Genomic DNA, 49147 nt, shown 5'->3' on the forward strand with positions numbered 1-49147 from the left:
ACCGCGCCGGAGCTGCGGCCGGTGTTCGAGGCCGTCAACGAGACGCTCGACGCCTTCGTGGCGCCGATCCTGGTCGCGGCGGAGTGCGTCGAGCGGATCGCGCGCGGCGACATCCCCGGCGAGCTCACCGAGCCGTACCGCGGCGAGTTCGAGCAGCTCCGGCTGAACCTCAACCGCTGCATCGCCGCAGTCCACGCGCTCGTGGAGGACACCGACGTCCTGGGACGCGCCGCGGTGGCCGGCCGGCTCGACACGCGGGCCGAGGTGGCGAGGCACCACGGCGACTTCCGCCGCATCCTCGACGGCGTGAACCAGGCGCTGGAGGCGTTCGCGGCCCCCGTCACCGAGGCGGCGGGGGTACTCGAGCGCCTCGCCGCGCGCGACCTGCGAGCGCGCATCGACGGTGAGTACCAGGGCGACCACGCCAAGATGAAGCATGCCGTCAACGAGACGGCGCGGGCGCTGCACGACTCCCTGGCCCAGGTGGCGCGCTCGGTGGAGGAGGTGTCCGGGGGGGCCGCCCGCATCGCCTCGTCCTCCCAGGCGGTCGCGGACGGCGCGGCGCAGCAGGCCCAGGCGCTCGAGGCGAGCACCGCCAGGCTCGACGAGGTGGCGGGCATGACGCGGGCCTCCGCGGACAGCGCTCACGAGGCGACGGTCGCGGTGGAGCGGGCGCGCCGCGCCGCGGGGGAGGGGGGCGAGGCCACGCAGCAGATGACCGGCGCGATGGCCCGCATCAAGGCGGCCGCCGAGGGCACCTCGCAGATCATCCGGGAGGTGAACGAGATCGCGTTCCAGACGAACCTGCTCGCGCTCAACGCAGCGGTCGAGGCGGCCCGGGCCGGCGAGGCCGGCCGCAGCTTCGCCGTGGTGGCCGAGGAGGTGAGGTCGCTCGCCCTGCGCTCCAAGCAGGCCGCCGCGCGCACGGAGTCGCTCATCGCGGAGTCGGTGCGGGAGGCGGCGCAGGGCGAGCTCACCAGCCGGCGCGTCGACGAGCAACTCCAGGACATCGCCGGGGCGGTCGAGGCCGTCACCGCGCACGTCGCCGACATCGCCGCGCGAGCGCGCCAGCAGGCGACCGGCATCGAGGAGGTGCACCGCTCGGTGGCGCAGGTGGGCGACGTCACGCAGCGGACCGCTGCGCTCTCGGGGGAATCCTCCTCGATCGCCGCGGAGCTGTCGGGCAAGGCTCAGGAGCTGTCGGCCATGGTCGGCACGTTCGCGCTCGCCGAGGCCGCCCCCGCCCTGCGACCCGCGGGGTCGCGTCAGCGCGCGCCCGCGCCGCCGGCGACCGCCGGCAGCTCCGACTGCTCCACGGCGAGCATCGCCTCCACGAGCGGCGCCAGGGCGGCGTCCTCGAGCCCGGGGTAGCGCTCGACCAGCGCCGCCGCGATGGGAAGCCGCAGGTCGGCCCACGGGGCGCCCGCGCGCTGCAGCGCGAGCGCGGCGCGCGCCATGGCGGCCTGCCAGCGCGGGGAGGTCCGCAGGCGGCGCGGGCCGCGCTGGAGCAGCCCGTCCTCGACGAGCCGCTCCAGGGCGGCGGGATCCGCTTCAGGCATGGAGGTTCGGCGACGGCTGCGAGGGCTGCGGCGACGAGGCGCCCGCGGCGTGGCTGCGGACGTAGGAGATGGCGTCGAGCGTCTCCCGGCGGAACGCGTCGTAGTCGGTCTGCATCGCGTTCATGAACGTGCTCGCGCTCATGGTGTGCGCCGCCATCATGGCCGCCTCGGCGATCTCCTCGTCGGTGGCGCCGAACAGCTTCGCCGCCTCGGTGTGGAACAGGGCGCAGTACCGGCACCGGGTGGCGCCCGAGACGCCGAGGCCGATGAGCTCCTTGTACTTGTTGGGGATGCGCGTCTCGCCGAGCTGGAAGTCGCGCATGGTCGTCCAGAAGCCCGCCAGGGCGGACTCCGGCAGCTCGTCCACCCAGCTCGGGACGTTCCCGAACATCTGCTCGATCTCGCCGCGGATCCTGCGGGTCTCCTGCTTCGACGTGTCGACGACGGCCATGGCTCGCTCCTCCCCGCCCTGGAGAGAAGGCGCGGGCGGGAAGCCTTCGGGTAGCGGCGCCCCGCGCCCCCGCAACCGCGGATCGGCGTCAGCGTCCGTTGGCCCCCAGCGGCGCGGGCTGGTGGGGCGAGCGCGAGCGGCCGGGAATGGAGCGCGCCCGCGCCGTCGCGCCGCCGTTCTGCTAAGGAGGGCGCATGCCTGACGACGAACCGGCGCTCGCCGCCCAGCGCCAGCACTGGGAGCGGACGTTCGCGGCGCGGGCCGGGATGTTCGGCTCGGACGCCAGCGCCCCCGCGCGCGCCGCCGCGCTGGCGTTCAGGGAGGCGGGGCTGCGGACGGTGCTCGAGCTCGGCGGCGGGCAGGGGCGGGACTCGGTCTTCCTCGCCGCCTCGGGCTTCGAGGTCCACGCGCTCGACTACGCGCAGGCGGGCGTGGCTGCCATCCAGCGAGCGGCCGAGGCCGCGGGGGTGGCGCGCCGGCTCACCGCGGCGCAGCACGACGTCCGCGAGCCGTTGCCCGCTGCGGACGGCGCGTTCGACGCCTGCTACGCGCACATGCTCTTCTGCATGGCGCTCACGACGAGGGAGCTGCTCGCGCTCTCGCGGGAGGTCCTGCGCGTGCTCCGGCCGGGCGGGCTGTGCGTCTACACGGTCCGGAACACCTCCGACCCGGACTTCGGGCGCGGGGTGCACCGGGGCGAGGCGCTGTACGAGAACCAGGGCTTCATCGTGCACTTCTTCGACCGCGCGAAGGTGGAGCGGCTCGCGGCCGGGTACGAGCTCCTGGGCGTGGAGGAGTTCGAGGAGGGGGCGCTCCCGCGGCGGCTCTTCCGCGTCACGCTGCGCATGCCCCTGCGGTAGGCTCTGCCCGTGGCGACCTACGGCCCCGACGCAGCGCGGTGCGTGGTGCTGACCTTCCGCGAGGGCGTGCTGGCCGGCGTCGGGCACGACCTCGCGCTGCGCGTCACGCGGCTCGAGGTGACGGTCGAGGGAGAGACCGTCTCGGCTCGCGTCGACGCGAGCTCGCTCCGGGTGGTGACCGCGATGCACGAGGGCCGCCCGGCGCCGAACGAGCTCCGCGCGGGCGACAAGGCGGACATCGAGGCGACGATCCGGAGATCGGTGCTGCGCGCCGACCGCTTCCCCGAGATCCGCTTCAGCTCGACCGCGGTGGCGAAGCGGGGCGACGGCTACGAGCTCACGGGCCAGCTCGCGATCGCGGGCGTCACGCGCGAGGTGACGCTGCCGGTGCAGCGCGAGGGGGACCGGCTGGTGACGGAGGTGCGGCTCCACCAGCCCGACTTCGGCATCCGGCCGCACCGGGCGCTCATGGGCACCCTGCGGGTCAGGGCGGACGTGGTGGTGCGCGCGTCGGTGCCGTGCCCGAAGGCCGCCGGGTGACGCGCTCGACCCCTCGCCCTCTCCGGCCGGGGAGGGTCGCGGGGGTGGGTCTCCCCTGAGGCCAGCCGCTCGCCAGCCTCGCCGGCGCGGCGGCATGACGCAGGGTATGATTCGCGGTCGAGCTCTCTTCCGAAAGGCGCGGGCCCTCATGTCCATCGGCGACTTCGCGGCGAAGACGGCGGGGCGAGAGCTCGCCACGAGCGCGGACGCCCAGGGTCTGGTGGGGGCGGTCCTCGACACGGTCGCGAGCCTGGTGGTCGTCCTCGACCGCGAGGGGCGGATCGTCCGCTTCAACCGTGCGTGCGAGCTCGCCACCGGGTTCACCGCCGCGGAGGTGGTCGGGAGGTCGGTGTTCGAGCTGCTCGTCCCCGCCGACGAGCTCGGCGACGTGCGGCCGGTCTTCGAGCGGCTCGAGCGCGGGGAGTTCCCGAGCCGCCACCAGAACCGCTGGCGGACGAAGGACGGCGGCGCGCGCCTCTTCGACTGGGCGAACACCTGCGTCCTCGACGAGCGCGGCCAAGTGGAGCTCGTCATCGGCACCGCCACCGACGTGACGGAGCGCGACCGGGCGGAGCGGGCGCTCCGCGACAGCGAGGAGCGGGCGCGCCGCCGCTCGGCGGAGCTGGAGGCGGTGCTCGACGCGGTCCCGGCGGCCGTCTTCATCACGCGCGACCGGGAGGCGCGCAGCATGGAGGGGAACGGCTTCTGCCTGGAGCTTCTGCGCCTCCCCCCCGGGAGGAACCTCTCGGCCTCCGCCCCCGGCGGCGAGCGGCCCCGCGGCTTCCGCGCCATGCGCGGCGGGCAGGACCTCCCGCCCGAGCAGCTCCCGGTCCAGATCGCCGCCGCGACCGGCAGCGAGGTGCGCCAGTGCGAGTACGACCTCGTGTTCTCGGACGGCGAGGTCCGGCACATGCTCGGGAACGCGACGCCGCTGCGGGAGCCCGACGGGCGGCTCCGCGGCGCGGTGGGTGCGTTCCTGGACATCACCGAGCTCAAGCGCTCGGAGCAGGCGCTGCGCGGCAGCGAGGCGCGCCTCCGCGCGCTGGCGGACTCCATGCCCCAGCTCGCGTGGACCGCGCGGCCCGACGGCTACATCGACTGGTACAACCGCCGCTGGTACGCGTACACCGGGACCACGCCGGAGCGGATGGAGGGCTGGGGCTGGCAGGAGGTGCACGACCCCGCGTCCCTGCCCGCCGTGCTGCGCCGCTGGCGGGAGTCCGTCGCCACCGGGAGCCCGTTCGAGATGGAGTTCCCGCTGCGCGGCGCGGACGGGAGGTTCCGGCGCTTCCTGACGCGCGTGTACCCGCTCAGGGACGAGGGCGGCGCGGTCGTGCAGTGGTTCGGCACCAACACCGACGTGACGGAGCTGGTGGAGGCGCAGGAGGCGCTCCGGGAGGCCGACCGCCGCAAGGACGACTTCCTCGGCATGCTGTCGCACGAGCTGCGCAACCCGCTCGCGCCCATCCGGAACTCGATCTACATCCTGCGCCACGCCGAGGCGAGCAGCGAGCAGGCGGCGCGCGCCCAGCGCGTCATCGAGCGCCAGGCCGAGCACCTGACGCGCCTCGTGGACGACCTGCTCGACGTGACGCGGATCGCGCGCGGCAAGACCGAGCTGCGGCGCTCGCGCTTCGACCTGCTCGACGTGGTGCTGCGCGCGGCGGACGACTTCCGGGCCATGCTGGACGAGCGGGGCGTGGCGCTGCGGGTGGAGCTCCCGTCCGCAGGGCTGCCGGTGGACGCGGACGAGACCCGCCTGACGCAGGTGGTGGGGAACCTCCTGCACAACGCCGCCAAGTTCACGCGCCGCGGCGACCAGGTCACGCTGGCGGTCCGCGCCGCCGGGGGCGAGGCCGAGATCGCGGTCCGCGACACCGGGGTCGGCATCGACGCGGCGCTCCTGCCGAACGTGTTCCAGCCGTTCGTCCAGGGGGCGCGCACGCTGGCGCGCACCGAGGGCGGCCTCGGGCTCGGCCTGGCGCTCGTGAAGGGGCTCGTCGACCTGCACGGGGGGTCCGTGCGCGTCGAGAGCGCCGGGGAGGGCCAGGGCGCGGAGTTCACCGTCCGCCTGCCGCTCGCCGTCCCGGGCGCCGCCCGGCCGGAGCCGCGCGCCGGGGCGGGGCCGGGCGGCGCGCGGCGTCGGGTGCTGGTGGTGGACGACAACGCCGACGCCGCCGACTCGCTCGCCGAGCTCACCCGGATGCTCGGACACGAGGTGGCGGTCGTCTACGACGGCCCGAGCGCCGTCGCGCGCGCGCGGGCGGAGCCCTTCGACGTGATCCTGTGCGATCTCGGGCTGCCTGGGATGAGCGGCTACGAGGTGGCGAAGGCGATCCGGGCGGGCGGCGCCCCGGGGCTCCGGATGGTGGCGCTGAGCGGCTACGCCCAGCCCGAGGACCGGAGGGCGGCCCTCGACGCCGGCTTCGAGCGCCACCTGGCGAAGCCGGCCTGCCCGGACGACATCGCGCGGGTGCTGGGGTAGGGCGGGGCGCCCCGGCGACCTCGCGGGAGGAGAGAGCGCACCCCTCAGACCCTTCCGCGCGCCGGCCGCTCGGGAGCGCCAGGCCCGTAGAGCCGCGCCCGGACGGCGTCGCGCTGGTCCGCCAGCGCCGCACCGTCGGCCAGCTCGCCGGCCGTCATGGCCTCCACGAGCGCCACGCCGATCTCCGCCTCGCCCGCCGCGACGACGTTGGCGCCCGCGCGCTTGAGCCCCGGCGCGTCGCGCAGGTGCGTGCAGCGCGCGAAGACGCGCAGCTCCGGGTTCAGGGCGCGCGCCTGCCGGATGATCTCCGCCGCATCTTCCACGTCGGCGCTCAGGACGAGGTTGCCTGCCGTGGCGATCCCCGCCTCCTCGAGCGTCCCCGGCCGCAGCACGTCGCCGTAGAGGGCGTTCACCCCGTCGGCCTTCAGCGCGCGCACGACGTCGAGGTTGAGCTCGACCACGGTCACCGCCGCGCCGCGGTCCACGAGGAGCCGGTGGACGACCCTGCCCACCGGACCGTAACCGACCAGGATGCTCCGGTTGGGCTCGAGCGGCCGCCGCTCGCCGGTCGACACCGGCGCCAGCGCCGGAGCGGACGGCGTGAGCCCACGCGCCCACCGGTAGAGGGCGGGGTTGAGGGAGATCGAGACGAGCGAGGTCGCGACCAGCGCGTTCCAGCCCGCGTCGTCGAGGAGGCCGAGCTGCCGCGCGACCGTGCCGAGGATGAAGCTGAACTCGCCCACCTGCGAGAAGGCGGCGCCCACCGGTACGGCCGTCGCGAGCGGGACGCCGAGGAGCCGGACGGTGCCGACGGCGATGAGCGGCTTGCCGACGACCACCACCGCGAGCACGGCCGCGGTCAGGAGAGGGGCCTGCACGAGGCTCCTGGGGTCGAAGAGCATGCCCACCGAGACGAAGAAGAGCACGGCGAACGCGTCGCGCATCGGCACCGCGTCGCCCGCGGCGCGCGCCGCGAACTCGGAGCGGCCCACCGCGAGCCCCGCGAGGAACGCGCCCAGCGCGATCGACACGCCGAAGAGCTCGGCCGATCCGACCGCGATGCCGACCGCCAGCACCAGCACGCCCAGGGTGAAGAGCTCCCGGACGTGCGTCTTCGCGATCCGCTCGAGCGCCCAGGGGATCACCCACTTCCCGAGGACGACGACCACCGCGACCAGCGCGAGGACCTTCAGCCCGGCGAGCGCGAGCGCAGGGCCGGGGTCGTGCTCGGCCCCTCCAGGCCCGAACAGGATGGGCAAGAGCAGCAGCAGCGCGACCGTCAGGAGGTCCTCCACGACGGTCCAGCCAATGGCGATGTGGCCGATGGTCGCGTGCAGGTCGTGGCGGTCGGCCAGCACCAGCGCCATCACCACCGTGCTCGCCACCGAGACCCCCATGCCAAGGATGAGCCCCGACGTCCAGCTCCAGCCCAGCGGCCTCACGAGCACCGCCAGCAAGAACGTGGACGCCGTGCACTGGACGACGGCCCCGGGGAGGGCCACCCGCCACACCGCGACGAGCTCGCGCAGGTGAAAGCGCAGCCCGACCCCGAAGAGGAGCAGGATGACGCCGATCTCCGCGAACTGTTCAGCGACGGCGCGGTTCGCCACGAAGCCGGGCGTGAACGGCCCCACGAGCACGCCCGCGAGCAAGTAGCCGACGATGGGAGAGAGCTTCAGGCGGTGGGCGAGGTAGCCGAGCACCAAGGCCCCTGCCAGCCCGCCGGCGAAGGTCAGGAGGATGCCGCCGTCGTGCATCGGTCGACCCCCGGTGTGGATGAGCGTCCGCCACCGCCCATGTTACGCGGCCGCGGCCCGCGGGCCACCGCGCGCGCTTGCCCCCCAGGGGCCCGACCGGGATACGTGGGGTCTCCCGCCCCGACAGGTGGGCGCATCCGCTAACCCCGGCCCCGGCGCGGCGGCGCGAGCCGCGCGGCGAGCGGACGAGGGTCGGTCACCTTCTCCGAGAAGACGTAGGTCTCGTCGCGCGAGACCAGCTCGTGCAGGGCCCAGCCCGCCGAGGACCGGCGGAGCTGCATGCAGTGGACGACGGTCCACGTGTCCACCCCGTCGACCGCGTCGCTGGTGCTGATCACCACGGCGACGTCCGCCACGAGGTGGACGGTCCTGGCTCGCTCGGTGAGCCGCGCGGGCGCCGCGCGCCGTTCGGCGCCGCCCGCACCCGCGCCTGGCGCGGCCACGCCGGGAGGGCGCCACCGGCAGCCGGTGAGGTCGAGCCGCGCCTCGGTGAGGAGGCTCGAGGGCGTACCTCCGCCGGCGCCGGCCCCGGAGAGCTCCGCGTAGACGGCTCGCACGAAGCGGTCCAGCGCGAGGAGCTCCTGCGTGGCGCTCCGCTCGAGCTCGATCGGCGTCGGTCGCGAGCGCGGGGCGTCATCGTCCATCGGCATGGGGGCTGGCTCCTCAGGACGCAGGCCCGTCGGGCGGCGGCGGAGGGCGCGCGATGCGCTCGCCTGCGACGGACACTCCTCAACGTACCAAGGAAACCGTCGGAGTGGCCACCGCGCGCTCGGGGCCTCGGAGCGGGGCTGGCGCGGCCGCGGGTCGGATCCGCGGCTGGACTTCGCGCGCCCGCGTTCCTAAGTTGGGATCGTCGCGATGCGTGCTTCGCGGCAAGAGAGATCATGTCGCTGCTTCCGACCTCCATCTCCCGAATCGCCGGCGCCCGGGCCCTGGCCCGGCGTGCCGTGCCTCGCGTGCTCGGCCGGTGTTGCGACTGCCCCGGTCGCCGCGCCGCGGCCTGCTGACGGTTCGGCCCGGCGCTCTCCACCCCCAGCGATCTTCTCGATGAACCACGCCGTGGCGAGCGCCGCGCGCGGCCTTCGCTGCCGTGCGCCACGCCGTGGCGCGCGAAGCGCCTCACCAGGAGACGAGTCCCATGTACGCATCCACCGTGAAGAAGCTCCACGACCTCTCGGCCATCCACCTCGGCGAGGGCGACCTCGAACGCCTGCGGGAGGTGGTCGACCGCCATGCGGCCGGCCGGGACGCGGCCGCCGCCGCGCAGCTCGAGGCCGAGCTCGACCGGGCGGTCATCCTGCCCGCCGGCGCCCTGCCGCGCGACCTCGTCGCGATGGGCTCGCGCGTCGTGTTCGAGGACGAGACGGGCAAGCGCCGGGACGTCCAGCTCGTCTACCCGTGGGAGGCCGATCCGCCCCGCGGCAGGATCTCCGTCCTCGCCCCGGTGGGTGCGGCGCTGCTCGGCCTCTCGGTGGGGCAGAGCATCGACTGGCCTCTCCCGGGCGGGAGGAACGCCGCCCTCACCATCGTCGCGGTGGCGCAGGACGGCGGCTCGAACGACATGAATCCACTCGCAGACTGAACGGGAGGAGCGAATGGCCACGAAGGCAGAGGAACACCGCTACTGGACCGAGCGGTCCGGCCCGAAGAAGGCGAAGAGCCCGCCGCGCCCGCGCCGCGACGTGGGCGTCGACACCGCGAAGCCGGGCGTGAGCGCCACCGACCGCAAGGCGGGGCCGCGGAAGGCTTCGCCGAAGGCGGCGAAGAAGGCGGCCTACGCCCTGGAGCGCAGCGAAGGGCGGCCTTCGCGCCGCTCCACGCGGCGGGCGGCGAACCGGCAGCGCACCGACTCGCAGATGCGGGTGAAGCAGCGCACGACGGGGATGCGGCCCTCGCAGGCGGGCGTCTGACGGGGCGGGGTCCGGGCGCCGCCCCAGCTCCCGCGCCGCGGTGCCGCGGCGGGAGCGGGGCGGGGGCGGTGCGGGTCAGCCGCGCGGCTCGGCCGGCGGCAGCGGCGGCGCGCCCGCCTCCTCCTCCGCGAGGTGGCCGAAGGCCGCCCAGTCGAGGCCGCCGTAGCCTCGCGCCAGCGCCGCCAGCATGCGATCGCGCACCAGGCTCGCCAGCGGCAGCGGCACCTGGTGGCGCTCTCCGGCCTGGAGGAAGAGCCGGTTGTCCTTGGCGCCGAGGGGTAGGGTGAAGCCGGGCGGCGCGAAGCGCCCCTCGAGCAGGGCGCGACCGTAGGTCCGGTAGGCCGGGGCGGCGAAGAGCGTCTCGGTCAGCACCTCGAGGAAGCGCGCGCGGTCGACGCCCGCCTTCCCCACCAGGGCGAGCGCCTCGGCCAGCGCCTCGATGGCCGCGGTGAGCATGAAGTTGCCGGCGAGCTTGACCAGCGCCGCCTGCGCCGGGTCCTCGCCCACCGGGAAGACGCGCTGGCCGACCGCGTCGAGCAGCGGCCGGGCGCGCTCGAGCGCGGCCTTCGGCCCGGCGGCCACCACGTTGAGCTTGCCGGCGGCGGCGACGTCGGGGCGCCCGAAGACCGGCGCCGCCAGGAAGTCCTGCCCAGCCGCGGCGTGCTCGCGCGCCAGCCGCGTCACCGTCTCCGGCGCGAGCGTGCTCAGGGAGACGTGGAGCCCGCCCCGGGGCAACCCGGCGCGGAGCCCGTCCGGCCCCCCCTCGACCGCCTCCACCGCGCGGTCGTCGGAGAGCATGGTGAGGACGACCCCGGCCCGCGCCGCCTCCGCGGGCGTGGCGGCGACCGCCGCCCCCGCGCCCCGCAGCGCCTCCGCCCGCTCGCGCGTCCGGTTCCAGGCCACGACCTCGTGTCCGCCGCGGAGCAGGCTCTCCGCCATCCCGCGCCCCATGGAACCCAGCCCGATGAACCCGACGCGCATCGTCGCCTCCCGTGCCGGGAACCTAGGGCGGCGCGCGCGGCGGGGCACGGTGCGGTGGTGAGGGGAGGCAGCGCGTCCGGGGCGGGCCCCGCCTGCGTCCCGCCGCGACCGGCGCGCAGGCTCAGAGGCCCATGCCCCCGGAGACCTCGATCCGCTGGCCGTTGATCCACGCGCCCTCGGGCGAGAGCAGGAGCGCCACCGCCCCGCCGATGTCGTCCGGCAGCCCGACGCGGCCGAGCGCGGTCACCGAGGCGACCATCCGGTTCACCTCGGGATCGTCGCGCACCCTCCCGCCGCTGAAGTCCGTCGCGATGGCGCCGGGCGCGATCACGTTGGCGGTGATCCGGCGCGGGCCGAGCTCCTTCGCCATGTAGCGCGTGAGGACCTCCACGGCGGCCTTCATCGCGCCGTAGGCGGCGGAGCCGGGAAACGTCATGCGCGTCAGCCCGCTCGAGACGTTGAGGATGCGCCCGCCGTCCGCGATCAGCGGCAGCAGACGCTGCGTGAGCAGGAAGGGCGCCTTGAAGTGGACGCCGTAGATCGCGTCGAGCTGCGCCGGCGTCGTCTCCGCGAGGCCGGCGTGCAGCGAGGTGCCGGCGTTGTTCACGAGGAAGTCGAACCGCGGCCGCTCCCAGGTCCGCTCGAGCTGCGCCGACACCTCGTTCGCGAACGCGTCGAACGAGGCGCCGTCGGAGACGTCGAGCGGGAGCGCCACCGCCTCGCGGCCGAGGGCGCGGATCCGGTCGCGGACCTCGCCCGCCTGGCCGGCCGCGGCGCGATAGGTGAGGATGACGTCGACCCCTCGCTCCGCGAGGTGCAACGCCATGCTGCGGCCGAGGCCGCGGCTGCCGCCCGTGATGAGCGCGATCGGGGTCTGTCCGGAGGCTGCCATCGAGGTTTCTCCCGTGGGGGTGTCGTTCAGCTCGTGCTGACGATAGGATCCCAGGGACGCGCGGCGGTAGCCCGCCAGGGCTCGACACACCGTTCGCAAAAGGAGAACGATGTCGCGATGACGATCGACGGGCTGCGGATGTTCGTGAAGGTCGCGGAGCTGGGGAGCTTCACGCGGGCGGCCGAGCAGCTCGGCCTCTCCAAGGCCCGCGTCTCGACCGCGGTCCAGGGGCTGGAGAGCGAGCTGGGGACCCGGCTCCTGCAGCGCTCGACGCGCGCCGTGCGCCTCACGGCGAGCGGGGAGGAGCTCCTCGCGCGGGCGCGTCAGCTCGTGCTGGACGCGGAGGGCCTCGCCGCGATGTTCCAGACGCCGAGCACGCTGCGGGGTCGGGTGCGCGTGGACATGCCGCAGAGCCTCGCGCGCTCGCTGCTCATCCCGAGGCTGCCCGAGCTGCTCGACGGCCACCCGCACCTCGAGGTGCAGCTCAGCACGACCGACCGCCGGGTGGACGTCATCCGCGAGGGCTTCGACCTGGTGCTGCGCGTCGGCAAGCTTGACCCGTCCGGCCTCGTCGCCCGGCGCCTCGGCGAGCTGCAGATGATGAACTGCGCCAGCCCCGGCTATCTGAAGAGGTACGGCACGCCCCGCTCGCTCGAAGACCTCGACCGGCACCTCCTGGTGCACTACGCGTCGCGGTTCGGCACGGACGCGCCGGGCTTCGAGTACCGCGACGGCCGGGTCTACCGCGAGCGGCCGATGCGGAGCGTGGTCACCGTCAACAGCACCGACTCGTACCACGCGGCGTGCGTCGCCGGCCTCGGCATCATCCAGGCGCCGCGGGCGGGGATGCTGGCGGGCCTCGCCGCCGGTGACCTCGTCGAGGTCCTGCCGCAGCACACCTGCGAGCCGCTGCCGGTCTCGCTCGTCCATCCTCACGGGCGCAACGTCCCGCGCCACGTGCGCGTGGTGATGAGCTGGATCACGGAGGTGCTGAGGGGGCGGTACGGGTGAGGTCAGGTCGCCGGGGCGCGCGCAGGCGCGGTCGCCGGGACCGGCGGCTCGCTCGGCCGGTGGACGGGCGGTGGCAGTCGCTGTGGAAGGCGACCATGCGGCTCGGGGGTATCTTCGGCCCCGCCACGCGGGTCCTGCTGCTGACTGGTGACCGCCGCAACGAGGCGGCGTTCCTCCGTTGGGACGAGTTGGACGGTGACTGGGCCGCGATGCCTGGGTCGCGCATGAAGAACGGCCGCGACTTCCGGGCTCCGCTCTCCGCCGCCGCCAAGGGGCTAGTGGACGCCCAGCCCAAGCTCGGCGCGTACGTGTTCACCACGAACGGCAAGGCGCCGATCTCGGGGTGGGGCAAGGCCAAGGAACGGATCGACAAGCTCATGTCCGAGGAACTCGGCGAGCCGGTTACGGGGTGGCGGTTCCACGACTTGCGGCGGACGATGGCCACAGGCATCGCGATGCTCGGCTACCGCCGTGAAGTCATCGACCGGATCCTCGCGCACGTGCCGCAGAAATCGGACGTGACGAGCTCCGTCTACAACCGCTTCATGTACGACGGCGAGGCGATGGAGGCGGTTCAGCGGTGGGCGGGCTACGTTCTGCGCCTCGTGTCGGGCCTGCATGTGGTTCCGCAAGTGCCGGCGGCGAACGAGCCGCCTGTCGTCGAGGACTCGGACCAACCCGTCGCGTAGTTGCTTGTCTTGCGTGTGCTCTGACGCTGTTTCAACTAGCGCGTGAGTAGCGCACCAACGAGCGCAGGCCCCGTCTCGGAGCCTGACTTGTCGCCTCGCGCCTCAAGCGAATGTCAGACGCCGAGGCGATAATCCCGACGGCGTGGTGTGTCCTTCACCCGCGCATCCATGATCATCCCGTTCAGCTGCGCTCCCTCCATCTGCGCCCAGCGTTGTGAGCACGTATTAAACCGACCTAAGTCCAGGCGGTCTCTCAAGTACAGTAAAAATGCGGTAAATGAGAAGCGTGGTTGTATGGTGTTCAACCTCGGTTTCGTGGGTGCCGAGGCCGCGACTTGACGAGCGCGTTTCGCGCCGCTAGCGTCTTCGGGCGGAGGAGCCATGGAAGAGCTTGTCAAGTACGCGAAGGCGATTCTTGCGCTGCAGCTCCAGCGGCCGGTGGTGCCGGCAAACGGCGAAGCTGGAACCGCTGTTAAGCCCGAGGTCCTCCTCGCGGGACTGGGGTTCACGCACAAGGAGATCGGCGATCTCCTCGGCAAGAGCCCGAACGCCGTCAACATGGTGGTCAAGAAGGCCCGAAAGAAGGGGAGCAAGACATGAAAGAGACGGTGCAGGCCATCAATGACCTGACGCGTGTGGTCATCGCGCTGAGTGGGAAGTTTGAGTCCAGGGCCGACGCGATTCGCAAGTTGAGCGACCTCGGCATCCCCCCGACTCGCATCGCGGCGATCCTCGCGATGGAGCCCAAGGACGTGACCTCGGTCATCTCCAAGGCGAAGAAGACCAAGACGAACGGAAAGTAGACATGGCCAAGAAGGACGCGACCACGTACGACCTGCTCGTACAGATGAAGCTTACGAACCGGCTCCTTGCGGCTCCGCTGAAGCAGACAATGGGGCAGAAGGAGTTGGTCCGCCTGCTGTCGACGACCGGAGCGACGGCACAGGACATCGCAGACGTGCTCGACACGACGCCAGCTACCGTCGCGACGACGCTTCAGCGACTGAAAAGGAACGGCAAGAAGGGATCAGACGAGTAGCTTAGGCCCACGACAGTGGTACCTGGCGGGAGGGGAACGATGGGTGAGGACGAATTGAAGAAGGTCGCTGCGGAACTGGCGAGCATCAAGAAGTTGCTCGTGCTGGCCCTCACGGAGGGCACGCAGAAGAAGATGTCACAGGATGCGGTGGCCAGGGCGCTCGGGGTCGACCAGGCGAGCGTGAGCAGAATGCTCAACGGGCCGAAGAAGAAGGATGCGGCGACGAAGCGGCCGCGGTAGCGCCCCGGAGGAGTTGTGACCGTTGCGGTTTCAGACTCGAGGTCGAACGGCCCCGAACAGATCGTTCACGCCGCCGAGTGTATTGGCAAGGCGAAGCAGCGTCGCGCCGTCTTCGTCGCGATCTATCACGGCAAGAAGCAGCTGAAGACTGTCGGGGAGATCTCGGACGCGACGGGGCTCTCGCGGAAGCGAGTGCTAGAAGAGGGCCGTAAGCTCGCGACCAAGGGGATCGTTGCTCAGGACAAGGTCGACGGAGAGATCGGGTACCGAAAGGATGACTTCTACCACGCGAACAAGGCGAAGATTCTGGCGCTGGCTTCTGATCCGGCGAAGCGCGCGAAGGTCCCGACAAAGCGGAATCCGTCTCGCTCCGCCGACGGCGGCCTGACGGTCAAGATCAAGCTGCCGCGCGGCGTTCGCTTCGAGCAGCCGAAGTTCATCACGATCGACGAGATCGACTCTTTCGAGAGGGTCCGGAAGGTTCTTCCGGCGGGGAACCTTGCCGCGACTGTGTCCGAGAAGGCCTTCAAGCAAGGTTTACTGAAGATCCTGCGGCAGGGCGGTGCGTTCAAGGACTGGGGCGGCGAGGCGAACGATGTGTTCACTGGCAGGCTCGTGTACCGGGGCCGGCGCTACCGGGCCGCGTTCGCCCTGAAGGGACCCGGACTGAAAGCGAAGCTAACGCCCGCGCGCATGGGCAAGAACGGCGATCAGATCCAGCGGTTGTTCTCCTCTCCCGCCGACTTCTTCTTCGTCCAGCACTGGCAGGCGATCGATGAGTCGGTGGTGGCGCTGATGGAGGCCCTTGCCACCAAGGCCTCCATCGGCGGGAGCCGCGTGTACTTTGGGACGATCGACGGCCAGGACTCGCAGCGCCTCTACGCCGCGTATCGGAACCTCTTCTAGGTTGTCGTCTTCTTCGCCTTGAGGAACCGCTGGACCTGGGTCTTCGCGGTGTAGAACGCGATCCCGCGCCGGATGCACTCGTCCACGATCTCCTTGTGCGTGGCCTGCGGGTTCGCCGCCCGCATCTCGTCCGCGATGGCCCAGACCGCCTTGGTGGGCTTCTCGACGGTGGACTTGCTCGGCCGGACGTTCGAACCCCGTGGCGCGGTAGGGGCGGGCGCCGGGGCCGGCTCCGGCTTGACTTCGTGTCAATGACACACCCAACTGATCCACTCCGAGGGCTTCCATACTGATCCACCCCGCGCCAGCGGACCCGCGCCACCCGAAGGCGGGCGGCCGAGAGGAAGGGCGGGGTACGAGGTCAGGGCCGATGGGCCGTGCGACAAGCGGGGTAGAGAAAGCGAAGGTCGTGAGCTGCGGGACGCCTAGAGAGAGCTAGAGGCGCCGCGCAGCGCGTCGCAAGCAGCCGCTTGCGCGTTCTACCTCGACCGAGAGGCCGACCCCCGATGTCGAACCGCCGCCGATGTCTCTACACGCGCGCGCGCCAGGTGGACTCTGCCTCGACGCGGTTCGGCAGCTTCGGCGACGTGCCCTCGGTCAAGTTGGCGTAGAGCGCGGCGTCGAAGACCTGATCCACGACCAGAAAGAACGCTCCGATGGGCGCGAACGCGAGTTGGAGCAGCAGAATCCAGCTCTGCGGCCATCGTGACGGGTCCGCCGATCCCGTGCCGCGGGCCATGAGCGCGAACGCGAGCGCGCCGCACAGACCACAAGCGAGGACAAAACAGGCGCCCGTCACGAAAAGCCCGGTGAGCCGCCGGGCCCAACACCGCCGAACGAGCGCCCATGCGCGCCGCACGGCACCAACACCTGTCGCAGGCTCTCGCGCCAGCACCGGGATTCCGAGGTAGAGCGAGAAGCTCCAGGCCCCCGAGAGGGCGAAGCTGAGCGCCCACGACCACACGCCGATAGCGCCCAGCAGGAACGTGCCCGCCGCGAACAGTGCCGAGAAGACGAGGATGGACCTCCAGCGCGGTCGGATCGTTGCCACGATGGCGTTGGGCGACGGCGAGCGTCCTTGCAGGACGAACAGCGCCGCGCGCGTCAGGGCAACGAGCAACCACACGTCGAGGAAAAGCGCGAGCGCGCCGAGCGCGCCCGCCTGCACGGCGTGGGCTCGCGCGTGCGCGAACGTTTCGGCGAGCGAGCTGGGTTGCTGTCGAGGGTCGTAGCCGTCCGCGCCGGAGCCGAGGAAGTTCACCGAGACGAGCAGCGCACCCCAGAGCCACAGACCCGGGCTCCGCCACGCCTTCACGAACGCGAGCCGCACGAGGACGAAAGTCCCAACCCGCTCCACTCTCATCGGATCTCCCGCCGCAGGAAGAGCATGACCTCCGCCTGCGAGAAGCCCTCCCGCTCGCACTCGCGGAACATCCGTCCGAGCGCCTTCCGCAAGACGCCGTCCTTGTGGACGAGGGGCCCTGCGCGCTCCACGGGGAAGGTTCCTCGGCCACGCTCCGAGACGACCAGCGCCGCGTGCTCCAGCTCGCGGTACGCCCGGACTATCGTGTTCGGGTTCACGTCCAGCTCGCGCGCGAGCGCGTGGATTGTCGGGAGCTGCTCACCCGGGGCGATCTCCCCGGTCGCGAGCGCCGCCGCCACGGCGTCGAAGATCTGGCGGAACACGGGAACCCCCGACCCGTAATCGAGCTGAACGCGCAGCGGCATCGGACTAGCTAAATAACTAGTATGCTAGCAAACGTCAAGAGGGCTGGACGGCTGCGCGTGAGCGCACACCCATTGTGGCCGGACAAATCAGGTCGATGATCCGTCGACGGGCAATAGCCTACCGAATCGTCAGCCCTCCGCGTGCGTATCGTTCCCGCCCCTCTTATCGGCGGCCCGCTTGCGCGTCGCGCGGGTCCGGTAGCTCTCGCCGGTGATGACGACCTGATGAGCGTCGTGAGCGAGGCGGTCGAGAGCGGCGCTGGCGAGAAGCGGCTCGCCGAAGGCGTCGGGCCACTCGGCGAAAGCGCGGTTCGAGGTCACGATCATCGAGCCCTTCTCGTAGCGCTCCGCGATGAGCTCGTAGAGGTCCTCGGGCGCCGGCGGGCGCAGCGGCTTGAGCCCGAAGTCGTCGAGGATGAGCAGGTGCGGTCGGGCGAAACCAGCAAGGCGGCGCTCGTAGGTCCCGTCGGCGCGGCCCGCCGCGAGCTGTGCCAGGACGCGAGCGGCTGGCATGAAGAGCACGTCGTAGCCGCGGCGGCACGCCTCGTGGCCAAGCGCCTGGGCGAGGTGGCTCTTCCCCACGCCCGCGGGCCCGACGAAGAAGACGTTCTCATGTCGCTCGACGAAGCGGCACGTCGCGAGGTCGGCGATCTCCTTCTGAGACAGCTTGGGGCATGCGGCGTAGTCGAAGGTCTCCAGCGTCTTCTGTGGGTCGAGGCGGCGCGGCGGAGCCGCATCTTCAGCTTGTGCTGGGCACGCCGCTCCACTTCGTCCTCGACGAGCTGGGCCAGGAACTCCACGTACGAGAGCTTTGATTCGATGGCGCCGCGGTTGCGGAGCTCGAGCGTCTCCAGGATTCCGCTGAGGCGCAGGCTTTTTAGCATCGGGGTGAGCTGGTGAGCGAGGTCCATGCTTTCTCTCCTTCGGTGGTGGTCGGATCGGCCGGGGTGAAGAGGTCGAAGAAGGTCCGAGCGTAGATGGGCGCGGGGAGCGAGTCGGGCGTAGGAGCGCGCTCGCCGGGCAGCGGCTCACGGTCCAGGCCGCGGAGCAGGATGCGCTGCACCGTCTTCGAGTAGATGGCGTCGCACACGACGGCGCGGTGACAGGCCGCTTCGAGCCGCGCCTCGCCGTAGGTGTCGGTAAGCCGCAGCGTGGCCTGGGCGCCACGCAGCCGGTCCAGCACCTCGTCACCGAGGAGCCGCTCTATGAAGGTGGATGTCGCGGGCCCGATCTGCGCCGCCCGCTCGCGACACCATGTTGGCGTCTGCATGAGGTAGCGCAGCTTCTTCGGCGGTAGGTGCGCAGGGTTGGTGACCCGCTGCCCGGGGCGGAACGCCCGGCCGTGGGTGGCCACCAGCTGGTGACCGCGGAAGAGCTGTACGACGCGGGACGTGGCGCGCAGCCAGAGCCGCTCGCCGATGAGTGGATGCGGCGCCGAGTAGTAGCCCTTGGCGAAGACGACGTGGCAGTCGGGGTGGAGCTTCGCCTGCTTCCACTCGACCAGGTCAAAGTGCGCCGTCGGCAGCGGCAGGAGCGCGGCACGCTCGCGCTGCTCGAAGACCTGGAACGGGACCTCGTGCGTGGTGCCGTGGATGCGGCGGCCGGCGTGCTCGAGCACCCATTCGAGGGCCTCCTCGTTGCCCTCCTCTAGCGAGCGAATGGTGCGTCCGGCGAGAAAGCTGCGCTTCACGTACTGGACGTCGCGCTCGACCTTGCCCTTGTGCTCAGGGGAGCGCGGCACGCACGGCGAGATGATGAAGCCGTAGTGCTCGCCGCACTCGCGGTAGGAGCGCTGGACTTCGGGATCGGTGACCGACGCCTTGATGATGCCGGCCTTGAGGTTGTCGAGGACGATCTTGCGGGGCACACCGCCGAAGAAGGCGAAGGCGTTGCGGTGTAGCGCGAGCCAGGTGCCGACGGTCTGGTCCTGCACCAGCTCCACGTACTGGTGGCGGCTGTGCGAGAGCGTCATCACGAAGACCCAGGTCTTCGCGGGCGGCTCGCCCGGCGCGCGCGGGACGAGACCGGCGTAGCCGAAGTCGACCTGCGCCTCCTCGCCCGGCCCCACCTCGAGCCGGACCACGGCGCGCCGCGGCCGCTCGTCCACGTAGCGGCGCACGAAGCGCCGGAACGCCGTGTAGCTCGCGCGTTGATCCGGGTGCGCGGTCGAGAACCGCTCCCAGGCGACCTTGACCTGCAGACCCGCACCGACGAGCTCGGCGATCTCGTCGCGGTAAGGCATGAGCCGCGGCGGCTGCGCCATCGGCTCGGTCCGGGCCAGCCGCACCTCCAGCTCGCCGGCGCTCGGCAGGGCCGCTGCGTCGCCCGCGAGCAGGCCCTCCGCATCCAACCAGGCCACGTACTCGCGCACCGTGTTGCGGCTGACGCCGAGTCCCTTGGCGACCGCTCGGGCGCTCTCGCCGAGCCGCAGGCGCCGCAGCATCTCGCGCACGTCCAGCACCGCGCATCTCCTCCCTGCCATGCGTGCCTCCGGGGCAAAGCCCCGGCGTCGCACGCGACCCTGACCGCCCCCCGAAGGACGCACATCTCTCGCTCCGCGCGCCTCGCGGCGGCGGCCTCCTCGTCGTCCTGTCGGGAGCTGCGGGGTGGATCAGCTGCCCCGCCCCTGGGGTGGATCAGTATGGGTGATCATGGGTGGATCACCTTGCCCGCCCCCGGTGGATCAGCTTGGGCGCTCCTTGTGGATCAACTACCGCGCCCCGCGACAACTTCGGGCACCGGCTGCCCCGGAGGCGCCGCCACCGCCGGCTCGGCCGAAGTGGCGGGAGGGGCGGCGGCCGCAGTGGACACAGGGGGCGCCGCGGGCGCAGTGGCCACAGGTGCAGGGGCGGCCTTCGGCTTCCACTCCCAGTGGCTCCTGGCTCCTGCCCTCGCCGTCGTCCACCCGGAACGCCTCGAACTGCCCCTCCGGCTAGCCCGGCCTTCTTCGCCGCCCTGACCGGCGATGCCCTGAGCTCGTACGTCTTCGCCGCCATGGTCTGCTCCCGGTTCGGTCCGGCGGTCCATTCGCCGCGACCATCCACGACCATAGTCACGCATCGTGAACGTGCTGGCTCCCGCCGAGCTCGAGATCAAGAGGGTCTGCCCGAGGCGGCGAAGCGGCAGTGCGCGAGTAGGTGGGGGCCGGGTGGGTGCTGGGTCGGGACAGCGCGAAATGGTAGATTCCCGTGTCGGCACGGGGTCGTACCGACACTCATGGTTGGTGGGTTGGTTAGGTGGGTGGGCCCGTGGGTAGACCAAACCGCCCGGAGTAGATCAAACTGACCTGCCCCCGACTTCAGACGGCTAGCTGTGCCAGTCCGGTCGTACTGCTAGCGAACTGCATTGGCGTCATATTGTCCAGCGAGCTGTGCGGGCGGACCTCGTTGTAGTCGATCCGGTATGCCTCGATCTTCCTGCGCGCGTCGTCCAGGTGCAGGAACCAGTTCTCGTTCAGGCACTCGTCTCTGAATTTGCCATTGAAGCTCTCGATGTGCCCGTTCTCGGTCGGCTTGCCGGGGCAGATGAAGTCGAGCTTGATGCCGCGTTCGTACGCCCACGCGTCGACCAAGTGGCTCGTGAACTCGGTCCCGTTGTCGACGCGGATCACCTCGGGCTGGCCGTGCACCTCGACCAGCCGCTCGAGGACGCGCACGACGCGGGCAGCCGGCAGCGAGTGGTCGACCTCGATGGCGAGGCACTCGCGGGTGAACGTGTCGACGAGGTTGAGGGTCCTGAACTGGTGCCCGTTCGCCAGCGAGTCCTGGGTGAAGTCCATCGTCCACTGCTGGCGCGGGCGCACCGTCGGCGGCGGCAGCACCCGGACCGACGCCGCGATGCGCTTCCGCTTCTTCCGCCTGACTGCCAAGCCTTCCGCGCGGTACAGCCTGAAGACGAGCTTGTGGTTCACCTCGTGCCCGTCACGCTGCAGGAGGACGTGGAGGCGCCGATAGCCCCAGCGTGGCCGCTGGGCCGCGAACGTCCGCAGCTTCTCCCGGAGCTCTAGCCGCTCCGGGCGCCGTGCGCGGTAGTAGTACGTCGCCGGCGCGAGCCCGACGACGCGGCAGGCCCTACCATTGTTTTCCGAGAAGGTGCTTCAGCCCTTGGATGTCCAGGGCCTGGTCGGCGACCATCGTCTTCAGCCGCCGGTTCTCATCTCGAGCGCCTTGAGCCGCTTGGCGTCGCTGACCTCCAGGCCGCCGTACTTCGACTTCCACCGGTAGAAGGTCGTCTCGGTGACTCCCATCTTCCGGATCACGTCCTGGACCATGGCGCCTGCGTCGACTTCCTGCAGGGCCCGGATGATCTGCTCCTCGGTGAATTTGCTCTTCCGCATCCGTCCTCCACAGTCATGACCTGCCCCCCGAAAACTGGACGGAAATGAGCTTTAGAACTTCGCTTGGCTGAGTCCCTCAGAAAAGGGAGTCGCCGATGCGGAAGTCGAGGTTCGCGGAGGAGCAGATCTCGAACGCGCTGCGGCAGGTGGATGCCGGTGTGCCGGTCGCGGAGCTCTGCAGGAAGCTAGGGATCAGCGAGCCGACCTACTACGCCTGGAAGAAGAAGTACGCTGGGATGGGCGTCGCCGAGATGCGGCGCGTGAAGCAGCTCGAGGACGAGAACCGGCGGCTGAAGCAGCTCGTCGCCGACCTCACGCTCGACAAGCACATGCTGCAGGAGGTCCTCACCCGAAAGATATGAAGCCCGCGGCCGGGCGGCGCCGGGTCGAGTACCTGGTGCAGCGCTTCGGCGTCAGCACGACCCGAGCCTGCGGGCTCGTGAAGCTGGGTAGGTCGACCTGGTACTGGCGGAGCAAGGCGAAGGACACGACGGCGCTCCGGATGCGCCTGCGCGAGGTCGCGGAGGCGCGCCGGCGGTTCGGGTACCGCCGGCTCCATACCATGCTGCGGCGCGAGGGCTGGACCGTGAACCAAAAACGCGTGTACCGGCTGTACCGCATGGAAGGCCTGGGGGTCCGGACGAAGAAGCGGAAGAAGAGAGCCAGCCACCTCCGCGTGATCTTGCCGGCGCCGACGTCCCCGAACGAGCGGTGGAGCATGGACTTCATGCGCGACACCCTCGACGACGGGCGGCCGTTCCGGATCCTCACCGTCGTCGACACCTTCACCCGGGAGTGCCCGTTGCTCGCAGCCGACTTCTCGCTCACCGGCACGCGCGTCGCGGACCTCCTCGACGTACTCGCAAGCCAGCGCGGCTACCCGAAGGCGATCACGGTCGACAACGGTACTCGAAGGCGATGGACTCGTGGGCCTACCGCCGCGGCGTGCAGCTGCAATTCATCCGGCCGGGTAAGCCCATCGAGAACGCGTTCATCGAGAGCTTCAACGGTCGCCTGCGGGACGAGCTGTTGAACGGTGAGCTCTTTATCGGGTTACTTGATGCCCGCCAGAAGCTCGAGACCTGGCGGCGGGACTACAACCAGAACAGGCCTCACGGCTCGCTTGGCGACCTGACGCCGAACGAGTTCGCCAATCAGGTCAGGACGGAGACTCATGCTTTAGGTGAAGTTTCCTAAGGTGAAGTTCCGTCCAGCTTCTGGGGGCAGGTCAAGTCAGTAGAGGACTGGCACTCAGATCCGTCTAGTTTTCGGGGGGCAGGTCACGAACGTGATCGCGAAGATGGATACGGACCACTCGCCGGCTGAGTGCCGAACGTTCGAACTTAAGGAGTACTAAGGGCCGCCCGGTACACCCCGGGGGTCACCCCCGGCGCGCCGCAGAACGAAGAGGGGGTCACGGTATCCCGTAACCCCCTGGCGTTATGTTGGATTTTGGAGCCGACACCCAGAATTGAACTGGGGACCTACTGATTACGAATCAGTTGCTCTACCAGCTGAGCTATGTCGGCGAAGCGGGCGCTTTTTAGCATCGGGGAGCCCGGGTCGCAAGCGGGTCGGCGCGGTCGTGGGGGGCTCGGGGGCTCCGCTTGCCGCAGCGAGTCACTATCGTTCGGCATGGCCAACGTCCGACGGTTCGACTCGAAGGCGGCGCTGGGGCAGCAGCGCGCGGAGCTGCGCCGCAGCGCGCGGGGGAAGGTCCACATCGGCGACGACACCGGCTCCGCGGCCGGCCGGGCGGCCGAGCGGGCGAAGGTGCATCAGCTCCAGGAGGCGGAGCACGAGCGGCGGGAGGCGGCGCGGCCGGAGCCGCTCTCGGCCATCGTCGCCGACCTCGTCACCGACAGCCTGAAGCTCGCCCGCACGCTCGTCAGCGCGCCCTTCCGCATGGCCGCGGCCCTGCGCGGGCGGCGCGAGGCGCACGCCTAGAGGCTGGGCCCGAGGGTCAGGTACACCTGCGTCCCCGCCAGCCCGTCCGACGGCGCGCCCGCGGCGAGCAGCCGGCCGAGCCCGCGGGCGACGCCGAGGCGCAGGTCGGTGCGCAGGTAGTAGCCGAGCACCACCTCGGCCCGCAGCTCGCCGCCCGCGCCGAACCGGAGGTCGCGGAGCGCTCCGAAGCCCGCGCCGCCGCTGGGCGGGGCGGGGACCGCGTTCCCGGCGTCGACGAAGAGCGCGCCGTGCAGCCGGCGCAGCTGGAGCGGCCAGGCGGCGTGCCCGTGCTCCAGGGTCGCGAGCGGGAAGCGCAGCTCCAGGTTGGCGTTCTCGACCGTCGATCCCACCAGCACGCCCCCGGGGTAGCCGCGCAGGGTGTCGCCGGGCACGACCACGCCGCCCAGGATGGGCTGCAGGGCGAGGCCGACCACGTCGGGCGAGGGCACCCCGCCGAGCGTGAACGGCTGGCGCCCGCCGACGGTGCCGCGCGCGATCCCGAGCGCGCCGCGCACCGCCAGCGCGACGTGTCCTCCCAGCCCGAGGTACTGCGTGAGGGAGGCGTGCGCGCTGGCGTAGGTGAAGCTGCCGCCGAGCGCCTGGTCCGCGCCGCGCAGGGTCAGGCTCGCGAGGCGACCCTCCTCGGGCGAGATGGAGCTCACGAAGCGGCGGGCGTCGGTGGCGACGAGGCGCGCCGACCACTCGCTGGCGGTGCCGTCGCGGTAGGCGGCGACGCCGGCCTCGTCGAGGACGGGGGTCCCGCCCAGCGCGCGCAGCCGGCGGGCGCGCCAGCCGAGCGTGAGCGCGGCGGCGCGGTCGAGGTGGGTGTCCGTGAAGGTGAGCCCGGCCGAGAGCGGGACCCAGTCCTCCTCGAGCAGCTCGCGCAGGCCGGGGGTGGTGCCGACGTAGCGCGAGGAGCCGAGGGTGAGCCGCGGGTAGAGCCAGCTCCCCACGTAGGCGACGTCGTAGCCCGCCTCCCGGCTCGAGAAGCCGTACCACCCCTGCGCGACGTAGACGTGGCGCAGGAGCACGTCGGAGCCGCCGGTCAGGACCCCGAGCGTGCTGCCGCCGCCGTCGATCCCGAGCACGGGCAGCCAGAAGGTGGGCCAGGCGGTGTCGAGCGCGCGGTAGGGCCGGTCCGGGAGCGGCGCGGGCGCGGCGGCGGAGGGCGCCTCCGGCCCGCGCAGCGGCCGCGGGCGCGCCGGCGCCGGGTCGCGCCAGGTGGAGCGGTCGAGCGGGATGGAGGCGAGGTCGTAGCCGCGCCGGGAGTAGGAGACGAAGGCGAGCGTCGCCCCGTCCGGCGAGGGCTGCGGCTCGAACGCGCCCAGCTCGACGTTCGTCACCTGCCAGAGCCTGCCCGGGACGCGCCGCCGCCCCGGCGCGGTCGCCGTCGAGTCCACATCCGCGGTCGCCGTCGAGGTCGCGGTCGCGGTCGCAGTCGCGGTCGAGGTCGCGGTCGGGGTCGCGGTCGGGGTCGCGGTCGGGGTCGCGGTCGGGGTCGCGGTCGAGGTCGAGGTCGAGGTCGCCCCGAGCTCGAACGCATACACGTCGTAAACCCCGCTCCGCTCCGACGCGAAGTACAGGATCCCCCCATCCGCCGCCCACGCCGGCCCGAGGTCGATCGCGTCGTCGTCCGTCACGAACGCGAGCTCCCCGTCCTCCCACACCGCCACGTCGCGCCGTCCCGCCTCGGCGAGCTCGAACGCGATCCGCCGTCCGTCGGGGGAGATGCGGGGCGCCCCCACCTGCACCCCCGGCCGCTGGAAGATCGTCTCCGCCGGCCCGCCGGAGAGCCGCCGGCGCCGGAGCGCCATCTCGCCGCCGGGCAGGTGGACCGCGTAGACGAGCGTGTCCCCGTCCGGCCCCAGGTCCGGGTCGGTGGCCCGCTCGCCGTCGCCGAGCGCGCGCCACCGGCCGGTCGTGAGGTCCACCAGCCGCAGGTCGTCGTAGGTGGCGAACTCGCGCCAGACGTCGGTCGCCGCCACCACCGCCTCGCGCGCGGAGCGCACCGCGAGCGTCCCGTTCCCCTCCACGTGGGCGAGTCGCCCCGCGTCGCGCCCGTCGCGGCTCACGAGGCGCAGCCCGGGCCGCTCCTCGGTCCCGGCGTCGAAGTAGACGAGGCCGCTGCCGTCGGGGAGCCAGCGCGGGTGGAGCACCGTCGAGCCGCGCCGGGTGAGCGGCGCGGGCGCTGTCACCGGCGCGCGGCGCACCTCGGCCAGCTCGGCCAGCGCCTGCGCGCGCAGCGCCTCGCCGAAGGCGGCCCAGAGCGCGGGGAGGTCCGCCCCGAAGTGACGCTCGAACAGCGTGTCGAACCGGTAGGGCCAGAGCTGCGAGCCCTGGTCCTTCACGAAGGCGGCGATCGCCGCCGGTCCGGAGCGCTCGCGCAGGAACGCGAAGAAGCGGCCGCCGAGCAGGTAGGCGAGGTTCCCCCGCGGCCAGAGGAACGGCTGCGCCACCGCCTGCTCCAGGCGCGGGAAGGGGCCCTCGAGCGCCAGCGCGCGGGCGTACATGTCGAAGATGGCGTTCGCGTTCCGCCCGCCGTCGGCGCCGCCCTCGGCGTCCGCCTCGTGCAGCACCGCGAGCCCCTCCACGAGCAGCGACGGGGCGAACCCCGAGGGCGCCCACAGCTTGCCGAAGACCTCGTTCAAGGCGCGCGGGAGCCCCTCGATGGTGTCGAGGTGCAGGATGTGGACGTACTCGTGGGTGACGAGCGCCTCGACCCAGTCGCGCTCGTCGTCGAGCTCCGAGCGCGGCGCGGGCGGGACCGCGTAGAGGCGGATGGTCGCGTAGGGCAGCGGCGTCGCCGAGCCGTTCGCGTCGTCCGCGTCGTCGGAGAGGACGATCTCCGTCCCGCCGCGCGGCGCCGCGGCGAGCGCCGGCACGAGCAGGGCGTGGGCGCGCTCGGCCGCCGCCGCCACCCGCTGGGCCAGCGCCTCCTCGCCCTGGTGGAAGTGGACGCGGAAGTGCTCGGTGGCGATCGTGCGAAAGCGCAAGCCGGGGGCGTAGGGCTGGGCGGCGGCGGGCGCGGCGAGCGCCAGCGCGAGCAGCCCCGGCGCGAGCCGGGCGAGGGCGAGGGCGCGCGGGCGGGCGAGGCTCACGGCGGCGACGGCACGCGCCGGGCGCGGCGGCGGGCGGGGGCGGCGTGCTCGGCGAGGAACCGCTCCACCCGCTCGCCGACCAGCTCCGGGCGCTCGAGCGGCCCGGTGTGGGTGGCGTCCGGCAGGACGAGCAGCTCGCTCCCGGGGATGGCGGCGTGCATGGCCCGCGAGCGCTCGAGCGGGGTCCAGGTGTCGCGCTCGCCCGCCACGATGAGCGTCGGGACGTCCACCGCCGGCAGGTGCGGCGTCGCGTCGTGCCGGCCGGCGCTCGCGAGCATGCGCACGAACACCTGCGGGTCGATCCCGGCCACGTCGTCCAGGTACCGCTGCAGATCGGCGCGGGGGAGGAGGTGCCGGTTCACCTCGAACCAGCGGCCGAGCTCGAGCGCCACCGGGGTCGGCACGAGGTGCTCGAACACCCAGCGCGCCTCGGCGGGCCGCTCCACCACGAGCTGCTTCAGGAGCGGGAAGACCGCCTCCAGGAGCGGCCGCCCGTGCCAGGTGTGGAGCGGCCGGCCCGGGGAGCCGCACAGGAGGACGAGGCCGCGCACGCGGCGCGGGGCGCGCCGGTGCGCCTCCAGGCACACCTGCACGCCCACCGAGTGGCCGGCCAGCACCGCCGACGGCAGCCGGGCCGCGTCCATCACCGCGAGCAGGTCGTCCACCGCGTCGCCGAGCGTGGTGCGCGCGAGGTCCCTCGGCCGCTCGGTCCGGCCGTGACCCCGGTAATTCCAGTGCGCCACGCGGCGGTGCGCCGCGAGCCGGGGGTAGAGGTCGCGCCAGATGAAGCCGGCGCAGGCGATCCCGTCCACCAGCACCACCGGCGGCGCGCCCCGCCCGGCGGCGCGCCACCAGATGCGGGTCCCGTCGGCGGCCGTCGCGAAGCTCTCCACGAACTCTCCTCGCCGCGTGCTCCCGGGGGCGCGGGATGTTAGGACAGGGGGCCGGGCGCGGCAATCGGAGAGAGGCATGGCGGAGGCGAGTCACCACCACGCGGCACACGGGCACGACCACGCGCACGTCGCGCACGCCCACGCCCACCACCACGCGGCGCACGGCCCGTCGGAGGCCGGCAGCGCGCGCCGGCTGGCGGTCTCGCTCGGCGTCGCCTCCGTCATCATGGCGGCCGAGGCGCTCGGCGGGTGGCTCTCGGGCTCCCTGGCGCTCATCTCCGACGCCGGCCACATGCTCACCGACGTGGCGGCGCTGGCGCTGGCGCTCCTGGCGGTGCAGTTCGGCGCGCGCCCGGCCGACCAGAAACGCACCTTCGGCTTCCGCCGCCTGGAGGTGCTGGCGGCCCAGATCAACGTGGCGACGCTGCTCGGGCTCACCGCCTGGATCGGCTGGGAGGCGCTCGACCGCCTGCGGCACCCGCACCCGCCGATCGGGTTCGCGCTCATGGCCGGCACCGCCACGGTGGGCGTGCTCGGCAACAGCGTCATCCTGGTCTGGCTGCGCGGCGACCACAACCTCAACACCCGCTCCGCCTTCCTGCACGTGCTCGGCGACGCGGTGGCCTCGCTGGCGGTGCTGGTGGGCGCAGGGGCGATGTGGCTCCGGCCGGACCTCGCCTGGATCGACCCTGTGCTGTCGCTCGCCATCGCGCTCCTCATCCTGTGGGGCGCGGTCAGGCTGGTGGTCGAGATCTCGGACATCCTCATGGAGGCGGTGCCGCGGCACCTCGACGTCGAGGAGATCACCGAGGTGATGTCCACCGCCGAGGAGGGCGTGGTGGCGGTCCACGACCTCCACGTCTGGACCATCTCGAGCGGCCTCTACGCGCTCTCGGCGCACCTCGTCATCCACGTGGACGCGGTGGGGCGGAACGACGCCATCCTGACCTCGGTGAAGGCGGTGCTGCGCCGCAGGTTCGGGATCGACCACACCACCCTGCAGATCGAGTCGGTGGACTACGCACACGTGGACGACGTGCACCAGCATTAGAGCGGGGCGTGCCGCCCCCGCCCCATCCAGCGAAGCTGGCTGAGGCCCCACTCGGCTGCGGGGGCCACCTCCCGCTCGGACGTTTCGGCTCGCGGCGAGAGCGCGCGGACGCCGTGCTATACCCATCCCGTGCGCTCCCTCTTCGCGCTCCGCCCCGTCGCGGCCGTGCACCGGCTGCCACCCCGCAGCCAGGCGTGCCCGCTCTCGCTCCGCGACATCCTGCGCGGCCTGGCGGGGCGCGCGCGGGGGTTGCCGCTCTTCGTGGCGCCGGTCCCGGCCGTCGCCCGGGCGGCGCTGGTGGCGGCGCAGGAGGCGCGGGCGGTGGTGGGGGTGGCGCTCGCCGCCGGCGCCGCGCCGGAGCCCTGGTTCGAGGCGCTCGCGCGCGCCGCCGACGAGCTCGCGCCGCGCCTGCCCTTCTTCGCCTCGGCCGAGGTGGTGGTCGAGGACGGCGAGGAGGGGCTGGAGCGCGCCCACGCCGGCGCGCACCGCCTGGTCGAGGCGGGCGTGACGCACCTCGCGGTGGACGTGGCCGCGGTCGCGCCGGCGCGCCGAGCCCAGGCGGCGGCGCGGGTGGCCGGGGTCGCCGCCGAGCGCGAGCTGGCGGTGGAGTGCGTGATCGCGCCCGACGCGCTCGACCCGGCCGCGGCCACCGCCTTCCTGGAGGAGTTCGAGGGGTGGGGCGTTCGCGCCGACCTGGTCGGCCTCCGCTGCGCCGACGCGGCGCTCCCCGGCGAGGCGCAGCGGCAGCGCGGCGCGATGGACGCCCTCGCGGGCGCGCTCGATCGCCCGGTGCTGCGGCGCGGGGGCCTCGGCTCCGGCGCCGCGGGGGCGTTTCGCGGCGGGCGGCTGCGCCTGTGCGAGGACGGCGGGGCGGCGCTCGCCGCGGGCTGGCGCGCCCTGCCGGCCGTGCTGCGCGAGCGCGGGCCCGGCCGCGGCGAGCAGCTCCTCGCCGCCTCAGACGCCGAGCGCATCGAGGCGCTCGCCTACTCCGAGGCGGCCGCGCTCATCGAGGCGCTGGGCGCCGAGGGCACCGCCCCCGAGCTGGTGGCGGCGCTCGGGGTGCGCCGGTGAGGATCGTGGCGGGCGCCGCGCGGGGCCGCGCGCTGCGCGCGCCGGCCGGCGCCGGGACGCGCCCCACGAGCGACAAGGTGCGCGGGGCCGTCTTCAACCTGCTCGGGCAGTTCTTCGACGGCGGCGCGGTGCTCGACCTGTACGCGGGCAGCGGGGCGCTGGCGCTGGAGGCGCTCTCGCGCGGCTGCACCCGCGCCGTGTGCGTCGAGCAGGAGCGCGCCGCCGCCGCCGCCATCGCCCGCAACGCCGAGGCGTGCGGCTTCGCCGGACAGGTGGAGGTGCGGCGCGAGCCGGTGATGGCCGCGCTCCCCCGGCTGCCGCGCGGCGCCTTCGCGCTCGCCTTCCTCGACCCACCGTACGCGACCGGGCCCGAGGAGGCGCTGGCGGCGCTCGGGCCGCTGCTCGCGCCGGGCGGGGTGGCGGTGGCCGAGCACGACGCGCGCCGCCCGCCCGCCGAGCGGTACGCTGCGCTCGCGCTGGCCGACCGGCGCGCTTACGGCGACACCGGCATCTCGATCTACCGGGCCAGCTAGCCGACCCGCGCAGGAGGTCCGCATGGAGCAGCCGAAGAGCACCTTGAGCCGCCCGAGCCGGGCGCCGGGGATCGTCCTCCTCGTGGCCGTGATCGCCGGGGCGGGCGCCCTGGGCTGGTGGCTGCGCTCGCGGCAGCCGCCCCCGCCGCCCGGCGCGCCGGCCGCCGCGCCCGCGCCGTCCGCGGCCGCCCCGGACGCGGGTCCCGACGCCCCCCCGCCCAGCCCGGCCGACCAGCGCGCGCTCGTCGAGGCCATGTCGGGGAACGCGCTCTTCCGGCGCTGGGTCGGGGAGGGCGACCTCCTCCGCCGCTGGGTGGTGGTGACGGACAACCTGGCCGAGGGCGTGTCGCCGCGCGCGCAGCTCGGGGCGCTCGCGCCGGAGCGGCCCTTCTCGGTGCTGGAGCAGGGCGGCGAGACGGTCATCGCGCCCGCCGCCTACCACCGGTACGACGACGTGGGGGACGTGGTGGCCTCCCTCGACGCGGCCGCGGCGGCGCGCTGCTACCGCGCCCTGCACGGCATGCTGGCGGCGGGCTACCGGGCGCTCGGCTATCCCGGCGCCGATCTCGACGCGGTCACCGCGCGCGCGCTGCGGCGCCTCGCCGACGCGCCCGCGAAGGACGGGCCGATCGCCGTCCGCAAGGAGGAGGGCGCCTACGTGTTCGCGGACGAGCGGCTGGAGGCGCTCGGGCCGGTCGAGAAGCACCTCCTGCGCATGGGGCCGCGGAACGCCAGGATCGTGCAGGCGAAGGCGCGCGAGCTGCTGGTCGCGCTCGGGATGAGCGCCTCGGGGAACGCGCCGCGGTAGGGTGACGGTTACGCTGGCTTCACGACCCGTCCCGCGTCAGGATGCCCGGTCATGCCCCGCCTCGCCATCTACCCCGGCTCGTTCGACCCCCTCACGCACGGCCACCTCTCGCTCATTCACCGCGGGCTCAAGATCTTCGACGGCCTGGTGGTGGCGGTGGCGAACAACCCCGACAAGCACCCGCTCTTCACCTTCCAGGAGCGGATGGAGCTCATCCGCGCCGCGGTGGGCGCGGACGCGCGCGTCGAGGTGGACAGCTTCGACGGCCTGCTCGTCGACTACGCCAAGAAGCGCGGCGTCCACACCGTGCTGCGCGGGCTGCGCGCCGTCTCCGACTTCGAGTACGAGTTCCAGCTCGCCAACATGAACCGCAAGCTCGACCCCGAGTTCGACAGCGTGTTCGTCATGACGGGCGAGGACTACTTCTACGTCTCGGCGCGGCTCGTCCGCGAGGTGGCGCGCTTCGGCGGGGACGTGTCGGCGCTCGTCCCGCCCAACGTGCTCGCCGCGCTCGACCGGAAGTTCAAGAAGGCGGGCGGCCGGTAGGGCCTTGTCGTTTCGAGCCGATCCGGTACGCTCCTCCGCCGACCTCCCACCACCCCGCCGCGCGCCTCCGGCGCGCAGGAGCCGCACGCGATGAGCCGCCCCGCCCTCCACCCGCTCGCGAAGGCCGCCAACGACGCCCTCGCCAAGGACTGCCCGGTCCTGCTCGAGCTGCTCTCCGAGCGCGGCAAGCGCTTCTTCTTCCCGGCCAAGGGCATCCTGGCCCAGGGCGCCGAGGCGAAGCAGAAGGCGAAGACGGCCAACGCGACGGTCGGCATCGCCACCGAGAACGGCGCGCCGATGCACCTCGCCTGCATCAGCCGCTACTACCAGGGGCTCACGCCGGCCGAGGTGTTCGACTACACGCCCAGCTACGGCAAGCCCGAGCTGCGCACGCTGTGGGCGAAGAAGCAGCGCGCCGAGGCGCCGGCGCTGGGCGACCACCCGCTCTCGAACCCGGTGGTCACGAACGCGCTCACCCACGGCCTGGGCCTCGTGGGCGACCTCTTCCTCGACCCGGGCGACCAGGTCCTCACGCCCGACCTCATGTGGGAGAACTACAACCTCTCCTGGGAGACGCGGCTCGAGGCCGAGTTCAACTACTTCCCCTTCTTCGACGAGAAGCTGACCGGCTTCAACCTCGCCGGCTTCAAGACCGCGCTGGCGAAGCACCGGGGGCGGAAGCTGGTGGTCTCCCTCAACTTCCCGAACAACCCCTCCGGCTACACCCCCACCCGCGCCGAGGCCGACGCCATCGCCGCCGCGCTCGGCGCCGAGGCCGAGGCGGGGACGAAGCTCGTGGTGGTGGTGGACGACGCCTACTACGGGATGTTCTACGAGGAGGGCCTCCAGACCGAGTCCATCTTCGGGAAGCTCGTCCGCAGCTCGCCCAACCTCCTCGCCATCAAGATCGACGGCGCCACCAAGGAGGAGTTCGTCTGGGGGCTGCGGGTCGGCTTCGTCACCTTCGGCGTGAAGAACGGCACCGCCGCCGCCTACAAGGCGCTCGAGGACAAGACCGCCGGCCTCATCCGCGCCTACGTCTCGAACATCTCCAACCCCTCGCAGTCCATCGTGCTGAAGGCGCTCGGCGACCCCGAGTTCCGCGCCCAGCAGGCGGAGAAGGTGGCGGTGCTGCGCGGGCGGGCCAAGGTGGTGGCGCAGGAGTGCCGCCGCCCCGAGTACGCCGACTGCTGGGACGTGTACCCCTTCAACAGCGGCTACTTCATGTGCTTGCGCGTGAAGGGCGCCGGGGCGGACGCGGTGCGCCTGCGCCTCCTCGAGGACCATGGCGTCGGCACCATCGCGCTCGGCGAGCGCGAGCTGCGGGTCGCCTTCTCCTGCCTCACCGAGCAACAGATCCCGAACGTCTTCTCGGCCGCGGCCAAGGCGGTGCGGGCGGTGCGCGGGAAGTAGGGCGCGCGCCTCCCTGCACCTTCACGCTTCGGGAAAGCCGAAGCGATCCTGCCGAATTTCTGCCGTTGTCTCCGCCGCCCGGACCTGCGATAGGGTCGGGGAGGCCGGAGGCGCGACCGCGTCCGCGGCCGCGCGGAAGATCGTCCCCGGCCTCCCGCGTTCAACGCTCGCCCTCGACGCTCGCCTACCGCTCCGACCATGCGCCTCGACCTCGTCTCCCGTCTCACCGCGGCCTCGCTCCGGCGCTGGCGCGTCTTCCTCGCCGGCGCCGTGCTGGCGAGCGTGGCGTCGTTCTGGCTCGCCTCCCACCTCGAGATCCGCTCCAGCTTCGAGGAGCTCCTCCCGGAGGACGTGCCGAGCGTGCGCCACGCGAAGGAGCTCGCCCGGCGCGTCGGCGGCGACGGCACGATCCTGGTCGAGGTCGAGTCGCTCGACGGGCCCGGGGGGCTCGCGCGCGCCGAGGCCATGGCGGTGAAGCTGACCGAGGACTTCCGCGCCCTGCGCCCGGACGTCATCCGCGCGGTCGAGTCGGACGTGCGGCCGGTCGAGCGCTGGTACACCGATCACTGGCCGATGTTCCTGCCCCTGGACACGCTCCGGCAGGCGCAGCGCGACCTCGTGGGCGCGCTCGGCAGCGCCAAGGCCAAGCTGAACCCGGCGATGAACCTCCTCGGCGAGGACGAGGACGCGCTGCCCGCGGGCGAGCTCCGCCTCGACCTGTCGCGGCGGGAGGGACTCGGGGACCTCCTCGATCCGACGAAGCCGGGGCCGCGCGAGCAGGTCGCGAAGCGCTTCGAGCGGTTCGCGGACGGCTTCATGGTCCACCCGGATCGGCGCTCGGTCACCATCCTGCTGCGCCCGACCGGCACCAGCCTCGGCGTGGGCGAGGTCCGGGTGGTGCTCGACCGGATCCGCGCCACCATCGACCGGCACCAGCCGGAGCTGAAGGCCGACCGGCTCTACGTCGGGGTCGGCGGCAGCTACGCCATCCTGCTCGCCGAGTACGAGTCCATCGTGAAGGACGCGGCCATCTCGTTCGCGATCGTGATGGCGCTCGTGCTGCTCTCGATCGTGGCGTTCTACCGCGAGATCCGGCCGGTGCTGGCGCTGGCGGGTGCGCTGCTGGCCGGGATCGCCGCCACCTTCGGCCTCACCTGGCTGGTCATCGGGTACCTCAACACGCAGACCGCCTTCCTGGGCTCGATCGTGGTGGGGACCGGCGTCAACTACGGGATCGTCTACCTGGCGCGGGTGAGCCAGCTGCGGCGGCGCGGCGCCTCGCTGGAGGAGGCCTGCCAGGAGGGGGCGAGCGCCGCGGTCAAGGGCACGCTCCTCGCCTCGGTCGGAACCAGCGTCGCGTTCGGCACGCTGCTCGTCGCCACCAACCGCGGCTTCCGCCACTTCGGGTTCATCGGCGGGGTGGGCGTCCTCCTGTGCTGGGTCGCCACCTTCGCGCTGATCCCGGCCCTCCTCGCGGCGCTGGAGCGCCTCCGGCCCTACCGGGCCCCGGCGGCCGCCGCCTCGGTGGACCGCGGCAGCCTGCTCATCGACCGCCTGCTCCGGCGCCCGCGCGCCATCGCGGCCGGGTTCGCGGTGCTCACCGCCGCGTCGCTCGCCGTCTTCGTCTGGCACCTGCCGAACGCGATGGAGCGCAACCTCGACAACCTCACCAACGACGCCACCGGCGGCGAGGAGCTGCGCCGCGACCACGCGCGGGCCCGCGAGGCCCTCGGGACGTCGGTGGCGGGCGCCATCGCGCTCCTGCCGACGCGCGACGGGGCGGACGCCTACTGCGACGCGCTCCGGCAGCGGATGAAGGAGCAGCCGCGGCTCGCGCAGCTCATCGAGAGCTGCGAGACGGTCGCCACCGTGATCCCCTCGCACCAGGAGGAGAAGCTCGCCATCCTGCGCGACCTCGGCGACCGGCTCACCGATCGCGTCCTCGCGCACCTCCCGGCGGACCAGGCGCGCCGCGCGCGCGAGATCCGGGCGCAGCTGGCGGAGCAGCGGCTCCTCGGCGACGACGAGGGGCCGCCGTCGCTCGTGGACCAGTACCGCGAGCGCGACGGGACCGTCGGGCGGCTCGCGTTCGTCCGCGCGCGCGGCGACGCGAAGCTCGAGCTCGGCCCCAACCTGCGGGCGTACGCCGCGGGCGTGCGCGACGTCCCGGTGGCCGGGGGGAAGTACGACGCGGCCGGGGCGGACATCGTGGTGGCCGACCTGCTCGAGGACATCGAGCGGCAGGGGCCGCGGGTCACGCTCCTCTCCTTCCTGTGCGTCTGCGCGCTGGTGGTGGTGTTCTTCCGGACCCGGGCGCGGAGCGCGCTCCTCCTGCTCTCGCTCGGCTCGGGCGTCGCCCTCATGGCGGGCTTCGCCACCGTGACCGGCATCAAGATCAACTTCTTCAACTTCATCGTCTTCCCGATCACGTTCGGGATCGCGGTCGACTACGGCGCGAACGTCCTCTCGCGCATGGTCTCCCGGAGGAACGTCGCGCCCGCGCTGAAGGAGGTGGGCGGCGCGGTCATCCTGTGCTCCTGGACCACCATCGTCGGCTACGGGTCGCTCATCCTGTCGTTCAACCGCGCCCTGCGGTCGTTCGGCTGGTACGCCATGCTGGGCGAGCTGACCACGCTCGTCACCGCGATCGTGCTCCTGCCCGCCCTGGCGAAGCTCTTCCCCGGCGAGTCCTGGATGGCGCGCCCCGGCGAGGCGATCCTGGGCGAGGACGATCCGCCGGCCGCGGCCGACGGGGACGACCGGCGCGCGGCGGGGTGAGCGGCCGGCGCGCGGGGGCGGTCCGTCACGCGGCCCGGCGCGCCACCGCCACGCACCCCACCACCGCCGCCGCCACGATCCAGAGGACCGGCGGCACCGCCTCCCCGAGGAGCAGCGCCGAGAGCGCCAGGCTGAGGAACGGCTGCAGGAGCTGCACCTGCCCGACGCGGGCGATGCCGCCCAGCGCCAGGCCGCGATACCAGGCGAAGAAGCCGAGGAACATGCTGACCAGGCTCTGGTACCCGAAGGCGGCCCAGCTCGACGCGGGCACCGGGCCGTGGGGGCGCGTGGCCCACACCGGCCAGGGCAAGAGCGGCAGGGCGAGGACGAGCGCCCAGGAGATGGTCTGCCAGCTGCCCAGCGTGCGCGCCGCCTTCCCCCCCGCGACGTAGCCGAACGCGACCAGGACGACCGCGGCCAGCATGAGGGCGTCGCCGCGGGAGAGCCGGAGCGGCGCGCCCGCCCCGCCGGCGCGCCACAGCGCGAAGCCGACCACCAGCGCGCAGCCGGCAGCCGAGGCCGCCCAGAACGCGGGGCCGTGCCGCTCGCGCGCGAGGAGCGCCGCCACCGCGGCGGTGAGGAGCGGGGCCGTGCCGAGGATGACCGAGGCGTGCGCCGCGGGCATGTCGCGCAGGGCGAGCGTCGAGAGCACCGGGAAGCCGAGCACCACCCCGCCCACCACCAGCGCGAGCCAGCGCCACTCCAGGCCCGCCGGCGCGCGGGGGCGGCGCCAGGTGAGGAGGAGCGCCGAGAGGATCCCCGCCACGAGCGCCCGGCCCAGGCTCACGAAGAGCGGGTCGAGGTGCAGCGCCGCCATCCGCGCGGTGGGCAGGGAGCCGGCGAAGGTGAGGATGCCCAGGAACCCCCAGGCCAGGCCGCGGCGGACGGCGGCGGGCGAGGGGCCCGCGCCGGCGTCGCCGCGCGGGGGGGCGGCTGGGGGCGGTCCGGCGGCGGGGCGCATGGGGGGTGGGCTCTAGCCCGGCGGCAGGCGGCCTGTCGAGCGAATCGCGGGCGCGCGGAGCGCGCGCGGACGCGTTCCAGCCCCGGCGGGCGGTGTGCTAGGTTGCGCGCCCATGCCCCGCCGCACCGACATCAAGAAGATCATGATCGTGGGGTCCGGCCCCATCGTCATCGGCCAGGCCTGCGAGTTCGACTACTCCGGCGTCCAGGCCTGCAAGGCCTTGCAGGAGGAGGGCTTCGAGGTCGTCCTCCTCAACTCGAACCCGGCCACCATCATGACCGATCCGGTCTTCGCCGACCGGACCTACCTCGAGCCGATCACGCCCGAGTTCGCCGAGCAGATCCTGGCGCGCGAGAAGCCCGACGCGCTCCTGCCGACGCTCGGCGGGCAGACGGCGCTCAACCTGGCGGTCGCGCTCGCCCGGAACGGCGCGCTGGCGCGCCACGGGGTGCAGCTCATCGGCGCCTCCCTCCAGGCGATCGAGAAGGCCGAGGACCGGCAGCTCTTCAAGCAGGCGATGGACCGCGTCGGCGTGGAGATGCCGCGGTCCGGCTACGCCACCGGCTTCGAGGAGGCGAAGCGGATGGCCGACGAGATCGGCTTCCCCATCATCCTCCGGCCCTCCTTCACCATGGGGGGTGAGGGCGGCGGCGTCGCCTACAACCGCGAGGAGTTCGAGGAGCTGGCGCGGCGCGCCCTGCAGCTCTCGCCCAACCACACGATCCTGGTCGAGGAGTCGATCATCGGGTGGAAGGAGTACGAGCTCGAGGTGATGCGCGACCGGAACGACAACGTCGTCATCATCTGCTCCATCGAGAACCTCGACCCGATGGGCGTCCACACCGGCGACTCCATCACCGTCGCGCCCATCCAGACGCTGACGGACAAGGAGTACCAGCGGATGCGGGACGCCTCGGTCCGCATCATCCGCGAGATCGGCGTCGACACCGGCGGGTCGAACATCCAGTTCGGGGTCCACCCGAAGACCGGCCGCCAGGTCGTCATCGAGATGAACCCGCGCGTCTCCCGCAGCTCCGCGCTGGCCTCGAAGGCGACCGGGTTCCCCATCGCCAAGATCGCGGCCAAGCTCGCCGTCGGCTACACGCTCGACGAGATCAAGAACGACATCACCCGCGAGACGCCGGCCAGCTTCGAGCCGACCATCGACTACGTGGTCACGAAGATCCCGCGCTTCGCCTTCGAGAAGTTCAAGGGCGCCGACGACACCCTCACCACCCAGATGAAGTCGGTGGGCGAGGTGATGGCCATCGGCCGCACCTTCCAGGAGAGCTTCCAGAAGGCGCTGCGCGGGCTCGAGATCGACCGGGCCGGCCTGGAGTCGCCGCTCGGGAAGAAGCCGGGCGCCGCCTACACGGAGGCGGAGCTCGGCCGTATCCGCGACGAGATGCGGGTGCCGCGCGCCCACCGGATCTTCTGGGTGGGGGAGGGGCTCCGGGCCGGGATGAGCGTGGAGGAGGTGCACGGCATCACCTTCATCGACCCCTGGTTCCTGCGCGCGATCCAGGGCCTGGTGCGAGAGGAGGCCGCGCTCGCCCGCGGCCTGCCCGAGGGCGCCGCCGGCTGGAAGCGCGTGAAGGCCATGGGCTTCTCGGACCGGCGGCTGGCGCAGCTCGCCGGGGCGAAGGAGGCGCAGGTGCGGGAGGCGCGCTGGAAGGCGGGCGTCCACCCGGTCTTCAAGCGCGTCGACACCTGCGCGGCGGAGTTCGAGGCCTACACCCCCTACCTCTACTCCTCGTACGAGGAGGAGTGCGAGGCGGCCCCGACCGGCCGGCGCAAGGTCATGATCCTGGGCGGCGGCCCGAACCGCATCGGCCAGGGCATCGAGTTCGACTACTGCTGCGTGCACGCCAGCTTCGCGCTCAGGCAGGCCGGGTTCGAGACCATCATGGTCAACTGCAACCCGGAGACGGTCTCGACCGACTACGACACCTCCGACCGCCTCTACTTCGAGCCGCTCACGCTCGAGGACGTGCTCGAGATCGTGCGCGTCGAGAAGCCGGAGGGGCTCATCGTCCAGTACGGCGGCCAGACGCCGCTCAAGCTGGCGGTGCCGCTCGACGAGCTCTCGGTCCCCATCCTCGGCACCACCCCGGACGCCATCGACCGCGCCGAGGACCGCGAGCGCTTCTCGCAGCTCATCGAGAAGCTCGGGCTGCGCCAGCCGGAGAACGGGGTCGCCCGGAGCGCCGAGGAGGCGTTCAAGGTGGCGCACCGCATCGGCTACCCGGTCATGGTGCGGCCCTCGTACGTGCTGGGCGGCCGCGCGATGGAGGTGGTCCACGACGACGCCGACCTCCGCAGCTACCTGACCGAGGCGGTGCAGGCCTCGAACGAGCGCCCGGTCCTCATCGACCGCTTCCTGCGCGACGCGGCCGAGGTGGACGTGGACGTCGTCTCCGACGGGACGGCGGTGGTGGTGGGCGGGATCATGGAGCACATCGAGGAGGCCGGCATCCACTCCGGCGACTCGGCCTGCGCGCTGCCGCCGTACAGCCTCTCGCCGGAGCTGGTGGCGGAGATCGAGCGGCAGTCGATCGCGCTCGCCCGGGAGCTCCAGGTGAAGGGGCTCATGAACGTGCAGTTCGCCGTCCAGGGCGGCGACGTCTACGTCCTCGAGGTGAACCCGCGCGCCAGCCGCACCGTGCCATTCGTGGGCAAGGCCACCGGCGTGTCGTTCGCCAAGGTGGCGGCGCTCGCCATGGTCGGGAAGACGCTCGCGGAGCAGGGGCTCTCCGCCCGGCCGCAGCCGCAGCACGTCTCGGTGAAGGAGGCGGTGTTCCCCTTCGCGCGCTTCCGCGGGGTGGACACGGTGCTCGGGCCGGAGATGCGCTCCACCGGCGAGGTCATGGGCATCGCCTCCGACTTCTACAGCGCCTTCTGGAAGGCGCAGGCCGCGGCGGGCAACACGCTCCCGCGCGACGGCGCCGGGCTGCGGGCGTTCGTGTCGGTGAAGGACGGCGACAAGCCCGGCCTGGCCGACGTCTGCCGGCGGCTGCTGGCGCTCGGCTTCGAGGTGCTCGCCACGCGCGGCACGGCGGCGTTCCTGGCGGAGCGCGGCCTCGCCACCACGCTGGTGCAGAAGGTCCAGGAGGGGCGCCCGTCCATCGTCGACCGCATCAAGGACGGCGACGTGCACCTCGTCTTCAACACCACCGCCGGGAAGCGCGAGATCGCCGACAGCTACTCGATCCGGCGCGAGACGCTCATGAAGGGCGTGCCGTACTTCACCACCCTGACCGGGGCGCGGGCGGCGGTGGGGGCCATCGAGGCGGCGCGCGCCGGGCGCCCGGAGGCTCGCTCGCTGCAGGAGTACCACCAGGTGGCCGCGCCGAAGCGTTGACATCACGGGCGGGCTGAAGCACGATTCTCCGAGCGGCCGCCCCTCCGGGCGGCCGCGGTCTTTTTACTGGAAGGGACGTCATGGCCGATCAGCGCATGCCCATCACGAAGAGCGGGCTCGAGCGGCTCAAGCAGGAGCTCAAGCGCCTCAAGGCGGTGGAGCGGCCGAAGATCGTGAAGGAGATCGCCGAGGCGCGCTCGCACGGCGACCTCTCCGAGAACGCCGAGTACCACGCCGCCAAGGACAAGCAGTCGCACCTCGAGGGCCGCCTCCTGCAGGTGGAGGACTGGATCGCGCGCGCCGAGGTGATCGACGTCTCGAAGCTCAAGGGCGACCGGGTCGTCTTCGGCGCCACCGTCACCCTGGCCGACGGCGACTCGGGCGACGAGGTGCGCTACCAGGTCGTGGGCGAGCTCGAGGCGGACCTCAAGAAGGGCAAGATCAGCGTCACCTCGCCCATCGCGCGGGCGCTCATCGGCAAGCAGGAGGGCGACGTCGCGCAGGTGAAGTCGCCCGGCGGCCAGCGCGAGTACGAGATCGTGAGCGTCGAGTTCGTCGAGGAGGAGCTGTCCGCGGGCGACGAGGCGTAGCCCGCGGCAGCGACGCCCCGTGCCCGGCAGCGCCAGCGGCAGCCCGCCACGCGGGGCGGCGCCCGGGGCGCTGGCCGCGGCGCAGCACCTCGCGGCGCTCGTGCCGCCGCTCCGGTTCGCCGCGCGCGACGGTTTCGCCGGCCTGCCGCGGCTCTCCGGGTTCGGCGAGCTCGTGCAGGGCGCGGTCGCCCGGGCCCGCGAGGCCGGTGCGCCGGACTCCGCGGCGCTGCGGGGGCTCTCGGCCGAGGCGGAGCGGTTCGAGGCGCGTCCGCTGGCGGAGAAGCGCCAGGCGCTCCTGCGCGTAGCCGGTCACCTCTCGGCGCTGGTGCCAGTCCCCGAGGAGCTGCGCGAGCTGGCCGCGCGGGGGAGGGTGGCGCGGGGGGAGGGGAAGGGGACCTCGACCGCGACCTCGACCGCGACCGCGACCTCGACCGCGACCTCGACCGCGACCTCGACCCCGACCTCGACCCCGACCTCGACGTCCGCGACGATCCGCCCGGCACGGGGTTCCCCATCGCTCCATTCTCCCTCTCCCCCACCGGGGGAGAGGGCCAGGGAGAGGGGGCCGCTCGGCGAGAGCGCCGTCGCCTCCCCCCCGCCGCCCCGCGACGCGAAGGAGCGCGCCGCCCGCCGGGCGCGCCTCCGCACCAAGCTCGCCGAGCTCCCGCGCGCCCACCCCGCCCCCCGGGCGCTCCTCGAGGAGCGCGGGTACCTCACCGTCGAGGACGCGCTCGCCTTCTGGCCCAAGGCGTACCAGGACCGCGCGCGGGCGAGCACCCTGGCCGAGCTGCGCGCCGGGGAGCCGGGCATCGCCGTGGGCGAGGTGCGCAGCGCCAAGCAGGCGCGCATGCGCAGCGGCAAGCCGCTCCTGCGGGTGGACCTCGCCGACGCCACCGGCCGGCTCGACCTCGTCTTCTTCAACCCGCCGCCCTGGCGGGCGAAGCAGCTCACGGCGGGGGAGACGCTGCTCGTCTCGGGCAAGGTGACGGAGGGCTTCGGCGGCCGCCGCCAGATGAGCCAGCCGGAGGTGGAGAAGCTCTCGCCGGGCGACTCGGCCAACTTCGGCCGCATCGTGCCGTTCTACGCCGGCCCGGCGGACTACCAGCACCCCGCGCTGCGCAAGCTCATGAAGCGGCTCTGCGACGAGCTCGCGCCCTTCACGGTGGACGACCTGCCCGCCGACGTGCGCGCCCGGCGCGAGCTCCTCCCGGCCGGGCAGGCGCTGCGCGAGGCGCACTTCCCGCCCGAGGGGACCGACCCGGCGGCCGCGGCCGAGCGCGCCACGCCCGCCTTCCGGCGGCTGGTGTTCGAGGAGCTCTTCTTCCTGCAGCTCGCCCTGGCGCAGCGGCGGCGCGGGCTGCGCCGAGACCCCGGCATCGCCTTCGCGGCTGGCCCGGAGGAGGTGGCCCGGGCGACCGCGCTCCTGCCGTTCCAGCTCACCGGCGCGCAGCGCCGCGCGCTCGACGAGATCGCGCGCGACATGGCGCGGCCCGAGCCCATGCACCGGCTCCTGCAGGGTGACGTGGGCAGCGGCAAGACCGCCGTCGCCTTCGCCGCCATGATGCTGGCGGTCCGGTCGGGCCACCAGGCGGCGCTCATGGCGCCGACCGAGATCCTCGCCGAGCAGCACGCCCGCACCATGCGCCGCTGGCTCGAGGGCACCGGGGTCGAGCTGGCGCTGGTCGGCGCCTCCGCGCGCGGGAAGGCGCAGCGGGACGCGCGCGCCGCGCTCGCCTCCGGGAAGGCGCGGCTCGCGGTCGGCACCCACGCGCTCATCGAGGAGGACGTGGGGCTCGACCGGCTGGGGCTGGTGGTGGTGGACGAGCAGCACCGCTTCGGCGTGCTGCAGCGGGCGAAGCTCATCGGGAAGGGGGGCCGCCCGGACGTGCTCGTCATGACCGCCACCCCCATCCCGCGCACGCTGGCGCTCGCGTTCTACGGCGACCTCGACCAGTCCAAGATCGACGAGCTGCCGCCGGGCCGGACGCCGGTGGAGACGAAGGTGTTCGGCGACTCGCAGCGCAAGCGCGCCTACGAGCTCGCCCGGCGCGAGCTCGAGGGTGGGCGGCAGGTGTACGTCGTCTACCCGCTCGTGGCCGAGTCGGAGAAGAGCGACCTCGCCGACGCCACCACCGGCGCGGCCGAGCTGGCCCGGGTCTTCGCCGGGCACGAGGTGGCGCTCCTGCACGGGCAGATGAAGGCGGACGAGAAGGACGCCGTGATGGCCCGGTTCCGCGCCGGCGAGGTGGGGGTGCTCGTCGCCACCACCGTGATCGAGGTCGGCGTCGACGTCCCCAACGCCACCGTCATGATCGTGGAGCACGCCGAGCGGTTCGGCCTCTCCCAGCTCCACCAGCTCCGCGGCCGCGTCGGGCGCGGCGCGGCGCGGAGCCACTGCCTGCTGGTGGCGCACTTCAAGCGGACGAGCGACGAGGCCCGGGAGCGCCTGAGGGTGATGGAGGCGACCCAGGACGGCTTCGAGCTCGCCCGCGCCGACCTGCGCATCCGCGGGCCGGGCGAGCTCGTCGGGACCCGGCAGTCGGGGCAGAAGCTCTTCGCCATCGCCGACCTGTACCGGGACGAGGCCATCCTGGAGGAGGCGCGCGAGGAGGCGTTCGCCCTGGTGGAGGCCGACCCCGAGCTGCGGCGCCCCGAGCACGCGGCCGCCGCGGAGGCGCTCGCGGAGCGGTGGGCGGGCCGCCTCTCGCTCGCGCAGATCGGCTGACCGGCCTACACTCGCCTCGTGAGCAGAGCGCTCGCGAGGCAGCTCTCCGAGATGGGGATCCGCGACCCGCGCGTGCTGCGCGCGGTGGAGCAGGTGCCGCGGCAGCTCTTCGTGCCGCCGGCGCTGCGGCGCGAGGCCGAGTCCGACCGGCCGCTCCCCATCGGCTTCGGCCAGACCATCTCCCAGCCCTTCATCGTCGCGCTCATGACCGAGGCGCTCCAGCTCACGGGCAGCGAGCGGGTGCTCGAGGTGGGCACCGGCTCCGGCTACCAGACGGCCCTGCTCGCGCTGCTCGCGCGCGAGGTGTGGTCGGTGGAGATCGTCCCCGAGCTCTCCGCGCAGGCCGCCGCGGCGCTCCGCACGCTCGGCCTCGAGAACGCGCGCCTCCGGGTGGGGGACGGCCGGGAGGGCTGGCCCGAGGCCGCCCCGTTCGACCGGATCGCCGTCACCGCCGCGCCCGCGGCGGTGCCCGAGCCGCTCCTCGCCCAGCTCGCGCCGGGCGGGCGCCTCGTCATCCCGGTGGGCGCCGACCCCGAGCTGCAGCAGCTCGAGCTCCTCGTCCGCGGCAGCGACGGCGTGACCACCACCACCCACCTCCTCCCCGTCCGCTTCGTGCCGCTCGTGGGCGGCGGCGGGTGAGCCTTCTGGTATTCTCGGGCGATGGCGCGCTGCCCCCTCTGCGACCACGAGCAGGCGCTCGGCGACGCGTGCGACGTCTGCGGGCGCGCCCTGCGCGGCGCGGGGGTGGTGCGGGTGCCGGTGCAGCTGCTGGAGGGCCTGGACCCGACCGGGTACGCGTCGGCCCCGGCGCCGTCCGGCGCGGCGATGCCCGAGCTCGAGCCCACCGGCGTCTCCGCCGTCCCGGCGGTGGCGGGGCCGCGCGAGGCGTGGGTCGAGGCGACGGCGCAGGAGGCCGTGGCGGTGGCCGTCGAGCCGCTCGAGGTCGAGCGGACGTCGGGGGACGGCGAGCGCTCGCCGCGCGAGGCGGTCGTGCGCTGCCGGTACTGCGGCGAGCTGGTACCCGAGGGCGAGGCCTTCTGCCTGCGCTGCGCCATGCACATCGGCTCCCGGGCGAGCGCCCCGGAGGCCTTCGTGGAGCAGGTGCGCTGCCGGGCGTGTGGCGCCGCCGGGAGCGGCGAGCGTTGCCACGCTTGTGGGGAGCGCCTGCCGGAGCCCGAGGCGGGCTAGGAGGGGCCGAGCGCGCCCCTTGCCAAGCGGGCGCGCTTTCGGCAAGTTGGGCGACCCTGGTCATGAAAACATTCAACGACCCCGACGTGTTCGCGCGCGTGAAGCGCCTCCCGCTGTACGTCTTCACCATCACCGATCGCCTGCGCGACGCTGCCGTCGCGCGCGGCGTGGACGTGGTCGACTTCTCGATGGGAAATCCGGACGGCGCCGCGCCGCCGCTGGCCGTCGAGACGCTGCGCGCCGCGGCCCTCGACCAGCGCTACCACCGGTACATGAACCCGCGCGGCATCCCCGAGCTGCGCCGGGCGGCCGCGGCCTGGTTCGAGCGGCGGCACGGGATCGCGCTCGACCCCGAGCGCGAGGTGATGGCGACCATCGGCTCGAAGGACGGCATCGGCCACGCCATGGTGGCGCTGCTGCAGGAGGGCGACGCGGTGCTCGCGCCGACGCCCACCTACCCCATCCACGCCTTCGGCGCGCTGCTCGCCGGCGGCGAGACCATCCCGGTGCCGGTCGGGCCGGGGGTGGACTTCATGGAGTCGCTCTTCACCGCCGCGGAGAAGGCGGAGCGGCGGCCCCGCGGGCTGGTGGTGAACTTCCCCGGCAACCCCAGCACCGCCGTCGCCACCCCGGAGCTGTTCCAGAAGATCGTGAAGTTCGCCGAGGCGCGCGACCTCTTCATCGTCTCCGATTGCGCGTACTGCGACATCGTCTTCGACGGCGGCCCGGCGCCCTTCATGCTCCAGGTGCCCGGCGCGCGCGAGCGGACGCTCGAGTTCGTCTCGATGTCGAAGAGCTACAACATGGCCGGGTTCCGGGTCGGCTTCGCCGCCGGCAACCACGCGCTGGTGGCCGCGCTGGCCCGCGTGAAGAGCTACCTCGACTACGGGCTCTTCGGCGCGGTGCAGCTCGCGGCGGCGGCCGTGCTGGACGGCTGCGACGCGTTCCCGGCCGAGGTGTGCGCCAAGTACCGGCGGCGCCGCGACGCGCTGGTGCGCGACTTCGGAGCGGCCGGCTGGCCCATCCCCAGCCCGGCGGCCAGCATGTTCGCCTGGGCGCCCATCCCGGACCAGCTGCGGCACCTCGGCTCGCTCGAGTTCGCGCGGCGGCTCATCGAGGAGGCGGGCGTCTGCGTCTCGCCCGGCATCGGCTTCGGCCCGGCCGGCGAGGGGTACGTGCGGATCGCGCTCGTCGAGGACGAGCCGCGCATCGCCAAGGCGGCGGAGCGGGTGGGTGAGTTCCTGCGCAAGGCGGCGGCCGAGCCGGTCCGCCCGAGCCACACCCCCATCCCCCGCGCCGTGGACCGGGCATGAGCCCTCCGAGCTTCCGCGCCCGCTTCCGCTGCTCCGACGGCTGCGACTTCCAGGCCGAGCTCACGGAGGTCGTGTACCGCTGCCCGAGGTGCCAGGGGCTGCTCGAGGTCGAGCACGACCTGGAGGCGCTGGCCCAGCGCTCCGCGGCCGAGTGGAAGGCGCTCTTCGACGGGCGCTTCCGCGCCGGTCCGTGGCCGCTCGGCTCGGGGGTGTGGGGCAAGAAGGAGTGGGTCTACCCGCAGCTCGCGCTCGAGAACGTCGTCTCGATGTACGAGGGCGGCAGCCCCTTGCTCCGCCTCGACCGCTACGCGCAGGAGCTCGGGCTCGGCCCCGACGACGTGTGGCTGAAGGAGTGCGGCGTCACGCACACCGGGTCCTTCAAGGACCTGGGCATGACCGTGCTCGTCTCGGCGGTGAAGGAGATGCGGGCGCGCGGCGTGCGGGTGGACGCGGTCGCCTGCGCCTCCACCGGCGACACCTCGGCGGCGCTCGCCGCCTACTGCGCCGCCGCCGGCATCCCGAGCGTGGTGCTGCTCCCGCGCGGCAAGATCTCGATCGCGCAGCTCGTCCAGCCCATCGCCAACGGCGCGCTGGTGCTGGAGCTCGACACCGACTTCGACGGCTGCATGAAGGTGGTGCAGGAGCTCGCGTCGGCGCCGGGCCTCTACCTCGCGAACTCCATGAACTCCCTCCGCATCGAGGGGCAGAAGACGCTGGCGGTGGAACTCGCGCAGCAGCTCGGCTGGGAGGTGCCGGACTGGGTCGTCATCCCGGGCGGCAACCTCGGCAACGCCAGCGCGGTGGGGCGCGGCTTCCTCATGATGAAGCAGCTCGGGCTCGTGTCGCGGCTGCCGCGGCTGGTGGTCGCGCAGGCGCGCAGCGCGAACCCGTTGTTCAGGGCCGTCGCCGCGGCGGGCGGCAAGCCGACCCGCGATCTCGAGGTGGCGCCGGTGGCCGCGCAGAAGACGCTGGCGAGCGCCATCCAGATCGGGGCGCCGGTGTCGGCGCGCCGCGCGCTGCGGGCGCTGGAGGCGCTCGACGGGCTGGTGGAGGACGCGACCGAGCAGGAGCTGTCCGACGCCGCCGCGCGCGCCGACCGCGCCGGCGCCTACGCCGACCCGCACACCGGCGTCGCGCTGGCGGTGCTGGAGAAGCTGGCGGCGCGCGGCACGATCCGGAAGGGCGAGCGGGTGGCGGTCATCTCCACCGCGCACGGGCTCAAGTTCTCGGACTTCAAGGTGGGCTACCACGCCGGGTCGCTGCCGTGCGTCGCGCCCCGGCTGGTGAACCCGTCGGTCCAGGTGGCCGCCTCGCTGGGCGCGGTGCAGGACGCGGTGGCGAAGCGCTTCGGGGTGAGGGCGTGAGCGCGGCGGCGCAGCCCGACGAAGCGTCGCTGCGGGCCGAGCACGACGCGCTCGCCGCCTCGCTCGCGGCCCGCGCCTCCATCGACCACGCCCGGCGCGGCGCCTACCTGGGCTTCGCCACCTTCGTGGTGTCGGGCCTGGCCGTGAAGCTCGCCTTCGACCGCTGGTTCTCGACGCGGGTCACCCGCTTCCGCGGGCCGCCGATCTTCTTCTACCTGGCGCTGGCGGCGGCGGTGCTCCTCCTCGCCTGCACGCTGGTGGAGGCGGTCCGGTCGCGGCGGCTCATGCGCGGCGAGGACGCCCGCTTCGCGCGGCTCTCCGAGCTGCGCCGCCGGCTGGAGCTCGATCCGTGAGCCCGCGCCGGGCGGCGGGGCGCCGGCGCCGGGGGCGGTTCCTGGTGCTGGAGGGGCTCGACGGCGCCGGCACCACCACCCAGGCGCAGCGGCTCGCGGCCTGGCTGCGCGCGCAGGGCCGCCAGGTCCACGTCACCGCCGAGCCCTCCGGCGGCCCGGTGGGCGCGCTGGTACGGCAGGTCCTGACCGGGCGGGTGGGCGGCGCGGCGGCGCGCCCGGGCGCGGCGAACCCGTTCGACCCGCACGCGCTGGCGCTGCTCTTCGCCGCCGACCGGCTCGACCACGTGGCCTCCGAGATCGCGCCGCGCCTGGCCGAGGGCCAGGACGTGATCTCCGACCGCTACACGCTCTCCTCGCTCGCCTACCAGTCGCTCACCTGCGGCGGTCCGGCGTGGATCGAGGCCATCAACGCCCGCGCCCCTGCGCCCGACGCGACGCTCTTCCTCGAGGTGAGCGCGGCCACCGCCGTCCGCCGCCGCTTCGCCGCCTCCAGCCGGCGCGAGCTGTTCGAGGTCCCCGCCTTCCAGCGCCGCGTCGCGCGGTCGTACCAGCGCGCGCTGGCGCGGCTCCAGGAGCAAGGGGAGCGGGTGCTGGTGGTGGACGGCGAGCAGCCCGTCGAGGCGGTCACCGCCGCGCTGGCCGAGCGGGTGAAGTCGCTGCTGTAGCAGTTCGTCAGCAGCCACATCCTCGATGAGCGCCGCGCGCGGCGCCCTCTCTTCTCCCTCGCCCCGCGGAGCGGGGAGAGGGCCGGGGAGAGGGGCCGCCCGACACCTGTAGAGGTCGCAGCACGGAGCGACCGCTTCGGTGATGGCGGCCGGGCTCGGGCAGGGAGGGGCGCGGCAGGCGGGCAGGCGGATCCGCGGTGGCGAGCGCCGCCGAAGCCGGAGCGTCGAGCGCGAGGCGTGCCTGCGCGTCCGCGGCGACAAGGCGTGGCCCGGCTTACGGGGGCGAAGGCGCGCGGGTGCGGGCATGCGGCGGCGACGGAGCTGATGGGCCGCGGCACTGCCCTGATCAGGTCTACTCTGCGTGCGGTGTGGTTGACTGTTCGTGTCAGACCTCCGTGCGATGATCTCTCCCATGGACGCGGCACCCGACCTCGCTGCGTGCTCGCCCTCCGAGGCCTGGAGGACGCGCTTCGCGCCACCGGCCGTCGAGCCCGCGCCGCTCACCGGGCGCGAGCTCGACGCCTGGTTCCGCGGCGGCGAGCCGGAGGCCGACGCCTGCGAGGCGCTGCTCACCTGGGCGGCCAGGGCGCGGGGCGCGCTCGACGTGGCCATCGCCGAGGGGCTCGACGCGCTCCGGCGGGGCGACCGGCTGGCCGAGCTCGCGTGCCACCTCGGCGACTACGCGCGGGAGGTGCTCGACCTCGGCAAGCGGGCCGCCGAGGGGCTCGCCCTGCTCGGCCGGGAGCTGCGGACGCGACCCCTCCTGCGCGAGGCGCTCACCGCGGGGCGGGTCAAGCTCCGCGCCGCGCAGACGGTGCTGAAGGTGGCGGTGGGCGAGGACGAGGCGGCCTGGGTGGAGCGCGCGGCGCGGATGACCGTCCGCGCGCTCGAGGCCGAGGTCCGCCGGGCGCGCGCGGCGCCGGGCGACGAGGAGGAGCCGTGGCTGCGCCTCGACGCGCGCCTCGAGCCGGAGGAGCGCGAGGTGGTCGACGAGGCGCTGGCGCTCGCGGGCGAGCTCATGCCGGGCGCGACGCGCGCCGAGCGGCTCGAGGCGATCGCCCAGGAGTTCGCGGGCGAGTATGCGGGCGAGGGAGACCCGGACCCG

The 49147-nt window shown here is 73.3% G+C and carries 44 protein-coding genes, 1 tRNA gene and 3 pseudogenes (1 of these 48 only partly in view); 32 read left to right on the top strand and 16 right to left on the bottom strand.

The annotated features are described in order from the left end of the window. Window positions 1–1371, top strand: the 3' portion of a protein-coding gene (locus tag HWY08_RS15795) for a methyl-accepting chemotaxis protein (RefSeq protein WP_176066908.1). The gene continues 303 nt to the left of window position 1, outside the view; only the last 1371 of its 1674 coding nucleotides appear in the window; the start codon falls outside the window, past its left edge; the stop codon is at window positions 1369–1371. On the opposite strand, the gene HWY08_RS15800 is transcribed toward HWY08_RS15795, so the two are convergent. Beyond that, window positions 1266–1559, bottom strand: coding sequence for a hypothetical protein (locus tag HWY08_RS15800; protein WP_176066910.1), 294 nt, complete (start codon window positions 1557–1559; stop codon window positions 1266–1268). The genes HWY08_RS15795 and HWY08_RS15800 overlap by 106 nt on opposite strands. Continuing rightward, on the bottom strand, window positions 1552–2010 hold the full coding sequence (locus HWY08_RS15805) for a carboxymuconolactone decarboxylase family protein (RefSeq protein ID WP_176066912.1): 459 nt from the start codon (window positions 2008–2010) through the stop codon (window positions 1552–1554). Before HWY08_RS15805 ends, HWY08_RS15800 begins: the two co-directional genes overlap by 8 nt. 194 nt (window positions 2011–2204) lie before the next feature. Here HWY08_RS15805 and HWY08_RS15810 point away from each other — a divergent pair, with 194 nt between their 5' ends. The 3 genes from HWY08_RS15810 to HWY08_RS15820 all read left to right on the top strand — a co-directional run bounded on the left by HWY08_RS15810 (window position 2205) and on the right by HWY08_RS15820 (window position 5895). Further along, window positions 2205–2870, top strand: coding sequence for a class I SAM-dependent methyltransferase (locus tag HWY08_RS15810; protein ID WP_176066914.1), 666 nt, complete (start codon window positions 2205–2207; stop codon window positions 2868–2870). A gap of 9 nt (window positions 2871–2879) precedes the next feature. Beyond that, window positions 2880–3410: a YceI family protein gene (locus HWY08_RS15815; protein ID WP_176066916.1), complete on the top strand. Its 531-nt coding sequence runs from the start codon at window positions 2880–2882 to the stop codon at window positions 3408–3410. A 148-nt stretch (window positions 3411–3558) separates the two neighbouring features. After that, a complete protein-coding gene (locus HWY08_RS15820) occupies window positions 3559–5895 on the top strand; it encodes a hybrid sensor histidine kinase/response regulator (protein WP_176066918.1) in 2337 nt (778 codons plus the stop codon). 44 nt (window positions 5896–5939) lie between these two features. Here the strand turns inward: HWY08_RS15820 and HWY08_RS15825 are convergent, their stop codons facing one another. After that, the gene (locus HWY08_RS15825) at window positions 5940–7652 is read right to left on the bottom strand and encodes a cation:proton antiporter (protein ID WP_176066920.1); all 1713 of its coding nucleotides are present in this window, start codon (window positions 7650–7652) and stop codon (window positions 5940–5942) included. A gap of 140 nt (window positions 7653–7792) precedes the next feature. Beyond that, the gene (locus HWY08_RS15830) at window positions 7793–8302 is read right to left on the bottom strand and encodes a hypothetical protein (RefSeq protein WP_176066922.1); all 510 of its coding nucleotides are present in this window, start codon (window positions 8300–8302) and stop codon (window positions 7793–7795) included. A gap of 488 nt (window positions 8303–8790) precedes the next feature. On the opposite strand from HWY08_RS15830, the gene rnk reads away from it, so the two are divergent. Then, complete coding sequence (rnk, locus tag HWY08_RS15835; protein ID WP_176066924.1) at window positions 8791–9234, top strand: nucleoside diphosphate kinase regulator; 444 nt, start codon at window positions 8791–8793, stop codon at window positions 9232–9234. Window positions 9235–9247: 13 nt separating this feature from the next. Beyond that, window positions 9248–9562, top strand: a complete 315-nt coding sequence (locus HWY08_RS15840) for a hypothetical protein (RefSeq protein ID WP_176066926.1) — start codon at window positions 9248–9250, stop codon at window positions 9560–9562. A 75-nt stretch (window positions 9563–9637) separates the two neighbouring features. Here the strand turns inward: HWY08_RS15840 and HWY08_RS15845 are convergent, their stop codons facing one another. Beyond that, entirely contained in the window at window positions 9638–10543 is a 906-nt protein-coding gene (locus tag HWY08_RS15845; RefSeq protein WP_176066928.1) for an NAD(P)-dependent oxidoreductase, read from the bottom strand. A gap of 121 nt (window positions 10544–10664) precedes the next feature. Further along, on the bottom strand, window positions 10665–11435 hold the full coding sequence (locus tag HWY08_RS15850) for an SDR family NAD(P)-dependent oxidoreductase (RefSeq protein ID WP_176066930.1): 771 nt from the start codon (window positions 11433–11435) through the stop codon (window positions 10665–10667). A 117-nt stretch (window positions 11436–11552) separates the two neighbouring features. Here HWY08_RS15850 and HWY08_RS15855 point away from each other — a divergent pair, with 117 nt between their 5' ends. The 7 genes from HWY08_RS15855 to HWY08_RS15885 all read left to right on the top strand — a co-directional run bounded on the left by HWY08_RS15855 (window position 11553) and on the right by HWY08_RS15885 (window position 15320). Next, window positions 11553–12446 carry a LysR family transcriptional regulator gene (locus HWY08_RS15855; protein WP_176066932.1) on the top strand — a complete coding sequence of 298 codons (894 nt, stop codon included), beginning with the start codon at window positions 11553–11555 and terminating at the stop codon, window positions 12444–12446. A gap of 95 nt (window positions 12447–12541) precedes the next feature. Then, window positions 12542–13135, top strand: a complete 594-nt coding sequence (locus HWY08_RS15860; RefSeq protein ID WP_176066934.1) for a tyrosine-type recombinase/integrase — start codon at window positions 12542–12544, stop codon at window positions 13133–13135. 381 nt (window positions 13136–13516) lie between these two features. Next, entirely contained in the window at window positions 13517–13735 is a 219-nt protein-coding gene (locus HWY08_RS15865; RefSeq protein WP_176066936.1) for a sigma-70 RNA polymerase sigma factor region 4 domain-containing protein, read from the top strand. Next, window positions 13732–13938 (top strand): hypothetical protein, encoded by a 207-nt coding sequence (locus HWY08_RS15870; RefSeq protein ID WP_176066938.1) that lies wholly within the window; start codon window positions 13732–13734, stop codon window positions 13936–13938. The genes HWY08_RS15865 and HWY08_RS15870 overlap by 4 nt, the downstream gene beginning before the upstream one ends. 2 nt (window positions 13939–13940) lie before the next feature. Then, complete coding sequence (locus tag HWY08_RS15875) at window positions 13941–14174, top strand: helix-turn-helix domain-containing protein (RefSeq protein ID WP_176066940.1); 234 nt, start codon at window positions 13941–13943, stop codon at window positions 14172–14174. Between the two features lie 39 nt (window positions 14175–14213). Then, window positions 14214–14414 carry a helix-turn-helix domain-containing protein gene (locus tag HWY08_RS15880; RefSeq protein WP_176066942.1) on the top strand — a complete coding sequence of 67 codons (201 nt, stop codon included), beginning with the start codon at window positions 14214–14216 and terminating at the stop codon, window positions 14412–14414. A gap of 15 nt (window positions 14415–14429) precedes the next feature. After that, window positions 14430–15320 (top strand): helix-turn-helix domain-containing protein, encoded by an 891-nt coding sequence (locus HWY08_RS15885; protein WP_176066944.1) that lies wholly within the window; start codon window positions 14430–14432, stop codon window positions 15318–15320. Here HWY08_RS15885 and HWY08_RS22040 read toward each other — a convergent pair. The 6 genes and pseudogenes from HWY08_RS22040 to HWY08_RS15910 all read right to left on the bottom strand — a co-directional run. Next, window positions 15317–15445: a hypothetical protein gene (locus tag HWY08_RS22040; RefSeq protein ID WP_255499680.1), complete on the bottom strand. Its 129-nt coding sequence runs from the start codon at window positions 15443–15445 to the stop codon at window positions 15317–15319. The genes HWY08_RS15885 and HWY08_RS22040 overlap by 4 nt on opposite strands. A 404-nt stretch (window positions 15446–15849) precedes the next feature. After that, the gene (locus HWY08_RS15890; protein ID WP_176066946.1) at window positions 15850–16650 is read right to left on the bottom strand and encodes a hypothetical protein; all 801 of its coding nucleotides are present in this window, start codon (window positions 16648–16650) and stop codon (window positions 15850–15852) included. A 29-nt stretch (window positions 16651–16679) separates the two neighbouring features. Then, a complete protein-coding gene (locus HWY08_RS15895; RefSeq protein WP_176066948.1) occupies window positions 16680–17006 on the bottom strand; it encodes a GntR family transcriptional regulator in 327 nt (108 codons plus the stop codon). Between the two features lie 171 nt (window positions 17007–17177). Further along, complete coding sequence (gene istB, locus HWY08_RS21920) at window positions 17178–17987, bottom strand: IS21-like element helper ATPase IstB (RefSeq protein ID WP_235969664.1); 810 nt, start codon at window positions 17985–17987, stop codon at window positions 17178–17180. Beyond that, the gene (istA, locus tag HWY08_RS15905) at window positions 17926–19530 is read right to left on the bottom strand and encodes an IS21 family transposase (RefSeq protein WP_176066950.1); all 1605 of its coding nucleotides are present in this window, start codon (window positions 19528–19530) and stop codon (window positions 17926–17928) included. The genes istB and istA overlap by 62 nt, the downstream gene beginning before the upstream one ends. 819 nt (window positions 19531–20349) lie before the next feature. Continuing rightward, window positions 20350–21384 (bottom strand): annotated as a pseudogene (locus HWY08_RS15910) (transposase); the annotation flags it as partial. A gap of 95 nt (window positions 21385–21479) precedes the next feature. Between HWY08_RS15910 and HWY08_RS15915 the strand changes: the two are divergent. Beyond that, a pseudogene (locus HWY08_RS15915) lies at window positions 21480–22581 on the top strand (IS3 family transposase). A 256-nt stretch (window positions 22582–22837) separates the two neighbouring features. On the opposite strand, the gene HWY08_RS15920 reads toward HWY08_RS15915, so the two are convergent. After that, window positions 22838–22913 (bottom strand) — tRNA-Thr (locus HWY08_RS15920). Between the two features lie 106 nt (window positions 22914–23019). On the opposite strand from HWY08_RS15920, the gene HWY08_RS15925 reads away from it, so the two are divergent. Beyond that, complete coding sequence (locus HWY08_RS15925) at window positions 23020–23331, top strand: translation initiation factor IF-2 (protein ID WP_176066952.1); 312 nt, start codon at window positions 23020–23022, stop codon at window positions 23329–23331. Here the strand turns inward: HWY08_RS15925 and HWY08_RS15930 are convergent. Then, complete coding sequence (locus HWY08_RS15930; protein WP_176066954.1) at window positions 23328–26429, bottom strand: BamA/TamA family outer membrane protein; 3102 nt, start codon at window positions 26427–26429, stop codon at window positions 23328–23330. The genes HWY08_RS15925 and HWY08_RS15930 overlap by 4 nt on opposite strands. Beyond that, a complete protein-coding gene (locus HWY08_RS15935; protein WP_176066956.1) occupies window positions 26426–27322 on the bottom strand; it encodes an alpha/beta fold hydrolase in 897 nt (298 codons plus the stop codon). Before HWY08_RS15935 ends, HWY08_RS15930 begins: the two co-directional genes overlap by 4 nt. A gap of 76 nt (window positions 27323–27398) precedes the next feature. Between HWY08_RS15935 and HWY08_RS15940 the strand changes: the two genes are divergently transcribed. From HWY08_RS15940 to HWY08_RS15970, 7 genes are all read left to right on the top strand, one after another. Then, window positions 27399–28373, top strand: coding sequence for a cation diffusion facilitator family transporter (locus HWY08_RS15940; RefSeq protein ID WP_176066958.1), 975 nt, complete (start codon window positions 27399–27401; stop codon window positions 28371–28373). A gap of 129 nt (window positions 28374–28502) precedes the next feature. Continuing rightward, the gene (locus HWY08_RS15945) at window positions 28503–29444 is read left to right on the top strand and encodes a hypothetical protein (protein ID WP_176066960.1); all 942 of its coding nucleotides are present in this window, start codon (window positions 28503–28505) and stop codon (window positions 29442–29444) included. After that, the gene (gene rsmD / locus HWY08_RS15950; protein ID WP_176066962.1) at window positions 29441–29977 is read left to right on the top strand and encodes a 16S rRNA (guanine(966)-N(2))-methyltransferase RsmD; all 537 of its coding nucleotides are present in this window, start codon (window positions 29441–29443) and stop codon (window positions 29975–29977) included. The genes HWY08_RS15945 and rsmD overlap by 4 nt, the downstream gene beginning before the upstream one ends. Window positions 29978–29999: 22 nt before the next feature. Then, complete coding sequence (locus HWY08_RS15955; protein ID WP_176066964.1) at window positions 30000–30785, top strand: DUF3014 domain-containing protein; 786 nt, start codon at window positions 30000–30002, stop codon at window positions 30783–30785. A 51-nt stretch (window positions 30786–30836) separates the two neighbouring features. Next, a complete protein-coding gene (gene coaD / locus HWY08_RS15960; protein WP_176066966.1) occupies window positions 30837–31331 on the top strand; it encodes a pantetheine-phosphate adenylyltransferase in 495 nt (164 codons plus the stop codon). A gap of 90 nt (window positions 31332–31421) precedes the next feature. Next, complete coding sequence (locus tag HWY08_RS15965) at window positions 31422–32744, top strand: aminotransferase class I/II-fold pyridoxal phosphate-dependent enzyme (RefSeq protein WP_176066968.1); 1323 nt, start codon at window positions 31422–31424, stop codon at window positions 32742–32744. Window positions 32745–32942: 198 nt separating this feature from the next. After that, on the top strand, window positions 32943–35522 hold the full coding sequence (locus tag HWY08_RS15970) for an efflux RND transporter permease subunit (protein WP_176066970.1): 2580 nt from the start codon (window positions 32943–32945) through the stop codon (window positions 35520–35522). Window positions 35523–35547: 25 nt separating this feature from the next. Here HWY08_RS15970 and HWY08_RS15975 read toward each other — a convergent pair whose 3' ends face one another. After that, entirely contained in the window at window positions 35548–36483 is a 936-nt protein-coding gene (locus tag HWY08_RS15975) for a DMT family transporter (RefSeq protein ID WP_176066972.1), read from the bottom strand. A 112-nt stretch (window positions 36484–36595) separates the two neighbouring features. Between HWY08_RS15975 and carB the strand changes: the two genes are divergently transcribed. The 10 genes and pseudogenes from carB to HWY08_RS16025 all read left to right on the top strand — a co-directional run. Further along, on the top strand, window positions 36596–39844 hold the full coding sequence (gene carB, locus HWY08_RS15980; RefSeq protein WP_176066974.1) for a carbamoyl-phosphate synthase large subunit: 3249 nt from the start codon (window positions 36596–36598) through the stop codon (window positions 39842–39844). 80 nt (window positions 39845–39924) lie between these two features. Further along, window positions 39925–40434 carry a transcription elongation factor GreA gene (gene greA / locus HWY08_RS15985; RefSeq protein WP_176066976.1) on the top strand — a complete coding sequence of 170 codons (510 nt, stop codon included), beginning with the start codon at window positions 39925–39927 and terminating at the stop codon, window positions 40432–40434. A gap of 19 nt (window positions 40435–40453) precedes the next feature. Next, complete coding sequence (recG, locus tag HWY08_RS15990; RefSeq protein ID WP_176066978.1) at window positions 40454–43159, top strand: ATP-dependent DNA helicase RecG; 2706 nt, start codon at window positions 40454–40456, stop codon at window positions 43157–43159. An 18-nt stretch (window positions 43160–43177) separates the two neighbouring features. Continuing rightward, a complete protein-coding gene (locus HWY08_RS15995; RefSeq protein ID WP_176066980.1) occupies window positions 43178–43798 on the top strand; it encodes a protein-L-isoaspartate(D-aspartate) O-methyltransferase in 621 nt (206 codons plus the stop codon). A 21-nt stretch (window positions 43799–43819) separates the two neighbouring features. Continuing rightward, window positions 43820–44347 carry a hypothetical protein gene (locus tag HWY08_RS16000; protein WP_176066982.1) on the top strand — a complete coding sequence of 176 codons (528 nt, stop codon included), beginning with the start codon at window positions 43820–43822 and terminating at the stop codon, window positions 44345–44347. Window positions 44348–44409: 62 nt separating this feature from the next. After that, on the top strand, window positions 44410–45660 hold the full coding sequence (locus tag HWY08_RS16005; RefSeq protein ID WP_176066984.1) for an aminotransferase class I/II-fold pyridoxal phosphate-dependent enzyme: 1251 nt from the start codon (window positions 44410–44412) through the stop codon (window positions 45658–45660). After that, window positions 45657–47024 carry a threonine synthase gene (gene thrC / locus HWY08_RS16010; RefSeq protein ID WP_176066987.1) on the top strand — a complete coding sequence of 456 codons (1368 nt, stop codon included), beginning with the start codon at window positions 45657–45659 and terminating at the stop codon, window positions 47022–47024. The genes HWY08_RS16005 and thrC overlap by 4 nt, the downstream gene beginning before the upstream one ends. Next, on the top strand, window positions 47021–47377 hold the full coding sequence (locus HWY08_RS16015) for a hypothetical protein (protein ID WP_176066989.1): 357 nt from the start codon (window positions 47021–47023) through the stop codon (window positions 47375–47377). Before thrC ends, HWY08_RS16015 begins: the two co-directional genes overlap by 4 nt. Beyond that, window positions 47374–48042, top strand: a complete 669-nt coding sequence (gene tmk / locus HWY08_RS16020; RefSeq protein WP_176066991.1) for a dTMP kinase — start codon at window positions 47374–47376, stop codon at window positions 48040–48042. Before HWY08_RS16015 ends, tmk begins: the two co-directional genes overlap by 4 nt. 412 nt (window positions 48043–48454) lie before the next feature. Continuing rightward, window positions 48455–49147 (top strand): annotated as a pseudogene (locus HWY08_RS16025) (HNH endonuclease); the annotation flags it as partial.

Origin of the sequence: Anaeromyxobacter diazotrophicus (assembly GCF_013340205.1) — a bacterium.
Taxonomy (GTDB): Bacteria; Myxococcota; Myxococcia; order Myxococcales; family Anaeromyxobacteraceae; genus Anaeromyxobacter_A; species Anaeromyxobacter_A diazotrophicus.

Bases quoted from the DNA above. Each gene is read 5' to 3' on its own strand.
- HWY08_RS15800 (WP_176066910.1), bottom strand. From the start codon at position 1,559: ATGCCTGAAGCGGATCCCGCCGCCCTGGAGCGGCTCGTCGAGGACGGG.
- HWY08_RS15805 (WP_176066912.1), bottom strand. From the start codon at position 2,010: ATGGCCGTCGTCGACACGTCGAAGCAGGAGACCCGCAGGATCCGCGGC.
- HWY08_RS15810 (WP_176066914.1), top strand. From the start codon at position 2,205: ATGCCTGACGACGAACCGGCGCTCGCCGCCCAGCGCCAGCACTGGGAG.
- HWY08_RS15820 (WP_176066918.1), top strand. From the start codon at position 3,559: ATGTCCATCGGCGACTTCGCGGCGAAGACGGCGGGGCGAGAGCTCGCC.
- HWY08_RS15825 (WP_176066920.1), bottom strand. From the start codon at position 7,652: ATGCACGACGGCGGCATCCTCCTGACCTTCGCCGGCGGGCTGGCAGGG.
- HWY08_RS15830 (WP_176066922.1), bottom strand. From the start codon at position 8,302: ATGCCGATGGACGATGACGCCCCGCGCTCGCGACCGACGCCGATCGAG.
- rnk (WP_176066924.1), top strand. From the start codon at position 8,791: ATGTACGCATCCACCGTGAAGAAGCTCCACGACCTCTCGGCCATCCAC.
- HWY08_RS15840 (WP_176066926.1), top strand. From the start codon at position 9,248: ATGGCCACGAAGGCAGAGGAACACCGCTACTGGACCGAGCGGTCCGGC.
- HWY08_RS15845 (WP_176066928.1), bottom strand. From the start codon at position 10,543: ATGCGCGTCGGGTTCATCGGGCTGGGTTCCATGGGGCGCGGGATGGCG.
- HWY08_RS15850 (WP_176066930.1), bottom strand. From the start codon at position 11,435: ATGGCAGCCTCCGGACAGACCCCGATCGCGCTCATCACGGGCGGCAGC.
- HWY08_RS15855 (WP_176066932.1), top strand. From the start codon at position 11,553: ATGACGATCGACGGGCTGCGGATGTTCGTGAAGGTCGCGGAGCTGGGG.
- HWY08_RS15860 (WP_176066934.1), top strand. From the start codon at position 12,542: ATGCGGCTCGGGGGTATCTTCGGCCCCGCCACGCGGGTCCTGCTGCTG.
- HWY08_RS15865 (WP_176066936.1), top strand. From the start codon at position 13,517: ATGGAAGAGCTTGTCAAGTACGCGAAGGCGATTCTTGCGCTGCAGCTC.
- HWY08_RS15870 (WP_176066938.1), top strand. From the start codon at position 13,732: ATGAAAGAGACGGTGCAGGCCATCAATGACCTGACGCGTGTGGTCATC.
- HWY08_RS15875 (WP_176066940.1), top strand. From the start codon at position 13,941: ATGGCCAAGAAGGACGCGACCACGTACGACCTGCTCGTACAGATGAAG.
- HWY08_RS15880 (WP_176066942.1), top strand. From the start codon at position 14,214: ATGGGTGAGGACGAATTGAAGAAGGTCGCTGCGGAACTGGCGAGCATC.
- HWY08_RS22040 (WP_255499680.1), bottom strand. From the start codon at position 15,445: ATGCGGGCGGCGAACCCGCAGGCCACGCACAAGGAGATCGTGGACGAG.
- istA (WP_176066950.1), bottom strand. From the start codon at position 19,530: ATGGCAGGGAGGAGATGCGCGGTGCTGGACGTGCGCGAGATGCTGCGG.
- HWY08_RS15925 (WP_176066952.1), top strand. From the start codon at position 23,020: ATGGCCAACGTCCGACGGTTCGACTCGAAGGCGGCGCTGGGGCAGCAG.
- HWY08_RS15940 (WP_176066958.1), top strand. From the start codon at position 27,399: ATGGCGGAGGCGAGTCACCACCACGCGGCACACGGGCACGACCACGCG.
- HWY08_RS15955 (WP_176066964.1), top strand. From the start codon at position 30,000: ATGGAGCAGCCGAAGAGCACCTTGAGCCGCCCGAGCCGGGCGCCGGGG.
- coaD (WP_176066966.1), top strand. From the start codon at position 30,837: ATGCCCCGCCTCGCCATCTACCCCGGCTCGTTCGACCCCCTCACGCAC.
- HWY08_RS15965 (WP_176066968.1), top strand. From the start codon at position 31,422: ATGAGCCGCCCCGCCCTCCACCCGCTCGCGAAGGCCGCCAACGACGCC.
- HWY08_RS15970 (WP_176066970.1), top strand. From the start codon at position 32,943: ATGCGCCTCGACCTCGTCTCCCGTCTCACCGCGGCCTCGCTCCGGCGC.
- HWY08_RS15975 (WP_176066972.1), bottom strand. From the start codon at position 36,483: ATGCGCCCCGCCGCCGGACCGCCCCCAGCCGCCCCCCCGCGCGGCGAC.
- carB (WP_176066974.1), top strand. From the start codon at position 36,596: ATGCCCCGCCGCACCGACATCAAGAAGATCATGATCGTGGGGTCCGGC.
- greA (WP_176066976.1), top strand. From the start codon at position 39,925: ATGGCCGATCAGCGCATGCCCATCACGAAGAGCGGGCTCGAGCGGCTC.
- HWY08_RS16000 (WP_176066982.1), top strand. From the start codon at position 43,820: ATGGCGCGCTGCCCCCTCTGCGACCACGAGCAGGCGCTCGGCGACGCG.
- HWY08_RS16005 (WP_176066984.1), top strand. From the start codon at position 44,410: ATGAAAACATTCAACGACCCCGACGTGTTCGCGCGCGTGAAGCGCCTC.
- thrC (WP_176066987.1), top strand. From the start codon at position 45,657: ATGAGCCCTCCGAGCTTCCGCGCCCGCTTCCGCTGCTCCGACGGCTGC.